Annotated in this window: 47 protein-coding genes and 1 pseudogene (2 of these 48 running past the window's edge); 29 read left to right on the top strand and 19 right to left on the bottom strand. The window is 60.8% G+C overall.

Annotated features, from left to right (window positions below; genetic code table 11):
* The 8 genes from LUU92_RS25115 to LUU92_RS25080 form a co-directional block, all read left to right on the top strand.
* Window positions 1-265, top strand: partial view of a FecR family protein gene (locus tag LUU92_RS25115; RefSeq protein ID WP_071489938.1) — the end only. Its footprint begins 734 nt before the window's first position; the window shows 265 of its 999 coding nt (coding positions 735-999); its start codon lies beyond the left edge, outside the window; it ends in the stop codon at window positions 263-265.
* A gap of 150 nt (window positions 266-415) precedes the next feature.
* A complete protein-coding gene (locus tag LUU92_RS25110) occupies window positions 416-3,073 on the top strand; it encodes a TonB-dependent receptor (protein ID WP_257102801.1) in 2,658 nt (885 codons plus the stop codon).
* An 81-nt stretch (window positions 3,074-3,154) separates the two neighbouring features.
* A complete protein-coding gene (locus LUU92_RS25105; protein WP_257102800.1) occupies window positions 3,155-3,775 on the top strand; it encodes a heme acquisition protein HasA in 621 nt (206 codons plus the stop codon).
* Between the two features lie 162 nt (window positions 3,776-3,937).
* Complete coding sequence (locus LUU92_RS25100; RefSeq protein ID WP_257102799.1) at window positions 3,938-5,674, top strand: type I secretion system permease/ATPase; 1,737 nt, start codon at window positions 3,938-3,940, stop codon at window positions 5,672-5,674.
* Complete coding sequence (locus LUU92_RS25095; protein WP_071489942.1) at window positions 5,671-6,996, top strand: HlyD family type I secretion periplasmic adaptor subunit; 1,326 nt, start codon at window positions 5,671-5,673, stop codon at window positions 6,994-6,996. Before LUU92_RS25100 ends, LUU92_RS25095 begins: the two co-directional genes overlap by 4 nt.
* The gene (locus LUU92_RS25090) at window positions 6,993-8,306 is read left to right on the top strand and encodes a TolC family outer membrane protein (RefSeq protein ID WP_257102798.1); all 1,314 of its coding nucleotides are present in this window, start codon (window positions 6,993-6,995) and stop codon (window positions 8,304-8,306) included. The genes LUU92_RS25095 and LUU92_RS25090 overlap by 4 nt, the downstream gene beginning before the upstream one ends.
* A gap of 134 nt (window positions 8,307-8,440) precedes the next feature.
* Entirely contained in the window at window positions 8,441-8,869 is a 429-nt protein-coding gene (locus tag LUU92_RS25085; RefSeq protein ID WP_257102797.1) for a DUF4160 domain-containing protein, read from the top strand.
* Complete coding sequence (locus LUU92_RS25080; protein WP_071489945.1) at window positions 8,866-9,333, top strand: DUF2442 domain-containing protein; 468 nt, start codon at window positions 8,866-8,868, stop codon at window positions 9,331-9,333. The genes LUU92_RS25085 and LUU92_RS25080 overlap by 4 nt, the downstream gene beginning before the upstream one ends.
* On the opposite strand, the gene trmA is transcribed toward LUU92_RS25080, so the two are convergent.
* Both trmA and LUU92_RS25070 read right to left on the bottom strand, forming a co-directional pair.
* Complete coding sequence (gene trmA, locus LUU92_RS25075) at window positions 9,316-10,395, bottom strand: tRNA (uridine(54)-C5)-methyltransferase TrmA (protein WP_257102796.1); 1,080 nt, start codon at window positions 10,393-10,395, stop codon at window positions 9,316-9,318. The two genes, LUU92_RS25080 and trmA, sit on opposite strands and share 18 nt — an antisense overlap.
* Window positions 10,392-11,687, bottom strand: a complete 1,296-nt coding sequence (locus LUU92_RS25070) for an NCS2 family permease (RefSeq protein ID WP_058427718.1) — start codon at window positions 11,685-11,687, stop codon at window positions 10,392-10,394. Before LUU92_RS25070 ends, trmA begins: the two co-directional genes overlap by 4 nt.
* A 173-nt stretch (window positions 11,688-11,860) precedes the next feature.
* On the opposite strand from LUU92_RS25070, the gene LUU92_RS25065 reads away from it, so the two are divergent.
* From LUU92_RS25065 to LUU92_RS25050, 4 genes are all read left to right on the top strand, one after another.
* Entirely contained in the window at window positions 11,861-12,307 is a 447-nt protein-coding gene (locus tag LUU92_RS25065) for a DUF4879 domain-containing protein (protein ID WP_071489947.1), read from the top strand.
* Between the two features lie 96 nt (window positions 12,308-12,403).
* Window positions 12,404-12,910 (top strand): (2Fe-2S)-binding protein, encoded by a 507-nt coding sequence (locus tag LUU92_RS25060; RefSeq protein ID WP_071493627.1) that lies wholly within the window; start codon window positions 12,404-12,406, stop codon window positions 12,908-12,910.
* Window positions 12,907-13,896: an FAD binding domain-containing protein gene (locus LUU92_RS25055; protein WP_071489949.1), complete on the top strand. Its 990-nt coding sequence runs from the start codon at window positions 12,907-12,909 to the stop codon at window positions 13,894-13,896. Before LUU92_RS25060 ends, LUU92_RS25055 begins: the two co-directional genes overlap by 4 nt.
* A complete protein-coding gene (locus LUU92_RS25050) occupies window positions 13,893-16,076 on the top strand; it encodes a xanthine dehydrogenase family protein molybdopterin-binding subunit (RefSeq protein ID WP_257102795.1) in 2,184 nt (727 codons plus the stop codon). Before LUU92_RS25055 ends, LUU92_RS25050 begins: the two co-directional genes overlap by 4 nt.
* A 121-nt stretch (window positions 16,077-16,197) precedes the next feature.
* Here LUU92_RS25050 and LUU92_RS25045 read toward each other — a convergent pair whose 3' ends face one another.
* Window positions 16,198-17,448, bottom strand: coding sequence for an MFS transporter (locus LUU92_RS25045; RefSeq protein ID WP_257102794.1), 1,251 nt, complete (start codon window positions 17,446-17,448; stop codon window positions 16,198-16,200).
* A 319-nt stretch (window positions 17,449-17,767) separates the two neighbouring features.
* On the opposite strand from LUU92_RS25045, the gene LUU92_RS25040 reads away from it, so the two are divergent.
* From LUU92_RS25040 to LUU92_RS25030, 3 genes are read left to right on the top strand one after another with little or no spacing between them, the layout of a single operon-like run.
* Window positions 17,768-19,207: a cytochrome ubiquinol oxidase subunit I gene (locus LUU92_RS25040; protein ID WP_071489952.1), complete on the top strand. Its 1,440-nt coding sequence runs from the start codon at window positions 17,768-17,770 to the stop codon at window positions 19,205-19,207.
* A 1-nt stretch (window position 19,208) separates the two neighbouring features.
* Window positions 19,209-20,216 (top strand): cytochrome d ubiquinol oxidase subunit II, encoded by a 1,008-nt coding sequence (gene cydB / locus LUU92_RS25035; protein WP_222540459.1) that lies wholly within the window; start codon window positions 19,209-19,211, stop codon window positions 20,214-20,216.
* A 12-nt stretch (window positions 20,217-20,228) separates the two neighbouring features.
* Window positions 20,229-20,396, top strand: coding sequence for a DUF2474 domain-containing protein (locus LUU92_RS25030; protein ID WP_071489954.1), 168 nt, complete (start codon window positions 20,229-20,231; stop codon window positions 20,394-20,396).
* Window positions 20,397-20,462: 66 nt separating this feature from the next.
* Here the strand turns inward: LUU92_RS25030 and LUU92_RS25025 are convergent, their stop codons facing one another.
* Window positions 20,463-21,587: a methyltransferase gene (locus LUU92_RS25025; protein WP_071489955.1), complete on the bottom strand. Its 1,125-nt coding sequence runs from the start codon at window positions 21,585-21,587 to the stop codon at window positions 20,463-20,465.
* A 151-nt stretch (window positions 21,588-21,738) separates the two neighbouring features.
* Complete coding sequence (locus tag LUU92_RS25020; RefSeq protein WP_257102793.1) at window positions 21,739-22,449, bottom strand: helix-turn-helix transcriptional regulator; 711 nt, start codon at window positions 22,447-22,449, stop codon at window positions 21,739-21,741.
* 380 nt (window positions 22,450-22,829) lie between these two features.
* On the opposite strand from LUU92_RS25020, the gene LUU92_RS25015 reads away from it, so the two are divergent.
* A complete protein-coding gene (locus tag LUU92_RS25015; protein WP_257102792.1) occupies window positions 22,830-23,606 on the top strand; it encodes a ferredoxin--NADP reductase in 777 nt (258 codons plus the stop codon).
* Between the two features lie 43 nt (window positions 23,607-23,649).
* Here LUU92_RS25015 and mscL read toward each other — a convergent pair whose 3' ends face one another.
* A complete protein-coding gene (gene mscL / locus LUU92_RS25010) occupies window positions 23,650-24,066 on the bottom strand; it encodes a large-conductance mechanosensitive channel protein MscL (protein WP_071489958.1) in 417 nt (138 codons plus the stop codon).
* Window positions 24,067-24,353: 287 nt separating this feature from the next.
* Between mscL and katB the strand changes: the two genes are divergently transcribed.
* The 4 genes from katB to LUU92_RS24990 are packed head-to-tail and all read left to right on the top strand — an operon-like array spanning window position 24,354 to window position 28,637.
* Window positions 24,354-25,895, top strand: coding sequence for a catalase KatB (gene katB / locus LUU92_RS25005; protein ID WP_071489959.1), 1,542 nt, complete (start codon window positions 24,354-24,356; stop codon window positions 25,893-25,895).
* Between the two features lie 58 nt (window positions 25,896-25,953).
* Window positions 25,954-26,493, top strand: a complete 540-nt coding sequence (locus LUU92_RS25000; RefSeq protein ID WP_257102791.1) for an ankyrin repeat domain-containing protein — start codon at window positions 25,954-25,956, stop codon at window positions 26,491-26,493.
* 35 nt (window positions 26,494-26,528) lie between these two features.
* The gene (radA, locus tag LUU92_RS24995; protein WP_049711449.1) at window positions 26,529-27,896 is read left to right on the top strand and encodes a DNA repair protein RadA; all 1,368 of its coding nucleotides are present in this window, start codon (window positions 26,529-26,531) and stop codon (window positions 27,894-27,896) included.
* Between the two features lie 15 nt (window positions 27,897-27,911).
* Window positions 27,912-28,637: a hypothetical protein gene (locus tag LUU92_RS24990; protein WP_071490029.1), complete on the top strand. Its 726-nt coding sequence runs from the start codon at window positions 27,912-27,914 to the stop codon at window positions 28,635-28,637.
* A 4-nt stretch (window positions 28,638-28,641) separates the two neighbouring features.
* Here LUU92_RS24990 and LUU92_RS24985 read toward each other — a convergent pair whose 3' ends face one another.
* Complete coding sequence (locus LUU92_RS24985; RefSeq protein ID WP_257102790.1) at window positions 28,642-29,010, bottom strand: PilZ domain-containing protein; 369 nt, start codon at window positions 29,008-29,010, stop codon at window positions 28,642-28,644.
* Between the two features lie 174 nt (window positions 29,011-29,184).
* Here LUU92_RS24985 and LUU92_RS24980 point away from each other — a divergent pair, with 174 nt between their 5' ends.
* From LUU92_RS24980 to yjiA, 3 genes are all read left to right on the top strand, one after another.
* Window positions 29,185-31,251, top strand: coding sequence for a carbon starvation CstA family protein (locus LUU92_RS24980; protein ID WP_058427703.1), 2,067 nt, complete (start codon window positions 29,185-29,187; stop codon window positions 31,249-31,251).
* Window positions 31,252-31,266: 15 nt separating this feature from the next.
* Entirely contained in the window at window positions 31,267-31,464 is a 198-nt protein-coding gene (locus LUU92_RS24975) for a YbdD/YjiX family protein (RefSeq protein WP_003194308.1), read from the top strand.
* A 137-nt stretch (window positions 31,465-31,601) separates the two neighbouring features.
* Window positions 31,602-32,561 carry a GTPase gene (gene yjiA / locus LUU92_RS24970; RefSeq protein WP_071489962.1) on the top strand — a complete coding sequence of 320 codons (960 nt, stop codon included), beginning with the start codon at window positions 31,602-31,604 and terminating at the stop codon, window positions 32,559-32,561.
* Window positions 32,562-32,606: 45 nt separating this feature from the next.
* Here the strand turns inward: yjiA and glyA are convergent, their stop codons facing one another.
* Together glyA and LUU92_RS24960 are read right to left on the bottom strand one after the other, a co-directional pair.
* The gene (gene glyA, locus LUU92_RS24965; RefSeq protein ID WP_058427701.1) at window positions 32,607-33,860 is read right to left on the bottom strand and encodes a serine hydroxymethyltransferase; all 1,254 of its coding nucleotides are present in this window, start codon (window positions 33,858-33,860) and stop codon (window positions 32,607-32,609) included.
* A 230-nt stretch (window positions 33,861-34,090) separates the two neighbouring features.
* A complete protein-coding gene (locus LUU92_RS24960; protein WP_071489963.1) occupies window positions 34,091-37,942 on the bottom strand; it encodes a sensor domain-containing protein in 3,852 nt (1,283 codons plus the stop codon).
* A 287-nt stretch (window positions 37,943-38,229) separates the two neighbouring features.
* On the opposite strand from LUU92_RS24960, the gene ettA reads away from it, so the two are divergent.
* Window positions 38,230-39,894: an energy-dependent translational throttle protein EttA gene (ettA, locus tag LUU92_RS24955; RefSeq protein ID WP_071489964.1), complete on the top strand. Its 1,665-nt coding sequence runs from the start codon at window positions 38,230-38,232 to the stop codon at window positions 39,892-39,894.
* A 245-nt stretch (window positions 39,895-40,139) separates the two neighbouring features.
* Window positions 40,140-41,477 (top strand): NADP-specific glutamate dehydrogenase, encoded by a 1,338-nt coding sequence (gdhA, locus tag LUU92_RS24950; protein WP_257102789.1) that lies wholly within the window; start codon window positions 40,140-40,142, stop codon window positions 41,475-41,477.
* Here the strand turns inward: gdhA and LUU92_RS24945 are convergent.
* From LUU92_RS24945 to LUU92_RS24930, 4 genes are all read right to left on the bottom strand, one after another.
* On the bottom strand, window positions 41,474-41,962 hold the full coding sequence (locus LUU92_RS24945; protein ID WP_257102788.1) for a GreA/GreB family elongation factor: 489 nt from the start codon (window positions 41,960-41,962) through the stop codon (window positions 41,474-41,476). The two genes, gdhA and LUU92_RS24945, sit on opposite strands and share 4 nt — an antisense overlap.
* Before the next feature lie 70 nt (window positions 41,963-42,032).
* The gene (locus tag LUU92_RS24940; RefSeq protein WP_071489967.1) at window positions 42,033-42,389 is read right to left on the bottom strand and encodes a hypothetical protein; all 357 of its coding nucleotides are present in this window, start codon (window positions 42,387-42,389) and stop codon (window positions 42,033-42,035) included.
* A 432-nt stretch (window positions 42,390-42,821) separates the two neighbouring features.
* The gene (locus LUU92_RS24935) at window positions 42,822-44,675 is read right to left on the bottom strand and encodes an Lnb N-terminal periplasmic domain-containing protein (protein WP_071489971.1); all 1,854 of its coding nucleotides are present in this window, start codon (window positions 44,673-44,675) and stop codon (window positions 42,822-42,824) included.
* A 93-nt stretch (window positions 44,676-44,768) separates the two neighbouring features.
* Window positions 44,769-45,257 (bottom strand): DUF3015 domain-containing protein, encoded by a 489-nt coding sequence (locus LUU92_RS24930; RefSeq protein ID WP_015885974.1) that lies wholly within the window; start codon window positions 45,255-45,257, stop codon window positions 44,769-44,771.
* 267 nt (window positions 45,258-45,524) lie between these two features.
* Between LUU92_RS24930 and LUU92_RS24925 the strand changes: the two genes are divergently transcribed.
* Window positions 45,525-47,963, top strand: a complete 2,439-nt coding sequence (locus LUU92_RS24925; protein ID WP_257102787.1) for a Lon protease family protein — start codon at window positions 45,525-45,527, stop codon at window positions 47,961-47,963.
* 252 nt (window positions 47,964-48,215) lie between these two features.
* Window positions 48,216-48,524: a PA4575 family protein gene (locus tag LUU92_RS24920; RefSeq protein ID WP_058427690.1), complete on the top strand. Its 309-nt coding sequence runs from the start codon at window positions 48,216-48,218 to the stop codon at window positions 48,522-48,524.
* Between the two features lie 3 nt (window positions 48,525-48,527).
* Here LUU92_RS24920 and LUU92_RS24915 read toward each other — a convergent pair whose 3' ends face one another.
* The gene (locus LUU92_RS24915) at window positions 48,528-50,351 is read right to left on the bottom strand and encodes a hypothetical protein (RefSeq protein ID WP_257102786.1); all 1,824 of its coding nucleotides are present in this window, start codon (window positions 50,349-50,351) and stop codon (window positions 48,528-48,530) included.
* 166 nt (window positions 50,352-50,517) lie between these two features.
* Between LUU92_RS24915 and LUU92_RS24910 the strand changes: the two genes are divergently transcribed.
* Window positions 50,518-51,006 (top strand): TIGR00645 family protein, encoded by a 489-nt coding sequence (locus tag LUU92_RS24910; protein WP_071489973.1) that lies wholly within the window; start codon window positions 50,518-50,520, stop codon window positions 51,004-51,006.
* Between the two features lie 15 nt (window positions 51,007-51,021).
* On the opposite strand, the gene LUU92_RS24905 is transcribed toward LUU92_RS24910, so the two are convergent.
* The 4 genes and pseudogenes from LUU92_RS24905 to LUU92_RS24890 form a co-directional block, all read right to left on the bottom strand.
* On the bottom strand, window positions 51,022-52,455 hold the full coding sequence (locus LUU92_RS24905; RefSeq protein WP_071489974.1) for an ArnT family glycosyltransferase: 1,434 nt from the start codon (window positions 52,453-52,455) through the stop codon (window positions 51,022-51,024).
* A 116-nt stretch (window positions 52,456-52,571) separates the two neighbouring features.
* The gene (locus LUU92_RS24900) at window positions 52,572-53,597 is read right to left on the bottom strand and encodes a hypothetical protein (protein WP_257102785.1); all 1,026 of its coding nucleotides are present in this window, start codon (window positions 53,595-53,597) and stop codon (window positions 52,572-52,574) included.
* 112 nt (window positions 53,598-53,709) lie between these two features.
* A pseudogene (locus tag LUU92_RS24895) lies at window positions 53,710-53,905 on the bottom strand (DUF6124 family protein).
* A 250-nt stretch (window positions 53,906-54,155) separates the two neighbouring features.
* A complete protein-coding gene (locus tag LUU92_RS24890) occupies window positions 54,156-54,674 on the bottom strand; it encodes a cysteine hydrolase family protein (protein WP_257102784.1) in 519 nt (172 codons plus the stop codon).
* A 477-nt stretch (window positions 54,675-55,151) separates the two neighbouring features.
* Here LUU92_RS24890 and LUU92_RS24885 point away from each other — a divergent pair, with 477 nt between their 5' ends.
* Window positions 55,152-55,955: an HNH endonuclease gene (locus LUU92_RS24885; RefSeq protein WP_257102783.1), complete on the top strand. Its 804-nt coding sequence runs from the start codon at window positions 55,152-55,154 to the stop codon at window positions 55,953-55,955.
* Window positions 55,956-56,028: 73 nt separating this feature from the next.
* Here LUU92_RS24885 and LUU92_RS24880 read toward each other — a convergent pair whose 3' ends face one another.
* Window positions 56,029-57,671: the 3' portion of a DUF2075 domain-containing protein gene (locus tag LUU92_RS24880; protein WP_257102782.1), read on the bottom strand. It continues 229 nt past the right edge of the window; 1,643 of the gene's 1,872 nt are visible here — the last part of the coding sequence; its start codon lies off the right edge, out of view; the stop codon is at window positions 56,029-56,031.

Below are 57,671 nucleotides of genomic sequence, written 5' to 3'. Positions count from 1 at the left end.
CGTGCCTTTGGATCAACTCGACGTCGCGCGCGCCACCAGTTGGCGACGCGGTGTGTTGATCTTTGATCGCCAGCCGTTGGCCAATGTCATCGAACAACTCAACCGCTACCGTCCCGGGCGCGTGGTGTTGACTGACTCGGCCCTCGGCGAGCGTGAAGTCAGCGGCGTGTTCCGCCTCGACATGCTCGACACCGCCCTTGCCACGCTGACCCAGGAACTGCAGGTGCAACGCCTGGACCTGGCTGGCCTCAGCCTGATCTATTGATGACCCGGTGGGGGCCAGCTCCCACCGCCTGAAATCCCCCTTCCTGAAAAACTTTCAAAAAACCTTACTGACTTCGTGCGCGTCGCACGTCTTGCTAGGTGAGAAGCATTCGCATAAACAAGAAAGCGCTCAGCGCAGGGAACAACAGAAATGTCAGCACTCAACAAGGGGCGTATCACCGCAAGCCGGTTAGCCCTGGCCATCCACCTGGGCCTGTTCGCCGCTGTGGCTCCGGTATTCGCTGCTCAGTCTCAGGCGAATGCTGCACAACCTGCGGTGCTGATGCTGGATATCCCCGCGCAGTCCCTGGGCAGTGCTGTGCTGGCATTCGCCGACCAGGCCGGCCTGCAAGTGCTGTTCGACAGCCAGCGCCTGGCCGGTTTGCAGAGCACGGCCGTGAAAGGGCAATACAGCGTGCAGGAAGGTTTGGCGCGTCTGTTGGGGAATGCGCCGGTGGAGTATCGCTTCAATGGCGAACGCCAAGTCACCCTGACCCGCGTCGAGCAGAGCGGCGCCGCATTGGCACTGGCGACCACCACGATCACCGGCCTGCACCCCAACGACTGGGTGTATTCATCGCCACGGTCGGTGAGTGTGGTCGGGCGTGAGCAACTGGATCGAAACCCACCACGGCATGCCGCCGAGATGCTCGAAGAGGCGCCGGGCGTCTACTCGGCGGTCAGCCAGCAAGACCCCGGTTTGTCGGTGAATATTCGCGGCATCCAGGACTATGGCCGGGTCAACATGTCGGTGGACGGCATGCGTCAGAACTACCAGCAAAGTGGCCACCAGCAACGCAATGGCACGCTGTATGTCGACCCGGAATTGCTGTCGGAGGTGGTGATCGAAAAGGGCGCCACGTCCACGATGGGCGGCGCCGGGGTGATCGGTGGTGTGGCCAATTTTCGCACCGTGGAAGCCGCCGACCTGCTCAAGGGCGGCAAGGAAATCGGTGGGCGCATCCGCTTGACCACCGGGCTGGGTGGGCGCAGCAACGGCACGCATTTTATCGGCAGTTCGGCGTTTGCCGTGGGCACCGATGTGTGGGACATGTTGGTGGCTGCCAGTGAACGTCATCTCGGCGACTACAAACCCGGCACCCGGGGCAGCATCGGCGAGTTGCGCACCGGCAGTTCTTTCCTGCCGGCCAGTGAAGACCGGATCAAAAACTCCACCGTCGAGTACACCGGCTCGGTGATGCGTTCACGCCTGCTCAAGCTGGGTCTGAACCTGCCGGTGGATCAGCGTCTGCAATTGAGCTACCTGACCACCGAGGTCGACTACGACGACGTCAACATGATGACCGCCGAAAAGGCCCAGCTCTGGGAGAAGCTCGGCAGCAGCAATGTCACGGCGCAGAACTTCGCACTGGACTACAGCTACACGCCGGACAACCCGCTGATCGATTTCAAGGCCAAGCTCTACTACGTCGACACCCGCAATGACCAGACCACACTGACCCGTGGCAGCAGCAAGGGCTACGACGTTACCTATCAGACCAACACCTATGGTTTGCAGGCGCAGAACATCTCGACCTTCGCCTTGAGCGAGCTGTCGGTGATCAAGGCCAACTACGGCCTGGAGTTTTTCTACGACAAGGTCCGGCCGGATTCCAATCAAATGGTGGCCGCCGATTCGGCGGTGACGGCCTCGGCGGCGGAAAGCATCACGCCCAGAGGTGACCGGGCGATGGGCAGCCTGTTCGCGCGCCTGGACTACGACTACGACAACTGGCTGAACCTCAATGCCGGGTTGCGTTACGACCGCTATCGGCTGCGCGGCGAGACCGGCCTGAACACCCGTACCTTCATCATCGGCACCACGCGACAGATCGGCTTGCCCATGACTTATGACGTGGATCGGGAAGAGGGGCACTTCTCGCCGACCTTCGGCCTGTCAGTCAAGCCCGGCGTGGATTGGCTGCAACTGTTCGCCACGTACGGCAAGGGCTGGCGCCCTCCGGCCGTCACCGAAACACTGGTCAGCGGCCGGCCCCACGGCGGCGGTTCGGAGTCGATTTTCCCCAACCCGTACTTGAAGCCCGAGACGTCCACGGCCTGGGAGGTCGGCTTCAACGTGCTCAAGGAAGACCTGCTGTTCGCCGAGGACCGCGTGGGCATGAAGGTGTCCTACTTCAACACCCGCGTGGATGACTTTTCCTATATGGCCCTGGGGGTGCAGCCGCCCGGTTATGGCATCGCCAATATCGGCAATGCGGCGTATGTGAACAACCTGGAAACCACCCGTTTTCGCGGCCTCGAGTACCAGTTGGATTACGACGCCGGGTTCGCCTACGGCCAGTTCAACTACACGCGGATGCTCGGCAGTAATACGTTCTGCAGCAAGACCGCGTGGCTGGGTGGTGTCACCAAGATCCAGAAGGGGCCGGGCAGCCGAGCGCCGGTAGACGCGATGGTGCCGGACGACGTGGCCAATGCGGGTCAGAGCTGCAGCGCGATCCTGGGTTCCTCCGAACACATGCCGATGGACCGCGGCACCGCGACGCTGGGCGCACGCTTGTTCGAGCGCAAGTTGGATGTGGGGGTTCGTGCGCGCTACAGCGGCGGTTACTACGTCAAAGGTGGCGCCGGCGTGACCACCTCGCAAACCGGCGTCTACCCGGCCGACTGGAAGCCCTACACCGTCTATGACCTCTACAGCAGCTACCGCGCTACCGAGCAGTTGACCCTGCGCCTGGCCATGGAAAACGTCACCGACCGCGCCTACCTGGTGCCGCTGGGCGACGTACTGGCCTTCACCCTCGGGCGTGGGCGCACCTTGCAGGGCACCGTTGAATATCAGTTCTGACCGATTTTGCCCAGTGACGGGCAAAACCACAGCAGGCACTGGCTTGCTGCGGAGATACCACCCCATGACTTGGAGTTTTGCATGAGCATTTCTATTTCATACAGCACCGCCTACGCCGCGAACACCGTTGCCGAGTACCTGAGCGACTGGTCGGCTTACTTTGGTGACCTGAACCACCGTGAAGGGTCGGTCAAAGAGGGTTCGAATACCGGTGGTTTCAATCCTGGCCCGTTCGACGGCACCCAATATGGCGTGTCGAGCACCGTCAGCAATGCCGCGGTGGTGGCCAACGGCGACCTGCATTACACCTTGTTCAACCCGCCGTCGCACACCTTGTGGGGTTCGATCGACTCGCTGGACCTGGGCACCATTCTGACGGGCGGCGCTGCCGGCGGTAGCTACGCCCTCGCTGAGCAGGAAGTCAGCTTCGCCAACCTGGGCCTGTCGAGCCTGCAGTCCGAAGGCCGCGACGGCCAGGTGCACAAAATCGTCTACGGCCTGATGAGCGGCGACAGCTCGGCACTGGCGTCGGCGATCGACTCCCTGCTCAAGGACATCGACCCAAGCCTGTCGATCAACTCGACGTTCGACCAACTGGCCGCTGCCGGTGTGGCGCATGTGGACTCGGCTGCTGTCGCCGCCTCCGACGTGGCGCTGGTGGGCGTACAAGACGTGCCTCAGGACTTCGCCCTGGCCGCTTAAGCAAAAAAGCGAATGGAAGATCGCTCTCCCATTCGCCGCATGACACACCGCCGTCGTCCAAGCCTTCTATCTCTTCAGCGACGGCGGTGCCGAATTCTGCGCAGCGTCGTACAGCCTGTCAACGCGACGGCGCTGCCCGCTCAACCCTTTGAGAATCCCCAGATGCGCCACGCCGGCAACGAAACCCTGGCTGCCCTCACGGCCTATAAAAGTGGCTTCTTCAACATCGGCCTGTTCTCGGCGGTGATCAACCTGCTGATGCTCGCCCCGGCGCTGTACATGCTGCAGGTGTACGACCGGGTGCTGGCTTCGGGCAACCAGATGACCCTGCTCATGCTGACGCTGATGATCCTTGGCCTGTTCGGCCTGATGGGCGCGTTGGAGTGGGTGCGCAGCCAGGTGGTGATCCGTCTCGGCACGCAGATGGACATGCGTTTGAACCAGCGGGTGTACGACGCCGCGTATGAGGCGCAACTCAAGGGCGGCACCCAGGCGGCCGGCCAGGCGTTGCATGACCTGACCACGCTGCGTCAGTTCGCCACCGGCCAGGCGTTGTTCGCGTTTTTCGATGCGCCTTGGTTTCCGGTGTACCTGTTGGTGATCTTCCTGTTCCACCCCTGGCTCGGGCTGTTGGCGCTGGTCGGCGCAGTGCTGTTGATCGTGCTGGCGTGGGTCAACCACAACGTCAGTCAGGCGCCGATGGCGCTGGCCAGCCAACTGTCGATCAGCGCCAGCCAGCAGGCCACGGCTAACCTGCGCAATGCCGACACCATCGAAGCCATGGGCATGCTCGCTACCTTGCGCGCGCGTTGGTTCGGCCAGCACCAGGCGTTCCTGGCGCAGCAGAACCTGGCCAGTGAAAAGACCGCGACGGTCACCGCCTGGTCCAAGGGCGTGCGCCTGGCATTGCAGTCGCTGGTGCTGGGCCTGGGCGCGTTGCTCGCGGTGCAGGGCGACATCACGCCGGGGATGATGATCGCCGGTTCGATCCTCATGGGCCGCGTGCTCAGCCCCATCGACCAGTTGATCGGCGTGTGGAAGCAGTGGGGCTCGGCGCGCCTGGCGTTTGATCGCCTGTCACAGATGCTGGAGGCCAACCCGGCCCGGCCCGAACGCATGAGCCTGCCGGTGCCCAAGGGCCAACTGAGCGTCGAGCAAATCAGCGCCTGCGCCCCCGGCAGCCGTCGACCGGCGCTGGCCAACCTGGGTTTCAGCCTGGCGGCGGGCGAGGTACTGGGGGTGATCGGGCCGTCAGGCTGCGGCAAATCCACCCTGGCCCGGATCCTGGTGGGCGCCTGGGCACCCTTGGCCGGCAAGGTGCGGCTGGACGGTGCCGACCTGGCCTTGTGGGACAAACAGCAACTGGGCCCGCACATTGGCTACCTGCCGCAGGACATCCAGCTGTTCGCTGGCAGCATCGCGCAAAACATCGCGCGGTTTGCCGAGGTCGACGCGGACGAGGTCCTCGCCGCCGCACAAATGGCCGGCGTGCATGAGCTGATCCTGCAACTGCCGCAAGGCTACGACACGCCGTTGGGCGAAGGCGGCGCCGGGCTGTCCGGTGGCCAGAAACAGCGGGTCGGCCTGGCGCGTGCGCTGTACGGCCTGCCTGCGCTGATCGTGCTGGACGAGCCCAACGCCAACCTCGACGAAGTGGGCGAACAGGCCCTGCTCCAGGCCATCGGCCAGCTCAAGCAACAGCGTCGCACGGTGATCCTGATCACCCACAAGCCCAACGTACTGACCCTGACGGACCAGTTGCTGATCCTCAAGGACGGCCAGTTGCAGGCCTTCGGGCCGACGGCCCGCGTGTTGGAGGCACGGCAGAAACCGGCAGCGAGCAAGCCAGTGTCGACCCTGAACATGAGTTACCGCCTTGGTGAAGGAAAACAGGCATGAGCCAGAGCAAACCCGTGCTGATCAGTGACGCGCCGAACAATGTGCTGGCGCTGGATGATAAAAAATATTCGCGCCTGGGTTGGCTGCTGGTGCTCGGCGGTTTTGCCGGGTTTCTCGGCTGGGCAGCGTTGGCGCCGTTGGACAAGGGTGTTGCGGTGCCGGGCAAGGTCATGGTCTCGGGCCATCGCAAGACGGTGCAGCACCCGGCCGGGGGGATCGTGGAGCGCATCGAGGTGCGCGACGGTGATGTGGTCAGCGCCGGCCAGGTCCTGCTGCGCTTGAAAGAAACGCCTTTGCGCGGGCAGATGCAGTCCCTGCGCAGCCAGTACCTGGCATCCCTGGCCAGTGAGGCGCGCTTGAGTGCCGAAAGCGAAGGGCTGGCGGCGATCAGCTTCGGCCCCGAGCTGCTCAACGATCCCGAGGCGGCGGGCACGCTGAGCCTGCAACGGCAACTGTTCCAGAGCCGGGCCCAGGCACTGGCCACCGAGCAACAAGGCCTGCGCGAAACCATCGCCGGCGCCGAGGCGCAGTTGCGTGGCACGCGGGATTCGCAAGCGAGCAAAGTCCGGCAGCGGGCGGCGTTGAATGAGCAACTGCAAGGCCTGCGCGAGTTGGCGCGTGACGGTTACATCCCGCGCAACCGCCTGCTCGACAGCGAGCGCCTGTATTCCCAGATCGACGGCGCCATCGCCGAAGACGACGGGCGCATCGGCCAATTGCAGCGCCAGGTGATGGAACTGCGCCTGCGCATCCGCCAGCTTGGCGAAGACTTCCAGAAAGACCTGCGCGGCCAATTGGCCGAGACCCGCACCCGCAGCGACGACCTGCGCAATCGCCTGGCCTCGGCCGAGTTCGAACTGGCCAACAGCCTGGTGCGAGCGCCGGCGTCGGGCGTGGTGGTGGGGTTGGACGTGTACACCGAAGGTGGCGTGATCAAGCCCGGCCAGGCGTTGATGGACATCGTGCCCCAGGGCGAGCCCTTGCTGGTGGAGGCGCGGGTGCCGGTGCAGATGGTCGACAAAGTGCATCCGGGCTTGCCGGTGGAGTTGATGTTCTCGGCGTTCAACCAATCCACCACGCCACGGGTGGCCGGTGAGGTGACCCTGGTTTCGGCGGACCGCCAGGTCGATGAGCGCACCGACGAGCCCTACTACACGCTGCGTGCCCAGGTCAGCGCGGCGGGAATGCAGCAACTGGACGGCGTGCAGATCCGTCCGGGCATGCCGGTGGAAACCTTCGTCAAGACCGGGGAGCGCTCGATGCTCAACTACCTGTTCAAACCGTTGATGGATCGCACCCACATGGCGCTGGTGGAAGAATGAAGGCGCTGCTGTTTACCTTGTGTTTGGGGTGTACCTCGGCGCACGCCTTGGGTTTGCTGGATGCCTACGACCTGGCCCTGCGCAATGACCCGACCTTTCAGGCCGCGATCCAGGCGCGTGAAGCCGGTGAAGAAAACCGCGTGATCGGCCGCGCGGCGCTGTTGCCGAACCTATCGTGGAGCTACAACAACTCGCGCAACGAATCCGAAGTGACGGCGGGTGATGTCACCAGTGACCGTGACTACCGCAGTTACGCGTCGACCCTGACCTTGCAACAACCGCTGCTGGATTACGAGGCCTACGCGCGCTTTCGCCAGGGCACCGCCCAGGCGTTGATGGCCGATGAACGCTTTCGCGGCAAGAGCCAGGAGTTGGCGGTGCGGGTGCTCAACGCCTACAGCCAGGCTTTATTGGCCCAGGAGCGAATCGAGCTGAGCCGCGCACAGAAACGTGCGTATGCCGAGCGCCTGCAACTCAATGACCGCCTGCTCAAAGGCGGCGAAGGCACGCGCACCGATGTGCTGGAAACCCAGGCGCGCCTGAGTCTGGCCCAGGCCGAAGAAATCGAATCGCAAGACGCCCAGGACAGTGCCCTGCGCGAGCTGGAAGCCATCGTCGGCCAATCGTTGCAGATCGAAGAACTGGCGCCACTGACGCGCCAATTCGAGATCCCGCCGCTGGAACCCAACCGTTTCGAAACCTGGCGCGAACTGGCCATGGCCAACAACCCTGAACTCCAATCCCAGCACCACGCCCTGGACGTGGCCGCCTATGAAGTGGAGCGCAAACGCGCCGGGCACCTGCCCAAGGTCAGCCTGTACGCCTCCAGCCGCCAGACCCACTCCGACTCGGAGAGCAGCTACAACCAGAAGTACGACACCAACACCGTCGGCATCCAGGTCAGCCTGCCGCTGTTTGCCGGTGGCGGCGTATCGGCCTCTACGCGCCAGGCGGCGAACCAGCTGTCTCAAGCCCAGTACGAGCTGGACGCGCAAACCTCGGCCACGCTGGTGGAGTTGCGCAAACAGTTCAACCTCAATACCAGCGGCGCGGCCAAAGTGCGTGCTTATGAAATGGCCGTCAGCTCTGCCACGGCTTTAGTCGCTGCGACGAAAAAGAGTGTGGCCGGCGGTGAACGGGTCAACCTCGACGTACTCGACGCCGAGCAGCAACTGTTCACTGCCCGCCGCGACCTGGCGAATGCGCGGCATGCGTATCTGCTGGCGAGGATTCAGTTGAAGTATTACGCGGGGTTGCTGAGAGAGCAGGACTTGCGGGCCTTGGCGGGGTATTTCCAGCCCTCGGCATGAGTGGTTACAACCCGGCATTCGCCGGGTTTTTTGTGCTTACTAATCTGTGAATCAGCTTCGGGAAATGGGGCCGGTTGTCGGGTGACAGGGGAAAATTGTTACCTGGCGGAAAATAACCTAACGGATGGGTTACGATGCGAGTAGGCAATTACAAAGGATATGTGATTTCGGTGTTTATCAGGGATGAGCATTGCCCGCCCCATGTGCATGTGCGGGGGAAGGAATGGGATGCGCGTTTTCGTTTCAGCTTTCTGGACGGGGACGTGGAGTTGTGGGACGTAGAGCCTGAGCGGCGGCGGCCACCCATGGCGGTTTTGAAAGAAATACGCTGGGCGATCATGCAGCGGCATTACTTGGCGCGTGCACCTAGGCTCTGGTGGGAATACCTGCAAACGGTCTGCCTCGAGAATCATTCCTGGGATTGGGAGGCCGGTGAGTGGGTGCCAGGGTTGGTTATTCGACGTGGAGTCCACGTCATCGCAAGTGCTCGGCACGATGTCGTAGCGCAGAGGACAATTTTGAATCTGGTACGAGCACCAGACTGCGTGGGGATTGATCTATGAAAATCGTAAAAGCCAAAGTTGTACCCTATAAACCGCTCACTGAGGCCGACGTCGAAAAGGCGATAGCCCGAGGGCGCAAGACACGGCACCTTTATGCCCGTGCCAGCGCTGTGCGTTATGAAGACAACTGCATTTCCATCGGCTTCAGCGACGGTAGTCGCGTTGTACTGCCGGTAGCGGGTCTGCCCGAGTTCGCAGGGTTTTCCCTGGAGGACTTTGAGCAACTGGAAGTCGGCTTTGGCGGAAAGGCGCTGTGCTGTGAGGCCCAAGACCTGGATGTTTCGATCACGGGCCTGATTGCCACCAGCAAACCCCTGATGGACCTGGCGATCAGCCTGGTTGCTTCGCGCAACGGTCGCAAAAGCAGCGCCGCCAAAGCCGCCGCCGCCCGCGCCAATGGCAAGAAGGGCGGGCGGCCGCGCAAGAAGGAACCGGAGGACGTCGAGTTACCGCCGAGTCAATAACACCCCGGATTCCATGTGGTGCGTCCACGGAAACTGGTCAAACATCGCGCATTTCGTAATCTTATGCGTGTCATGCAGTTGCGCGATGTTCGCCGCCAACGTCTCCGGGTTGCAGGAGATGTACAGGATGTTGTCGAAACGTCGGGTCAGTTCGCAGGTGTCCGGGTCCATGCCGGCGCGCGGTGGGTCGACGAACACGCTGCCGAATTCGTAGCTTTTCAGGTCGATGCCGTGCAGGCGGCGGAACGGGCGCACTTCGTTGAGGGCTTCGGTGAGTTCTTCGGCAGAGAGACGCACCAGCGTGACGTTACCCACCGCGTTTTCATCGAGGTTGCTCAGGGCCGCATTCACCGAGGTCTTGCTGATTTCGGTAGCCAGCACGTTGCGCACGCGCGTCGCCAGGGGCAGGGTGAAGTTGCCGTTGCCGCAGTACAGCTCCAGCAAATCATCCGGGCGATCGCCCAGGGCGTCGTAGGCCCAGTTGAGCATCTTCTGGTTCACCGTGCCGTTGGGCTGGGTGAAGGCACCTTCGGGCTGGCGGTAGCTGAAGGTACGGCCGCCGACTTCGAGCTTTTCCACCACGTAGTCATGGCCGATCACATCGCGCTTGCCCTTGGAGCGGCCGATGATGCTGACATTCAAGTCGGCAGCCAGCTGGTTGGCGGCGGTGTGCCAGTCCTCGTCCAGCGGGCGGTGATAGCACAGGGTGATCATCGCGTCGCCGGCCAGGGTGGTGAGGAACTCCACCTGGAACAGCTTGTGGCTCAGGGCGGCACTGGCTTGCCAGGCGGCCTTGAGCTGCGGCATCAACTGGTTGATGCGCTGGCTGGCGATGGGGAACGCTTCGATCAGGATCGGCGTGCGCTTGTCGTCCTGGGAGAACATCGCGTAGTGGCGTTCACCGCCTTCGCGCCACAGGCGGAACTCCGCGCGCAGGCGGAAGTGCTGCAGCGGCGAGTCGAAGACCTGCGGCTCGGGCGCGTCGAACGGTGCCAACAGGTCACGCAAGCGCGTGACCTTGTCTTGCAGTTGAGCGGTGTAGCGTGCGGCGTCAAAAGTCATGCGTTGAACCAGCCCAGCTTGATCACGAACAGAATCGACAGAATCACCAGCGCCGGGTTCAGCTCACGGTAGCGGCCCGAAAGCAGCTTGATGGCGGTCCAGGCGATGAAACCGAAGGCGATGCCGTTGGCGATGGAGTAGGTGAAAGGCATTGCCAGGGCGGTGATCACCACCGGCGCTGCTACGGTAATGTCGTCCCAGTCGATTTCGGCCAGGCCCTGGGTCATCAGCACCGCCACGAACAGCAAGGCCGGCGCGGTGGCGAAGGCTGGGACGCTGGCGGCCAGTGGCGAGAAGAACAACGCCAGCAGGAACAGGATCGCGACCACGATGGCGGTCAAGCCGGTGCGGCCGCCGGCGCTCACGCCCGCCGCCGACTCGATGTAGCTGGTGGTGGTCGAGGTGCCGAGCAGGGAACCGGCCATGGCGGCGGTGCTGTCGGCGATCAGCGCACGGCCCATTTTTGGCATGTGGCCATCCTTGCCCATCAGGCCGGCACGCTTTGCCACGCCGATCAGGGTGCCGGAGTTATCGAACAGGTCGACGAACAGGAAGGCGAAGATCACGCTGACCAGGCCGATATCCAGCGCGCCCTTGATATCCAGCTGCAGGAAGGTCGGGGCCAGGGACGGTGGCATCGACGTGACGCCGCCAAAAGGCGTGACGCCCAGCAGGATGGACACGAGGGTCACCGCCAGGATGCCGATCAGCACCGCGCCGCGCACGGCCAGGGCTTCCAGGGCCACGATCAGCACGAAGCCGAGGGTGGCGAGAATCGGTGCCGGTTGTTTCAAGTCGCCCAGGCCCACCATGGTGGCCGGGTTGCTGACCACGATGCCGGCGTTGTGCAGGGCGATCAAAGCCAGGAACAGGCCGATACCGGCGGCAATCGCCGAGCGCAGGGGCAGGGGGATGGCGTTGATGATCCACTCACGGATACGGAAGATCGACAACAGGAAGAACAACACCGCCGAAATGAACACCGCACCCAGCGCCACCTGCCAGGTGTGGCCCATGTGCAGCACCACGGTGTAGGTAAAGAAGGCGTTGAGGCCCATGCCCGGCGCGAGGGCGATCGGGTAGTTGGCGATCAGGCCCATCACGGTCGAGCCGATGGCGGCCGCCAGGCAGGTCGCGACGAACACCGCGCCCTTGTCCATGCCGGTCTCGCCGAGGATGCTCGGGTTCACGAACAGGATGTAGGCCATGGCCAGGAATGTCGTGATGCCCGCGAGGATCTCGGTGCGCACGTTGGTGTTGTGTGCCTTGAGTTGAAACAGCTTTTCCAGCATGCCTGCTCCCTGTGACGCTCTGTGGCGTCGTGATTTGTTGACCTCTAAGTCAAAGCACAAACTGCGCCAAGCGCCTTTGGTTTCAGAGAGGATCGGAAAAAGCGGCGCATCATACCAGCAGCCGAGGCCTTGAGGCATACTGCGCCGACGTTTAAACCAAGGTCATCTGCAACATGAAAAACGCCAGCCCGTGGAGTCTAGCCCTGATCCCCTGTATCAGCCTGTTGCTCGGCGCAGCACCGGCCTGGGGCGCGACTGCACCGCCGTTGAGCGAAGTGCGCGTGTTCAAGGTTGAATCGGCGGCGTGCACGGAAACCATCCCCGAGCGCGCACAAAGCACGCAGATGTGCACGCACCGTGGGCCCACCAAGGTGTCAGTCATGGAAGTCGGCCTGGGAAACAACCCCATGGGCCGCTTTGATGGCGCAGAGCTCAATGGGCAGCGCACGGCGGTCTGCCAGGTCGGCAACATCAGCGAAGCCTGCAACGGGGCCGGCACACTGATGGGCTACATCTATGTATTTGACCTGAACGTGGAGGCCCAGGGCTGGTTCCAATACAGCAATTCCTCGATCAACCCCCCGCAGAACACCCTGACGACGCTGCTCAATATCCGCTGATCAATCACCTTGAACGCTCATTACCCCGGGAAGTCGTACCCCTGAGACGGCGATTTCCCTGAACGCCGCGGATGTCCACCAACCCGTGAGGTGTTTATGAGCGCAACCCCCAATGGCGCGGCGGCCCAACCGTTCGTCAGCCACTCGATACGCCTGAGCCTCAACGGCCAGGACCGCCAACTGGATGTGTTGCCGTGGACCACACTGCTCGACCTTCTGCGCGAGCAACTTGACCTTGTCGGTAGCAAAAAAGGCTGCGACCACGGCCAATGCGGCGCCTGCACGGTATTGCGCGACGGCAAGCGGATCAATGCCTGCCTGACCCTGGCGGTGATGTGCGACGGCGCCGAGCTGACCACTATCGAAGGCCTGGCCGACGGCGACCAACTGCACCCGATGCAGCAGGCGTTTATCAAGCACGACGCCTTCCAGTGCGGCTACTGCACCCCCGGCCAGATCTGTTCCGCCGTGGGCCTGGCCAATGAAGGCCGTGCCCACGACACCGCGCAGATTCAGGAGCTGATGAGCGGCAACCTTTGCCGCTGTGGCGCCTACAGCAATATCCGTGATGCCATCGAGGAAGTCCTGGAGGGCAAACCATGAACCCCTTCCATTACAGCAGGCCGACCGGCGTGCAGGAGGCCGTGCACCTCAGCAGCGCCGCATCGCGCTTTATCGCCGGCGGCACCAACCTGCTAGACCTGATGAAAGAAAACATCAGCCGCCCCGAACACCTCATCGACATCACCGGCCTGCCGCTGCATGACATTCAGCAAACGTCCAGTGGCGGACTGTTGATCGGCGCCCTGGTGAGCAATGCCGACCTGGCCTGGCACCCGTTGATCGAACAGCGTTACCCGTTGCTCTCCCAAGCCATCCTCGCCGGTGCCTCGCCGCAGCTGCGCAATATGGCCAGTACCGGCGGCAACCTGTTGCAGCGCACCCGCTGCTACTACTTCTATGACGCCACGGTACCGTGCAACAAGCGCGAGCCCGGCAGTGGCTGCCCGGCGCGCACCGGCTTGAACCGCATCCATGCGATCCTCGGTGCCAGTGAGCAGTGTGTCGCTACCCATCCTTCGGACATGTGTGTCGCCCTGGCGGCATTGGCGGCGCGGGTGCATGTCGAGGGCCGTGGCGGTGCGCGGATCATCGAGTTCGCCGACTTCCACCGCCTGCCCGGTGATACGCCGCAACGGGACAACCTGCTGGCCGACGATGAGCTGATCACCGCCGTCGAACTGCCTGCCGACAACCTGGCAAGCCATAGCAACTACCTGAAGATTCGCGACCGCGCCTCTTACGCCTTCGCCTTGGTGTCTGTCGCTGCAGCCCTTGAGCTGGACGGCGACCGCATCATTGATGCGCGCCTGGCGCTCGGCGGCGTGGCCCACAAACCCTGGCGCGACCGCGCGGTGGAAGCCGGGCTGATCGGCCAGGTTGTCAGCCGCGAAACCTTCAGCCAAGCCGCCGACGCCCTGTTGCAAGACGCGGAACCCTTGGAACACAACGGCTTCAAGATCAAGTTGGCGCGCCGGGGCATCATTCGTGCCCTGAGTGACGCCGCTGTTGCAGGAGAACGCCCATGACTGCCATCGGCAAACCCTTGGACCGGGTCGACGGTCTGCTCAAGGTTACCGGCCAGGCGCGTTACGCCGGTGAGTTTCCCGAGGAGGGCCTGCTGCATGGCAGCGTGGTGTCCAGCACCGTCGCCAAGGGCCGCGTGCTGCGTATCGACGCTTCCAGGGCGTTGGCGCTGCCGGGGGTGGTGGCGGTAATTGATCACCTCAACCGGCCAAGAATCGCCAGCTACGACGACGCTTTCCAGGACGACGACGCGGCCGACGGCTCGCCGTTCCGCCCGCTGTACAACGACCGTGTGCTGTACAGCGGCCAACCCCTGGCCTTGGTGATCGCCGACAACCTTGAATTGGCGCGGCATGCCGGCTCCCTGGTGGAGATCGAGTACGCAACCGAAGCCTTCGAAACCAACCTGCTGGCCATGCAGGAACAGGCCTATGCCTCGCCGCAAACCCCGCCCAAGCCGCGCGGCAACTTCCAGGCCGAGTGGAGCGGCGCCGCCGTCAGCCTGGACCTGCACTACAGCACGCCCGTCGAACATCACAACCCGATGGAGCCCCACGCCAGCACCGTGCTGTATCAGCCGGACGGCACCCTGCATATCCATGACAAGACCCAGGGCCCGCAGAACTGCCAGGCCTATGTGCAAAAAGTCTTCGGCCTGGATAAAAGCCAGGTGCGCATCTTTGCCGCGTTCGTCGGCGGTGCGTTTGGCTCCGGTTTGCGCCCGCAGTACCAATTGCCGCTGGCGGTGATGGCGTCCCTGGCGCTCAAACGCTCGGTGCGCGTTACCCTGACTCGCCAACAGATGTTTACCTTCGGCTACCGCCCGCGCACCCTGCAGCGTTTGCAAATGGGCGCGGCCGCCGACGGTCGTTTGCTCGCGCTGGGCCACACCGCTATCGGCCAGACCTCGCGCTTCGAGGATTTCAGCGAACATGTGGTGGAGTGGAGCGGCATGCTCTATCACTGCGACAACGTGCAACTGACCTACAACCTGGTGCCCCTGGACGTGTTCACGCCCCTGGACATGCGCGCACCTGGCGCAGCGCTCGGGGTGATCGGCCTGGAGTGCGCCATGGATGAACTGGCCTGCGCCTTGGGAATCGACCCGGTGCAACTGCGGCTGATCAACTACGCCGAGCGCAACCAGAACGAAGACAAACCCTGGTCAAGCAAGGCCCTGCGCGAATGCTACAGCGAAGGTGCCGAGCGTTTCGGCTGGAGCCAGCGTAACCCGGAACCGCGCAGCATGCGCGACGGTCGCCAGTTGATCGGCTGGGGCATGGCCGGCGGGGTGTGGGAAGCCATGCAGATGAAGGCCAGCGCCAAGGCGCGGATCGACGCGCAGGGCAAGTTGACGGTCAGCAGCGCCACCACCGATATCGGCACCGGCACTTACACGGTGATGACCCAGATTGCCGCGCAGGCCAGTGGCGTGGCGGTCGAGGACGTGGTCTTTGTGTTGGGCGATTCCTCATTGCCTACCGCGCCACTGCAGGGCGGCTCGTTTACCGTGTCTTCGGTGGGCACGGCGGTGCAGCAGGCCTGCGAAGCGTTGACCGGCAAACTGCTGGCTATTGCTCGGCAGACTTACCCGGTCTTCACGCAGGCCGAATCCGTACGCTTTGAAGACGGCCAGTTGCACACCGGTGACGTGAGTGTGTCGTTGGCGCAATTGGTCAAGGACAGTGGCGAAGACGCGCTGGAGGTGCAGGTCGACAGCGAACCCGGCAAAAAACGCGAGGGCTACAGCACCGCCACCCATTCGGCCGTCTTCGTCGAGGTGCAGGTGGATGAGGACCTGGGCACCATCAAGGTCAGCCGCGTGGTCAGTGCGATTGCCGCCGGGCGCGTGGTCAACCCCAAGATGGCCCGCAGCCAGATTCTCGGCGGGGTGGTGTGGGGCATCGGTATGGCGCTGCATGAGGAAACCCAGACGGATCATCAGTTGGGGCGCTTCATGAACCACAGCCTGGCCGAGTACCACATCCCGGTGAACGCGGACATCGGCGAGATAGACGTGGTGTTTGTCGAGGAGCATGACGAGATCGTCAACGCCCTCGGGTCCAAGGGCGTGGGGGAGATCGGCATCGTCGGCGTCGCGGCGGCGGTGGCCAATGCGATTTATCACGCCACCGGCAAACGGGTGCGGGAGTTTCCCGTCACCCTGGACAAGGTGCTCTGACACGCTCTAGCCAGCACTGGTTATCCAAGTGTGGGAGGGGGCTTGCCCCCGATGGGGGGTGTCAGTCAACGATGCTGTGACTGACATGGCGCTATCGGGGGCAAGCCCCCTCCCACATGGGTTATACGCTGGTTTTTTGAATAGGCTCTTCCACCGGCACGTGCATGCGGTCACGGTTGGCCAGGGTCGGGAACAGCTTGATCCACACGCCCGTCACCACCAGGGTACCGAGCCCGCCCATGACCACGGCGGGCACGGTGCCGAACCAGTGGGCCGTGATCCCGGATTCGAATTCGCCCAACTGGTTCGACGCTCCGATAAACAGGCCATTGACCGCACTGACCCGACCGCGCATTTCATCTGGGGTTTCCAGCTGCACGAAGGACGCACGGATGACCATGCTGATCATGTCCGCCGCCCCCAGCACCACCAGCACCGCCAGGGAAAACCAGAAGGAGGTGGACAGGCCGAAGGCGATGGTCGCCACGCCGAACACACCGACAGCGGTGAACATCACGCGGCCCACATGGCGGTCCACCGAGAACCGCGCCAGCCACAGCGACATCAGCAACGCCCCCACCGCCGGCGCCGAGCGCAGCAGGCCCAGGCCCCAGGCGCCGGTCAGCAGGATGTCCTTGGCGAACACCGGCAACAGCGCGGTCGCACCGCCCAGCAGCACCGCAAACAGGTCGAGGGAAATGGCGCCGAGAATGTCCGGGCGGCTGCGGATAAACCGAATGCCGGCCAGCAGCGAATCCAGGGTGGCCTTGCCTTTATTCAACGGGGTCTGGCGGGCGGGCAGGTTGAGGGTCAGCACGCAGGCAATGAGGTACAGCACCACGGTAGGGCCATACACCCACACGCTGCCGAACGCGTAGAGCAAACCGCCGAGCGCCGGCGCGACAATGGTCGCCAGTTGCTGGGCTGACTGCGACGAGGCCACGGCGCGTGGGAACAGCGCGCTGGGCACGATGCTTGGCAGCAGTGCCTGAGTGGTGGGCATTTCGAACGAGCGCGCGGCACCCAGCAGGAAGGCGAGGATAAAGATCATCTCGCGGGTCACGTTGCCGGTCAGGCCGCCGATGGCCAGGCTCAGGGCAATCAGCGCCTGCACGGTCTGGCAGATGGCGGCCACCTTGCGTCGCTCATAGCGGTCGGCCACATGCCCGGTGTGCAGCATGAACAGTACGCGCGGTACGAACTCCACGAGGCCGACCAGCCCCAGGTCCAGCACATTGCCGGTCAGTTGGTAGAGGTTCCAGCCGATGGCCACGGTGAGCATCTGGAAGCCGCTGGCGGTGAAGATGCGCGCCAGCCAGAACGCGATGAAAGGGCGGTGGTGACGCAACAGCAACGCGGGTTCACTAGGCATCGGGGAATTCAGATCAGAGCCAAAGGAAGCGCCGAGATTATCATTAAGTTGTAACAGATAGTTGCAACAACTGAGCTGAGGCAGTCTGTCACGCGGCAAAAGACCACACAGTTCATTCCTGAAAATGGGACTACTCTTTCAGCAATGCTTGATCCAGATCAATGCCCGCCCGGGCATCGGCCTGGCGGCCTCCGGGCCAGATTCCCTACGTGGTTGGCTAAAAAAAGAAACGAATCGAAATTCGCCAGACTCCATATCCGTGGGGGCAGTGGGTGCAGGCTCCCGCCAGCAGCCGGTATTACCTGACAGAGGAAGACTTATGTTCGGTTTGGAGGCGCTCGATCTCGCCCGAATTCAATTTGCGTTCACCATCTCGTTCCACATCCTGTTCCCGGCGATCACCATCGGCCTGGCCAGTTACCTCGCGGTGCTGGAAGGCTTGTGGCTCAAGACCCACAACGACACCTACCGCGACCTCTACCACTTCTGGTCGAAGATCTTTGCGGTCAACTTCGGCATGGGTGTGGTGTCCGGCCTGGTCATGGCCTACCAGTTCGGCACCAACTGGAGCCGCTTCTCGGACTTTGCCGGCGCCGTCACCGGCCCGCTGCTTACGTACGAAGTGCTCACGGCGTTCTTCCTCGAGGCGGGTTTCCTCGGCGTGATGCTGTTCGGCTGGAACAAGGTCGGGCGCAACCTGCACTTCTTCTCCACCGTGATGGTGGCCGTGGGGACGTTGATTTCTACGTTCTGGATCCTTTCGTCCAACAGCTGGATGCAGACGCCCCAGGGGTTTGAAATCATCGATGGCCGCGTGATCCCGACCGACTGGTTCGCCGTGGTATTCAACCCGTCGTTCCCCTATCGCCTGGCGCACATGGCCACGGCGGCCTTTGTGGCCACGGCGTTCTTCGTCGGTTCTTCGGCAGCCTGGCACTTGCTGCGCGGCAAGGACAACCCGGCGATCCGCAAGATGCTCTCCATGGCAATGTGGATGGCCCTGATCGTTGCGCCCATCCAGGCGGTGATCGGTGATTTCCATGGCCTCAATACCTTGAAGCACCAACCGGCGAAAATCGCCGCGATTGAAGGCCACTGGGAAAACATCGGCAACGAACCAACGCCATTGATCCTGTTTGGCTGGCCCGACATGAAGGCCGAGAAAACCAAGTACGCGGTGGAGATCCCTTACCTGGGCAGCCTGATCCTCACTCACTCCCTGGATAAGCAAGTGCCGGCCCTCAAGGAGTTTCCACCGGAGGACCGCCCCAACTCGACCATCGTGTTCTGGTCGTTCCGGGTCATGGTCGGCCTGGGCTTCCTGATGATCTTCACCGGCCTGTTCAGCCTCTGGCTACGCCGGGGCGACAAGATGTACACGTCCAAACCGTTCCTGTACTTGGCGTTGTGGATGGGGCCGTCCGGCCTGATCGCCATACTTGCGGGTTGGTTCACCACCGAGATCGGCCGCCAGCCGTGGGTGGTCTACGGGCTGATGCGCACGGCGGACGCGTCCTCCGGGCATAGCCTGGCGCAGATGACCATCACCCTGGTGTTGTTCGTGGTGGTGTACTTCGCGCTGTTCGGCGCAGGCCTGGGCTACATGATGCGCCTGGTGCGCAAAGGGCCTCAGACCCACGAAGGCAGCGAGCCCACCCATGGTGGCCCGGGCCAGAAACGTACACCGGCCCGTCCGTTGTCCGCCGCCGATGATGGCAGCGACGACGATCACGCGCACATCCAGCACAAGGGGCATTGAGATGGGTATTGATCTTCCGCTGATCTGGGCCGTGATCATTATCTTCGGCATCATGATGTACGTGGTCATGGACGGCTTCGACCTGGGTATCGGCATCCTGTTTCCGTTTATCCCGGGCAAGACCGACCGTGACGTGATGATGAACACCGTGGCCCCGGTGTGGGACGGCAACGAAACCTGGCTGGTACTGGGCGGCGCAGCGTTGTTCGGTGCGTTCCCGCTGGCCTATTCGGTGGTGTTGTCGGCGCTGTACCTGCCGCTGATCCTGATGCTGATCGGGCTGATCTTCCGCGGTGTGGCCTTCGAGTTCCGCTTCAAGGCCAAGGACCACAAGCGTCATCTATGGGACAAGGCCTTTATCGGCGGTTCACTGGCGGCCACGTTCTTCCAGGGCGTGGCGCTGGGCGCATTCATCGATGGCATCCCGGTGGTGAATCGCCAGTTTGCCGGCGGTTCGCTGGACTGGCTCACGCCGTTCACGATGTTCTGCGGCGTGGCGCTGATCGTGGCCTACGCGTTGCTCGGCTGCACCTGGTTGATCATGAAGACCGAAGGCCCGCTTCAGGAAAAAATGCACAACCTGGCGCGACCGTTGGCCTTCGTGGTGCTGGCGGTGATCGGCATCGTGAGTATCTGGACGCCGCTGACGCACCCGGAAATCGCCTCGCGCTGGTTCACCCTGCCGAACCTGTTCTGGTTCCTGCCGGTGCCGATCCTGGTGCTGGTGACCCTGTACGGGTTGTTCCGTGCCGTGGCGCGTAATGCGCACTACACGCCGTTCCTGCTGACGCTGGTGCTGATCTTCCTGGGCTACAGCGGCTTGGGTATCAGCCTGTGGCCCAACATCATTCCGCCATCGGTGTCGATCTGGGACGCTGCCGCGCCGCCCCAGAGCCAGGGCTTCATGCTGGTGGGTACGCTATTCATTATCCCGTTCATCCTGGGCTATACCTTCTGGAGCTACTACGTGTTCCGCGGCAAGGTCACCCACGAAGACGGTTACCACTAGGAGGGGCGTTCCATGTCCGGCAAACCTTCGTTGCACGAGATTGAACAGGCCGAGAAGCAGCCGTTGTGGCGGCGCCTGGGGTGGCTGGCGATGATCTGGACGGGCAGTGTGCTGGCCCTGTTCGTCGTGGCGAGCCTGATGCGCATGTTTATGAGTGCGGCTGGCCTGACCACCCACTGACATCCCGATCCGGGCTTTGCGGCCCGGCTTTCCAGCCCTGCTTTTCGCCAGAGAAGCAGGGTTTTTTTATTTGCGCGCCTTGAGGATCACGAATTTTGGCGTGGTGGCGACTTGCTCGACACCCCGGAACAGGCGCGCCAGCTTGGTGTGATAACCGAGGTGGCGGTTGCCGACGATATAAAGGGCGCCGCCTACCACCAGGGCTTCCCGTGCCTGTTGGAACATGCGCCAGGCGAGGAAATCGCCGACCACCTGCTGCTGGTGGAACGGTGGATTGCACAGCACCACGTCCAGGGATTGCGGCTCTTGCCCTGCCAGGCCGTCGGCGGCACGCACGACCACATCACGCTCACCGAGGGCCGCTTGCCAGTTTTCGGCCGCCGATTGCACCGCCATGTAGGACTCGTCCACCAAGGTGTAATGCGCTTCGGGGTTTTGCAGGGCGCTGGCAATCGCCAGTACGCCGTTGCCGCAACCCAGGTCTGCCACGCGGGCGTTGCCCAGGTTTTTCGGCAGGTGGGGCAGGAAGGCGCGAGTGCCGATGTCCAGGCTTTCGCGGCAGAACACGTTGGCATGGTTCAGCAGTTCGATAGCCGGTGCGTCCAGGGTGTAGCGGGTGGGGTAGGGCGACACGGCAGCGGGGCGATCTTCAACGGTGGCGATCAGCAATCGCGCCTTTTTTACCGCGAGCGATGCGTGCATCGGGCCAATGTAACGCTCCAGCAACTCGCCCGCCGCCCGTGGCAAATGCTTGATCATCGCCCCGGCGATCACCTCGGCACCCGGGGCCAGTTGGCCTTGCAAGCGAATCAGTTGTTCTTCCAGCAATGCCAGGGTTTTGGGTACGCGGATCAGCACCCGGTCGAACGGCCCGGTGGGGATGTGGCTGGCCGGGATGAACGCAACGGCGTCAAACGCCTTGCCGTTGCGCACCAGGTTTTTTTCCAGGCCTTGCGCCGCCAGGAACGAATCGCCACTGGAGGTCAGTTGCACCTTGCCTTGAAGGCTGGCGGCAAGGGCGCCGAAGCTGTCGTTGAGCACCAGCACCCGGGTTTGCGCGCCCGGCTGCTGTTCGGCCAAGTGGCTGAGCAGGTACTCGTCGGCGGCATCGAAGGCTTGCAGCGGATCGTTGTGTTGCTCTGGCTGACGGATCAGATCGAGCTGGGCAAAGGGGCTTTCGAGCAGGGGCATGGCGGGGGAGACTCTGGGTAAACGATGGGTGTTCGACAGCGGTTGCCGAACCGTCTGAGTGAACCACGGGCGACTCCCCGGAAGGGGCTGCTCAGCACTCAGAATGCGCGGTAAATGTTACGTTTTTTTCAAGCGGATTACATGGCGTGTTTTAAATGATCCCGGCCCGAGCGGCGCGAAGCACGGCGGCGATTTTGTTGTTGACGCCCAGTTTCTTGAGGCAACTGCTGATATGAAAGCCTACCGTACGCTCGGACAAACAAAGGATGGCGGCGATATCTGCTGCGGTCTTGCCCATGCCAGACCACATAAGGACTTCCGTTTCCCGCTCAGTCAATTTGCTGGTTGGGGGGATACTGGGTTTTTCGTCAAACTTCTGCGCCAGCACGGCATGCATGGCGTGGCAGAGCCATAGCGCCATTCCTGCTTTTTCATACAATTCTTCCGGGCTGATGTCACCCTTGCCACGGCTCAACGTCAGCATGCTGAAGACCCCCCGGAAATCATGCACGCTGATGGTCAACGCCTTGTGTACCTCCAAGGTTGCGGCCAAAGACCAAAGGCTGGGCACGTCTTTGAATGTTTCCTCCTTCCAGACAAGGGGTAACACGCCCTCCCTACAATGTTTCACTACAGGGTCTACATCGGAGTAGTGCGCTTGGTTGTATAGATTTTTCCATTCAATTGGATAGTTTGTAAGCTCTACGGGTTTGATTTGACCCTTGGTGAGTTGAGAACTCATCTTGAAGGAACAGTATTGGAAGCCGAGTTCGTAGGCCTTGTTGATGGTCATTTCAAATACGCTGGTGACCTCGTCCTCACCTTCAAGCGAGTGGAGTCGTGTATTTCGCCAGTTAAGCATGGGTAAATCTCCATGGGATCTCCGTGACTTGAGGTACGTCCTTTATCCCCAACGTTGCACGAAAATCAGTGTAGGACACGTACTACATGGCGAGAGGAAAATTTCGTTCTTGCGCTGTAAGGTTTAAGAATTTTTTCACTGGAAGGTAGTTAGCCAAGCAATTGGCAAGTTTGAAACTCGCGATTTATTAGGGGGTTGAAGCCCCTGTAACAACCCACTAACAGCGGCTATATGAGGTAGTTTTTAAAACTAATAGCGAATTGATCGAGGGTGAAATTAATTTGCCATCATTGAGTAGTGGTGTGATGCCACTCCCTATCGTGGGTGTTTCCGCGCACGACTTTGAGCGACACTAGGGCACCTGTAGAACGGAGCCCCCCATGACGGCCAGTGCTGAGAAATTTACCCGCCAGATCTTGCTCGACGTGCAATCGCTGACCCCCAGCCTGTTTACCCTGCGCACCACCCGCGACCCGGGCTTTCGTTTTACTGCGGGCCAGTTTGTACGCCTGGGTGTCACCAAGGCGGATGGCAGCACGGTATGGCGTGCGTATTCCTTGGTGTCCTCGCCGTTTGATGAGCACCTGGATTTTTTCTCGATTGTCGTGCCGGACGGTGAGTTCACCAGCGAGCTGAGCCGTCTGCGAGTCGGCGATACCTTGATGGTGGAGCGCCAGGCCACGGGGTTCCTGACCTTGAACCGCTTCGTCGACGGTCGGGATTTGTGGATGCTTGGCACCGGCACCGGGGTGGCGCCGTTTTTGTCGATCCTGCAAGACTTCGAGGTCTGGGAGAAATTCGAGCGCATCATCCTGGTATACAGCGCACGGGAAGCCAAAGAGCTGGCTTACCAAGAGCTGATCAACGAGTTGGGCGAACGCGAATACCTGACCGAATACGCACACAAACTGACCTACATCCCCATTGTTACCCGCGAACAACACCCCGGCGCATTGAATGGACGCATCACCACGCTGATCGAAAATGGCGAACTGGAACGCGCGGCCGGCGTCGGACTGACCCCGGAACACTCCCGCGTTCTGATTTGCGGCAACCCGCAGATGGTCGATGACACGCGCCAACTGCTCAAGCTGCGCGATATGAACCTGAGCTTGAGCCGGCGACCCGGCCAGGTGGCGGTGGAGAACTACTGGTAATAAAAAAGGCGCCTCAAACAGGCGCCTTTTCATGCCGGCTCGATTAGAGCGGCTTGTCGTTCTGTGCCTTGAGCAGATCGCGGATCTCACCCAGCAGCACTTCTTCCTTGGTCGGTGTCGGCGGCAGGCTTGGCGCCACGGCCTCTTCACGTTTGAGGCGATTGATCGCCTTCACGCCCATAAAGATCGCAAACGCGATGATCACAAAGTCGATGACGCTCTGGATGAACTTGCCGTATGCCAGGACCACCGCAGGCACATCGCCTTGGGCAGCCTTTAGTGTTATCGCCAGGTCACCGAAGTCCACGCCACCGATCAACAGACCAATGGGCGGCATCACCACGTCGCCTACAAACGAGGAAACAATTTTGCCGAAGGCTGCGCCGATGATAATACCGACGGCCATGTCGACCACATTACCTTTGACCGCGAAGGCCTTGAACTCACTGATCACGCCCATAGGTTATTCCTTGTTACAGATGAGAAGGGTGGTACCCAGTGTAAGTCAGTCGTAGAGGGCTTGCCTGAAACAACCGCTCACACTGTTAGCTTTTATCGACACATTAAAACGCAATTAGTTTGCAAAGTGCCATCAATCGCGCGCGAAATACCCGCCAAATCAGCGACTTACCAGATTATTTTATCAATCGGGTTGTTATGGCTTTTCTATTTATCTTCTGACTCGCGGGTCACTAGCCTCTGGCAAGCACAACTGAATGTGCACTAAAAAAACCAGAGGAAACCTCGATGAACAATCCAATGAGCCGCGGGCCTGTTACCGCGCGATCCGCGCTGGTACTGGTGACCGCCAGCCTGCTTTCCCTGTCTGTACACGCCGCCAACCTGACCCGCGACAACGGTGCCGCCGTCGGTGACAACCAGAACTCGCAAACCGCCGGCGCCAATGGCCCGGTGCTACTCCAGGATGTGCAGCTTATTCAGAAATTGCAGCGCTTCGACCGCGAACGCATCCCCGAGCGCGTCGTACACGCCCGTGGTACCGGTGCCCACGGCACCTTTACCGTCACTGACAGCCTCAGCGACCTGACCAAGGCCAAGGTGTTTGCCGCCGGCGAGGCCACCCCGGTGTTCGTGCGCTTCTCCGCCGTGGTCCACGGCAACCACTCCCCGGAAACCCTGCGTGACCCACGCGGTTTCGCCACCAAGTTCTATACCGCCGAAGGCAATTGGGATTTGGTGGGCAACAACTTCCCGACGTTCTTCATCCGTGATGCCATCAAGTTCCCTGACATGGTCCACGCGTTCAAGCCAGACCCACGTACCAACCTGGATGACGATTCGCGGCGCTTCGACTTCTTCTCCCACGTTCCCGAAGCCACCCGTACGCTGACCGAGTTGTACTCCGACTCCGGCACCCCGGCCAGTTATCGGGAGATGGACGGCAACGGTGTGCACGCCTACAAGCTGATCAACGCCAAGGGTGAAGTGCACTACGTCAAGTTCCACTGGAAAAGCCTGCAAGGCATCAAGAACCTCGATCCCAAGCAGGTCACCGAAGTGCAGGGCCGCGACTACAGCCACATGACCAACGACCTGGTCACTCACATCAACAAGGGCGACTTCCCCAAGTGGGACCTGTACGTGCAGGTGCTCAAGCCTGAAGACCTGGCCAAGTTCGATTTCGACCCGCTGGACGCCACCAAGATCTGGCCGAACGTGCCTGAGCGCAAAGTCGGGCAAATGGTGTTGAACCGCAACCCGGCCAACGTGTTCCAGGAAACCGAGCAGGTAGCCATGGCTCCGGCCAACCTGGTGCCGGGCATCGAGCCGTCGGAAGATCGCCTGCTGCAAGGCCGGGTGTTCTCCTACGCCGACACCCAGATGTATCGCCTGGGCGCCAATGCCCTGCAACTGCCGATCAACGCGCCACGGGTGACCGTCAACAACGGCAACCAGGACGGCGCGATGAACTTCGGCAAGACCACCACCGGTGTGAACTACCAGCCAAGTCGCCTGTTGCCACGGGAAGAACCGCAAACCGCGCGCTACAGCCAGTCGGCGCTGTCAGGCAGCACCCAGCAGGCGAAGATCCAGCGTGAGCAGAACTTCAAGCAAGCGGGTGACTTGTACCGCTCCTACAGCAAGAAAGAGCGTCAGGACTTGATCGAAAACTTCGGCGGCTCGCTGGCCACCACCGATGACGAGAGCAAACACATCATCCTGTCGTTCCTCTACAAAGCCGACCCGGAGTACGGCACCGGTGTAGCCAAGGTGGCCAAAGGTGACCTGGCGCGCGTGAAGGCGCTGGCGGAAAAACTGACTGACTGATCCGTTGGTTACGGTCGACGCCCCGATACGGGCGTCGACCCCTGGCAGGAGAACAACCATGCGAATTTCTATCGGCTTGCTGATGGCCATGCTGGCCTTTGTCGCCAATGCCGAGACTCCCGACCCGGTGGCGCTCAAGGCCCAATTGCAGGACTACTATTTCGACGCCGCCCGCCGTGGCGACCTCGACATGCTCAATACCTTTATCGACTCCGGCTACAGCCTCAACACCCAGGACGACAAGGGCTACACCGCGCTGATCCTCGCTGCCTACCACGGCCAGGGGCCTTTCGTGGAGCGCCTGCTCAACGCCGGTGCCGACGCCTGCGTGCAGGACAAACGCGGCAACACCGCGCTGATGGGCGCGATCTTCAAGGGCGAGTTGAAAATCGCCCAGCGCCTGCTGGCCACCGACTGCAACCCCGACCAGCGCAACGGTGCCGGACAGACCGCGGCCATGTACGCCGGGCTGTTCAAGCGTGTCGAGCTGCTGGATGAACTCAAGGCCAAGGGGGCCGATCTCAATGCCGAAGACCCGGTCGGTAACACCGCTTCACGCTTGGCCAGTGGTGAAATCCGGACCCCTGCGTCGCGCTGAGCTATCATCGCGGTTTTTCGGTTGGAGGTTCTCAAATGGCAAAGGCCAAGCGCATGTACGGCTGCACGGAGTGCGGCGCGACCTTTCCCAAGTGGGCCGGCCAGTGCTCCGAGTGCGGTGCGTGGAACACCCTGACTGAAACCATGATTGAGAGTGGCGGTGCGGCGGCCCCCACCGGTCGCGCTGGCTGGACCGGGCAGCAGGCGCAGATCAAGACCCTGGCTGAAGTCAGCGTCGAAGAGATCCCGCGTTTTTCCACGGCATCCGGCGAATTGGACCGCGTGCTGGGCGGCGGCCTGGTGGACGGCTCGGTGGTGCTGATCGGCGGCGACCCGGGCATCGGAAAGTCGACGATTTTGCTGCAAACCCTGTGCAGCATCGCCAGCCGCATGCCGGCGCTGTACGTCACCGGCGAAGAATCCCAGCAACAAGTGGCCATGCGCGCCCGCCGCCTGGGGTTGCCCCAGGATCAGCTGCGGGTCATGACCGAGACCTGCATCGAAAGCATCATTGCCACGGCCCGTATCGAAAAGCCCAAGGTCATGGTGATCGACTCGATCCAGACCATTTTCACCGAGCAGTTGCAATCGGCGCCGGGCGGCGTGTCCCAGGTGCGCGAGAGTGCGGCGCTGCTGGTGCGGTATGCCAAGCAGAGCGGCACGGCGATCTTCCTGGTCGGCCACGTCACCAAGGAAGGCGCGCTGGCCGGGCCTCGGGTGCTCGAGCATATGGTCGACACGGTGCTGTATTTCGAGGGCGAGTCCGATGGTCGCCTGCGCTTGCTGCGGGCGGTGAAGAACCGCTTCGGGGCGGTGAACGAGTTGGGTGTATTCGCCATGACCGACCGGGGGCTGAAAGAAGTCTCCAACCCATCAGCGATTTTCCTGACGCGTGCCCAGGAAGAAGTCCCAGGCAGTGTGGTGATGGCAACGTGGGAAGGCACCCGGCCGATGCTGGTGGAAGTGCAGGCGTTGGTGGATGACAGCCACCTGGCCAACCCGCGCCGCGTGACCCTGGGCCTGGACCAGAACCGCCTGGCGATGCTGTTGGCGGTCCTGCACCGCCACGGTGGCATCCCGACCCATGACCAGGACGTGTTCCTCAACGTGGTCGGCGGGGTCAAGGTGCTGGAGACCGCCTCCGACCTGGCGTTGATGGCGGCAGTCATGTCCAGCCTGCGTAACCGGCCATTGCCCCATGACCTGCTGGTGTTTGGTGAAGTCGGTTTGTCCGGTGAAGTTCGCCCGGTGCCCAGCGGCCAGGAGCGCTTGAAGGAAGCGGCCAAGCATGGTTTCAAGCGCGCCATCGTGCCCAAGGGCAACGCACCGAAGGAATCGCCGCCCGGGATACAGATTATTGGGGTGACCCGCCTGGAGCAGGCACTGGATGCACTTTTCGAGTAAACAGGGATGGGCGCAATGCAACGAACGAATCGCTGGGGCGTGCTCGCCCTGTTCATGACCTTGGCCGGTCTGCCTGTCCTGGCGTGGGCCGACTTGCCGGCGGGATATCGCCTGGCGCAAAAGCTGGTCACGGAAGAAGGCAGCGTGCTGCAGGTGCTGGAAGACCAGCGCATCAGCGCTCAATTGCACAAGGACAGTTGGGGCAACGGGTTGGACGAAGACTCGTTCGACGAGCCCGGTGACCTGGTTGAAAACCCGTTGCTCGACGCCCAGGTGCGTCTGGTGTCGGCCGCCGGCGAGGTGATCGCGCGCAAGGACCTCGGCTACCCGCTGGCCAAGGTCAAGAAAGCCCCGCTCAAGGGACAGCCCGCGCCTGTGTATTTTTTGATCATTGATCAGACCGCGCCCATGGGCAGCTACAGTGGCCCGGCCACGCAACTGTTGCTGCCTGCCAAACAGCAACTGGAGCCGGTGAGCTACCAGGACACCGATGGCAAACTCAAACCACTGACCCTGGCCAGCACCGGCAAGGCGGCCTGGAAGGTTTCGACGCCCGTCGACGGTAGTGCGGATGAGCTGTTGCAAATCTCGTGCTTTATGGACGGCGACGGTGACGATGATTTTGCCACGCGTTACCAGACCTACCGTTGGGTGGACGGCCAGTGGCAGGCGGCATCGACGCAGAAAGCCGGTTACTGGGACACGGAAAGCGACTTCCCGGCGCGTACGGCATTTCCCTGAGCCGTCATACTTCCAGCAAGGCGGCCAACTCCCGGTGCAGCTCGTCCTCGTCACCCAGGTTCAACTCGATCAACCGCCGCAAGTGGCTGATCGAATCCAGGTCGATGTGCTGACACACAAACCCCAGTTGCTCAGGATCCTCATGGGTCAGTCGCACTTGCATCTTTATATGCGCTTTGGGATCCAGGCGTATATCGACGTCGAACGGCAGCGCCTTGTTGCCCTTCCAGTCTTCCGGCCGTTGCACCAGCAGGCCTTTTAGCGACAGATCCACCAATTGCACTGGCCATTCGCGGCCGTTTTGCCGAATTTCGGTCTTGGCATCAAAGGCGATGCGGCGGAAACGACGGCGGTCAGACGGTTGCTCGGTCATGGTGAAGCCCTCCGGGGATAGGGGGATTGTAGCCGTGCGCCACTATTGGCTCGGTTTTTCTGCTTTTTTTGTCCGCAGAAGGCTCTAGACCAACGTAGGGGGGTGGCCTTTAAGTCCAGTAGCGCTAAACTCCGGATGGCTGTCCTTTCTGTCCACCCTGGCTGGAATATAAAAATGAAAAATAATAATAGCCTGCTACGCCACCTACCCTGGCTGGTGCTGGCAATCGTAGGAGCGTGCGCCCTGGGCGTAGTGGCCTTGCGCCGCGGCGAGGCGATCAACGCCTTGTGGATTGTGGTCGCTGCTGTGGCCATCTACCTGGTTGCGTACCGTTACTACAGTCTGTTCATCGCTAACAATGTGATGCAACTCGACCCACGGCGGGCCACCCCCGCAGTGCTCAACAACGACGGTCTGGACTATGTGCCGACCAACAAACACATCCTTTTTGGTCACCACTTTGCGGCGATTGCCGGTGCAGGCCCGCTGGTCGGCCCGGTATTGGCGGCGCAAATGGGTTACCTGCCCGGCACGCTCTGGCTGATTGCCGGCGTGGTGCTGGCCGGTGCGGTGCAGGACTTCATGGTCCTGTTCCTGTCCACCCGTCGCAACGGCCGTTCCCTGGGCGACATGGTTCGCGAAGAGATGGGCCGCATCCCGGGGACCATCGCGCTGTTCGGCTGCTTCCTGATCATGATCATCATCCTCGCGGTGCTGGCGCTGATCGTGGTCAAGGCCCTGGCCGAGAGCCCATGGGGCATTTTCACGGTGATGGCGACCATCCCGATCGCGATGTTCATGGGCATCTACATGCGCTACATCCGCCCGGGCCGCATCGGTGAAATCTCGATCATCGGCGTGCTGTTGCTGCTGGGTTCGATCTGGCTGGGCGGGCAGATTGCCGCTGATCCGGTCTGGGCCAAGGCGTTCACCTTCACCGGTATCCAGATCACCTGGATGCTGATCGGCTACGGTTTCGTCGCCGCCGTTCTGCCGGTGTGGCTGATCCTGGCTCCGCGTGACTACCTTTCCACCTTCCTCAAAATCGGTACCATCATCGCCCTGGCGATCGGCATCCTGGTCACCATGCCAGAACTGAAAATGCCGGCCTTGACCCAGTTCATCGACGGTACCGGCCCGGTGTGGAAGGGCGGCCTGTTCCCGTTCCTGTTCATCACCATCGCCTGTGGCGCGGTCTCGGGTTTCCACGCGCTGATCTCCTCGGGCACCACGCCCAAGCTGCTGGATAACGAAACCAACGCCCGCTACATCGGTTACGGCGGCATGCTGATGGAGTCGTTCGTGGCCATCATGGCGATGGTCGCCGCTTCGGTGATCGAACCTGGCGTGTACTTCGCCATGAACAGCCCGGCCGCTGTGGTCGGTGGTGATGTGGTGGCCGTGGCGCAAACCGTCAGCAGTTGGGGCTTTGCGATCACGCCTGAGGCGCTGCAAGCCGTGGCCCATGATATCGGCGAAACCACCATTCTGGCCCGTGCCGGTGGTGCGCCGACATTGGCGGTGGGTATCGCACAGATCCTGCACAGCGTACTGCCGGGTGAAAACACCATGGCATTCTGGTACCACTTTGCGATCCTGTTCGAAGCCCTGTTCATCCTGACGGCGGTGGATGCGGGCACCCGTGCCGGCCGCTTCATGCTGCAGGACCTGCTGGGTTCCTTCGTGCCGGCGCTGAAACGCACCGAGTCGTGGACCGCCAACCTCATTGCAACCGCCGGTTGCGTGGCGATGTGGGGTTACCTGCTGTACCAGGGCGTGATCGACCCACTGGGCGGTATCAACACCTTGTGGCCACTGTTCGGTATCTCCAACCAGATGCTGGCAGGTATCGCGCTGATGCTGGCAACCGTTGTGCTGATCAAAATGAAACGCCAACGCTACATCTGGGTGACCATGCTGCCGGCCGTCTGGCTGCTGATCTGCACCACCACGGCGGGCTTCATCAAGCTGTTCGACGCGAACCCTGCGATTGGCTTCCTGTCGCTGGCCAAGAAGTACAGCGATGCATTGGCCAACGGCCAGATCCTCGCCCCCGCGAAGAGCATCGACCAGATGCAGCACGTAATCTACAACGCCTACACCAACGCAACGCTGACGGCGCTGTTCCTGTTCGTGGTGTTCAGCATCCTGTTCTATGCGCTCAAGGTCGGCGTCGCCGCCTGGGGCAACAAAGAACGTACGGATAAAGAAGCCCCGTTCCAGGCTGTACCGGACGCGTAATCGAGGGTTGCAACCATGTTCAATGACATCAGTCGCCTCGGTAAATACCTCGGTCAGGCCGCGCGCCTGATGGTCGGCATGCCCGACTACGACACCTACGTCGAGCATATGCAAACCAAACACCCGGACAAGCCGGTGATGGACTACAAGGCGTTCTTCCGGGAGCGCCAGGAAGCCCGTTACGGCGGCAAGGGTGGGCCCAAGTGCTGTTGAGTTAACGCAATATCCCTGTGGGAGGGGGCTTGCCCCCGATAGCGGTGTGTCAGTGACAGGTAAGTGCCTGACACGCTGCTATCGGGGGCGAGCCCCCTCCCACATTTGTTTCTGTGTTCCTTCAAGGAGAATTTCTTTTGTCCTCTCCCATTCCAGTCACGGTCCTCAGCGGCTTCCTCGGCGCCGGCAAGACCACCTTGCTGCGCCACCTGCTCAAAGCCGAGCACGGCCTGAAAATCGCCGTGATCGAAAACGAATTCAGTGACGCCGGTATCGACACCCAGCTGTTGGGCGCAGAACCGGTGCAAGTCATGACCCTGTCCAACGGCTGCGTGTGCTGCACCATCCACACCGACCTGACCAAGGCCCTGTACCTGCTGCTCGAGCGCCTGGACAGCGGCGAGATCGCCTTCGACCGCCTGGTGATCGAGTGCACCGGCCTGGCCGACCCGGCACCTGTGGCCCAGACCTTTTTCATCGACGAGGAACTGCGCGAGCGCTATATCCTCGACGGCATCATCACCCTGGTGGACGCGGCCCACGCCGAACACCACCTGACCCAGACCATTGCCCAGGCCCAGATCGGCTTTGCCGACCGCCTGTTGGTGAGCAAACGCGACCTGGTGGATGACGCTACCTTCGATGCGCTCAGTGAGCGCCTGACCCGCATCAATCGTCGTGCGCCGATCCGGGTGGTGGATCATGGCAAGATCGACCTGGCCGAGTTGCTCGATGTGCGCGGCTTCAACCTCAATGCCGGCATGAGCTTGCGTCCGGTGAGCAAGGCGCCGTCCATCGATCGTATCTCCAGCCTGGTATTGCGCACCGACCAGCCGCTGGATATCGACCGACTCAGTGAGTTCATGAACGAACTGCTGGAAGACCACGGCAAGCAACTGCTGCGCTACAAAGGCGTGCTGAACATTGCCGGGGAAGACCGGCGCATGGTGTTCCAGGGCGTGCTCAAGCTCTACGGTTTCGATTGGGATACCGAATGGGCCGAAGGCGAGGTGCGAGAGAGTGTGATCGTGTTCATTGCCGATGAGTTGCCCGAAGACAAGATTCGCGAAGGTTTCCGGCGCGTTTATCAGGAATAAAAAAGCCCGGCTCAAGAGCCGGGCTTTTTAGTCAAGCAACTGCAATCAAGCGCCGTACACCGGCAGCTTCTTGCAGATGGCCTTGACCTTCTCACGTACCGCGTCGATCACGGCTTCGTTGTTCAGGTCGGCCAGGATGTCGCAGATCCAGCCGGCCAGTTCCTTGCACTCTGCTTCCTTGAAGCCGCGAGTGGTCACAGCCGGGGTGCCGAAGCGCAGGCCGGAGGTGACGAACGGCGAACGTGGATCGTTCGGCACGGAGTTCTTGTTCACGGTGATGAAGGCTTTGCCCAGAGCCGCGTCAGCATCCTTACCGGAGATGTCTTGCTTGATCAGCGACAGCAGGAACAGGTGGTTTTCAGTACCGCCAGACACTACGTCAAAGCCGCGCTCGATGAACACGCTGGCCATGGCCTGGGCGTTCTTTACCACTTGTTGCTGGTAGGTCTTGAACTCAGGCTGCAGCGCTTCCTTGAAGCAGATCGCTTTGGCGGCGATCACGTGCTCCAGCGGGCCACCCTGGGCGCCTGGGAATACGGCGGAGTTCAGCTTCTTCTCGATGTCGGCGTTGGCACGAGCCAGGATCAGGCCGCCACGTGGACCGCGCAGGGTCTTGTGGGTGGTGGTGGTCACGACGTCAGCGAAAGGTACCGGGTTCGGGTAGACGCCAGCGGCGACCAGACCGGCCACGTGGGCCATGTCGACGAACAGGTACGCACCGACCTTGTCAGCGATGGCGCGGAAGCGTGGGAAGTCCAGGATCTGCGAGTAGGCAGAGAAACCGGCCACGATCATTTTTGGCTTGTGTTCAACCGCCAGGCGCTCGACTTCGTCGTAGTCGATCAGGCCGTTGGCATCGATACCGTATTGAACGGCGTTGTACAGCTTGCCGGAGGAGGAAACGCTGGCGCCGTGGGTCAGGTGACCGCCGTGGGCCAGGCTCATGCCCAGGATGGTGTCGCCGCCTTGCAGCAGGGCCAGGTACACGGCGCTGTTGGCTTGGGAACCGGCGTGCGGCTGGACGTTGGCGTAGTCGGCGCCGAACAGTTCCTTGGCACGGTCAATGGCCAGTTGCTCAACCACGTCGACGTACTCGCAACCACCGTAGTAGCGCTTGCCCGGGTAGCCTTCGGCGTACTTGTTGGTCAGAACCGAACCTTGAGCCTCCATCACCGCAGGGCTGGTGTAGTTTTCCGAAGCGATCAGCTCAATGTGCTCTTCCTGGCGCACGGCTTCTTGCTCCATGGCGGCGAAGAGATCGGCGTCGTACTTGGCAATAGTCAAATCACGGCTGAACATGGCGGTCCTCAAGGATCGGGGGCAGAAAAGGAGGGCATTCTAACCCAATGGGTTTTAGATGGCATATGAAAGGACATCATGTCGCGGACAAGTGGGGCTCATCTGGGGATAGGCGGTGGCTGTGAGTGCCTTATCGGGGGGCAAGCCCCTTCCACAGTTGAATGTGTTCGCAGATCAGAATGTGGGAGGGGGCTTGCCCCCGATGAGGCCAGTGGCTTCACCGCAGAATTTCAGTCGAACATGAACAGCGCATCATTGCTGAACTGCGCTTCGAACCGATTCGCCGGCATCGGCCGCCCGAACAGGTAGCCCTGCACCTCATCGCAGCCATGCTCACGCAGGAAATCCAGCTGTTCATGGGTTTCCACCCCCTCGGCGATCACCGCCAGGTTCAGGCTGTGGGCCATGGCGATAATGGCGCGGGCGATCTGGGCGTCCTGTTCGCCGGAGGGCAGGCCGTCGACGAAGGTGCGGTCGATCTTCAGCACGTCGATGGGGAACTGCTTGAGGTAGTTGAGCGACGAGTAACCGGTGCCAAAGTCGTCGACCGCAATGCTCAGGCCCAGGTTCTTCAGGCTGTCGAGGATCTGCATGGCCTCGTTGACCTCACGCATCAGGATGCTTTCGGTCAGCTCCAGCTCCAGGCACGCCGGCGGCAGGCCGGTGTCCTTGAGGATGGTGGCGATGCGCGTACCCAACTGGCCGTCGGAGAATTGTCGCGCCGAGATATTCACCGAGACTTTCGGCACCCGCACCTTGTTCTGGTGCCAGGTCTTGAGCTGGCGACAGGCTTCGCTGATCACCCAGTCGCCCACGTCCACCACCAGGCCCAACTCTTCCAGCACCGGGATGAAGTCTCCCGGCGGCACCAGCCCGCGTCGAGGGTGGCGCCAGCGCAGCAGGGCTTCGGCGCCGGTCAGGCGTTTACCGTCGCCGCTGAACTGCGGCTGGTAATAGAGCACGAATTCGTTCTGGTCCAGGGCGTGGCGCAGGTCGCTTTCCAGCTCCAGGCGTTCCAGGGCGCTGGCGTTCATGTCGGCCTGGTAGAACTGGAAGTTGTTCTTGCCGCGTTCCTTGGCGTGATACATCGCCGTGTCGGCGTTTTTCATCAACTGGCTCAGTTCGTTACCGTCCTGCGGGCTCAGGGCGATACCGATACTGGCGGTCACGAAGAACTCACGACCTTCCAGCACGAAAGGTTTCACCAGGCTGGCGAGGATCTGCTCGGCCACATGAATCGCACGGTTGAGTGCCATGTCACGGTTGACCCGTGGCTGCAGGAGCAAGGTGAACTCATCACCGCCCATGCGCGCCACAGTGTCGTCTTCGGCGACGCAGCCCAGCAGGCGGGTGGCCATTTCCTTGAGCATGCGGTCGCCGGCGGCGTGGCCCAGGGAGTCGTTGATCGGCTTGAAGCGGTCGAGGTCGAGGAACATCAGCACCACCCACGACTTCTGCCGTTCGGCGGACTGCAGCGCGGTGTGCAGGCGGTCCTGGAACAGTGTGCGGTTGGGCAGGTGGGTCAGGGCGTCGTAGTAGGCCAGGCGGTGGATGCGCTGCTCGCTGGCCTTGCGCTCGCTGATGTCACTGAAGAAGCATACATAGCTGGCCAGGTCGCCTTCATCGTCGAACACCGCAGTAATGCCGACCCACGCCGGGTAATGCTCGCCATTGCGGCGCTTGAGCCACACTTCGCCTTCCCAGGTGCTGTGCTGGTGCAATTGCTTGAGCACATAGCGCAGGTGGGCTTCCTGCTGTTCATCGACGGTGAGCATGTTCGGCAACTGGTCGAGTACATCGCTGACCGCATAGCCGCTGACCCGGCTGAACGCCTCGTTGGCCTGCACGATATAGCCGGCGGGGTCAGTGATCAGGATCGCCGAAGTGGAGTGCTCGAATACCGTGGCCGCCATGCGCAGGTCTTTCTCGGCGCGGCGTTGCTGGCTGATGTCGCGGCCCACCCCAAGGATGCCCTCGAAAGCGCCGTGTTCGTCCCACACCAGCACCAGGCGCAGTTCGATCGGCACCTTGCGACCGTCGGCGCGCAGGCAGTCGAACAGGAAGAGCTGGGTCTGGATCTCATCACGCAGCCTGTTCAGTGCATCAGGATCGCCCAGCGCGCGGCTGACCTGTTCCATCAGGCTGTAAATGCCGGTCAGTTGCTGCGGGTTGGCGATGATCGACTGCCAGCCGTTCTTGAACACCCAGTCCACGTCATAGCCGAGCACGGCGTTGACCGACGGGCTGACGTAGTTGAGGGCCAACTGACTGTCGGTGGAACAGATCACGTCGCTGATGCTTTCGGCCAGCATGCGGTAGCGTTGTTCGCTGTCACGCAGGGATTCGCTGGCTTCGATCTGGTCGGTGATGTCCTTGGCCACGCCGATGATGCGGGTGATCTGCGCGGTCTTGTCCCGCGCCAGGGCTTGTTCGCGGATATCGAAGCGCCGCCATTCATTATTGCGGTGACGGAAGCGCAACTGGCATTGCAGTTGGGTGGTATAGCCGACCTGGCGCTGTTGCTGGCGCAAGTCGTGGTAATGCTCGGCGTCTTCGGGGTGCAGCAGGATTTCCCAGAAGTACTCGCCCATTTGCTGCAATTCGGCCTTGTTATAGCCGAGGGTGTGGCCCAGATGGTGGTTGCTGAAAATCATGCGCTGGCTGATTACATCCTGCACATACAGGTGGTCGGGCACGGTGCGCACCACATCCGACCAGAAACTCTCGCGTTCCACCAGCGACAGTTCGATCAGCTTGCGGCTGGTGATATCGCTGATGCTGAGGATCACCGCCTTGAAATCGTCCTGCTGCTCGGGCAGGCGCATCACCAGCCACAGGTACTGCTCGTTGCCGACCACGTCCTTGAGCTGGATTTCCAGCTCCAACTGGCTTTGTCGGGTCAGCACGGCTTCGAGTATCTGGTAACCGATGGACGTGGCGTTGCGTGGGCAGTCATCGATCAGGCGTTCCCAGGCCTGCTCGCAGGAACCTACGTTCAACAGGCTGACCGCCACCTGGTTGACCTCGGTGACGCGCAGCTCCTTGAGCAGTTGCTGGCGCTCGCTGGGGTTGTGCTGCAGCCAGGCGTGCAGCTGCTCGCGGGTCTCCAGCCGCGTCTTGTCGAAGAACGCGTTCAGCCCCGACAGGTCCAGCACGCACAGGGCCACGCCGGTGCCTTCGAAAATATCCTGGTAGCGCCGCCGCCCCTCATGCACCTGGCGCTGACGGCGGCGCATGTTCAGCAGCACGATCACCGGGATCAACGAGAACGCCAGGCCCAGCAGGCATTTGCCGATGAAGGCCGGCAGCAGTTGCTCCAGCACCGCGCTGCGGTCGAACAGCCCGCGCAGTTGCCAGTCGCTTTTGCTCAACGGCGTGATCAGCACGCTTTTATTCAGTTCGTCCGGGGTCAATGCAGACGCCCACTGCGCGGGCATGCCGCTGTCGCGGCTGACCACGCGATGGTTGATGCGGTTCTCGATGGCCCACATCGGGCGCTGGCCCTGGCCGTCCTGGCGGGTGAGGTTGGTCAGGTAGTTGGGGGCCAGGCGCAGCGCCCAATACATCCGTGAGCCGCCACTGGGCTGATGCAACAGTAGATAGATGAGGGTGCCGTCGTTGCTGTTGCTCAGGTAATAAGACTGGCCGTGGCTGCGTTGCACCAGTTCTTCGAGCCAGGCGCTGTCCTGGCTGTCGCTGGCACTGTCGCTGATCATCGCGCCGCTGGGGGCAAGCAGGGCGATGCTGCGCAGTTCCGGCAGCGAACGTTGCAAGGTCCGCATCAAGGCCTGTTGCTGTTCGCTGTCACGCGGTGGCTCGACCATCGGCAGCAGGTTCAGGGCAATCTTTGCGCTGAGGGCCATGTTCAGGCTGATCTGTTCAGCCAGGTCGGCGCTGTAGTCGATGGTGTATTGCTGCTGGTTCTTCTGGTTTTGCTGCAACTGGTCCAGCAGTTGCCAGAACAATAACGCGAGCAGCATAAGGACAAGCGTCGCCAATGCGCCCTTGAGGGTGCCGTGCAGGGGCGCTCCCGGCGCTATATGAGCGGCGCGCAGGGGAGTTGGCGGCGTGACTTTGGACAAGCTGTGATCCTGCGGTTTGGCTGGACTGGCGCGCGACGTGCACTATAAGCCGGACGCCCGGAGGGCGGCTAGCATGCCTTGACTTGTGGCAAAGTGCCAGCCCTTGCCTGGCTGGACTGACCAAGCGCATTCAGGTAGCTTTGCCGGTTACGCGGGGGCGTTCCAGCCCCAGATATTCAGGCTTTATACCGCACGCTGGCATTGATGATAGTCAACGGCCCGCGCCGCGCATGGCCTGGCACGGGCTTCGCCCGCTTAATTCATCAGTCACTGACGCTAGGTTCACCATGGCTCAATACGTCTTCACCATGCATCGGCTGGGCAAAGTTGTCCCCCCGAAGCGGGAAATCCTGAAAAACATTTCGTTGTCCTTTTTCCCCGGCGCCAAGATCGGCGTACTCGGCCTCAACGGTTCGGGTAAATCCACGCTGCTGAAAATCATGGCCGGCGTCGACACCGAGTTCGAAGGCGAAGCCCGCCCGATGCCAGACCTGAACATCGGCTACCTGCCGCAAGAGCCGATCCTGGATCCGACCAAGACCGTGCGTGAAGTGGTCGAAGAAGCCGTCAGCGTGATCAAGGACGCCCAGGCGCGCCTGGACGAGGTCTACGCTGCCTACGCCGAACCGGACGCCGACTTCGACAAGCTCGCCGCCGAACAGGCCAAGCTCGAAGCCATCCTGCAGGCCGGCGACGGTCATAACCTGGAGCGCCAGCTGGAAGTCGCCGCCGACGCGCTGCGCCTGCCGGCATGGGACGCCAAGGTCGAACACCTGTCCGGTGGCGAGAAGCGCCGCGTGGCCCTGTGCCGCCTGCTGCTGTCGGCCCCCGACATGCTGCTGCTCGACGAACCGACCAACCACCTGGACGCCGATTCCGTCGCCTGGCTGGAACACTTCCTCCACGATTTCCCAGGCACCGTGGTTGCGATCACGCACGACCGCTACTTCCTGGACAACGTCGCCGGCTGGATCCTTGAGCTCGACCGTGGCGCCGGTATCCCTTACGAGGGCAACTACTCCGGTTGGCTGGAAGCCAAGTCCGACCGTCTGGCCGCCGAATCCAAGCAGCAATCGGCCCATGAAAAAGCCATGAAGGAAGAACTGGAGTGGGTGCGCAAAGGCGCCAAGGCCCGCCAGTCCAAGTCCAAGGCGCGTCTGCAACGCTTTGAAGAAATGCAATCGCAGGAATTCCAGAAGCGCTCGGAAACCAACGAGATCTACATCCCGGCCGGTCCGCGCCTGGGTGACAAGGTCATCGAGTTCAAGAACGTTACGAAAGGCTATGGCGACCGCGTACTGATCGACAACCTGTCGTTCTCCATGCCAAAAGGCGCGATCGTCGGCGTAATCGGCGGTAACGGTGCGGGTAAATCCACGCTGTTCCGCATGCTGATGGGCAAGGAAACCCCGGATTCGGGCACCATCGAAGTCGGCGAAACCGTGCAACTGGCCTGCGTGGACCAGAGCCGTGAAGACCTCGACGGCAGCAAGACCGTGTTCCAGCAGATTTCCGACGGCTCCGACCAGATCCGCATCGGCAACTATGAAATCCCGTCGCGTACCTATGTAGGCCGTTTCAACTTCAAGGGCGGCGACCAACAGAAGTTCGTCAAGGACCTGTCCGGTGGTGAGCGCGGTCGCTTGCACCTGGCCCTGACCCTGAAGGAGGGCGGCAACGTCCTGCTGCTCGACGAACCGTCCAACGACCTCGACGTTGAAACCCTGCGTTCCCTGGAAGAAGCCCTGCTGGACTTCCCGGGTGCTGCCATTGTGATCTCTCACGATCGGTGGTTCCTTGACCGCGTCGCGACGCACATCCTGGCGTACGAAGACGACTCGCAAGCGGTGTTTTTCGAAGGTAACTACACCGAGTACGAAGCGGACCGTAAAAAACGCTTGGGCGAAGCTGCTGCCCAGCCGCACCGTGTGCGTCACAAAAAGCTGGCCTGATCCGGGCTGGTGGTTTGAAAGAACGGAGCCTTCGGGCTCCGTTTTTTTGCCTGGAATTTGATGGTGCGTGCGGTTTGATTTGAATCCCTGAAAGGGTGCATAAAAGCCCCTGAAACTGGATACATTTATATAAAACGCACCATTTAAATTCACAAAGGCGACATTTTGCCCTGTCGCAGTGCGGAATGAATTGATAAAGTCCGGCTCAATCTCCGTTAACAACTAAAAATTTGCCGAGACTTTTCATGATTGAATCCGTCGAATCCTTCCTTGCCCGCCTCAAGAAACGCGACCCGGACCAGCCGGAATTCCACCAGGCCGTAGAAGAAGTCCTACGCAGTCTGTGGCCGTTTCTTGAAGCCAACCCCCACTACCTGACCTCGGGCATCCTGGAGCGCATCTGCGAGCCGGAACGCGCGATTACCTTCCGGGTGTCGTGGGTGGATGATCATGGCAGGGTCCAGGTCAATCGCGGTTTCCGTATCCAGATGAACAGCGCCATCGGCCCTTACAAAGGCGGCTTGCGCTTGCACCCGTCGGTCAACCTGGGCGTGCTGAAATTCCTCGCCTTCGAGCAGACCTTCAAGAATTCCCTGACGTCGCTGCCCATGGGCGGCGGCAAAGGCGGCTCGGACTTTGATCCAAAAGGTAAGAGCGACGCCGAAGTCATGCGCTTCTGCCAGGCTTTCATGAGCGAGTTGTATCGCCATATCGGCGCGGATGTGGACGTGCCGGCCGGTGACATCGGCGTAGGTGCCCGTGAGATCGGCTTCCTGTTCGGCCAGTACAAGCGCCTGAGCAACCAGTTCACCTCGGTGCTGACCGGCAAGGGCATGACCTACGGCGGCAGCCTGATTCGCCCGGAAGCCACCGGTTTTGGCTGCGTGTACTTCGCCGAAGAAATGCTCAAGCGCAACAACCAGCGGGTTGAAGGCAAGCGCGTGGCGGTGTCCGGTTCCGGCAACGTGGCGCAATACGCGGCGCGCAAGGTCATGGACCTGGGTGGCAAAGTGATTTCCCTGTCCGATTCCGAAGGCACCCTGTACGCCGAAAGCGGTTTGACCGAGGAGCAATGGTCGGCCCTGCTGGAGCTGAAAAACGTGCAGCGCGGGCGCATCAGTGAACTGGCTTCGCGTTATGGCCTGGAATTCCGCGCCGGTAAAACCCCCTGGGAACTGGCCTGCGATATTGCACTGCCCTGCGCTACGCAGAACGAACTCGATGCCGAGGCCGCCCGCACGCTACTGCGCAACGGCTGCATCTGCGTGGCCGAAGGCGCCAACATGCCGACCACCCTGGAGGCTGTGGATATCTTTATCGAGGCCGGCATTCTGTTCGCCCCGGGCAAGGCGTCCAATGCCGGTGGCGTGGCGGTGAGTGGCCTGGAAATGTCACAGAACGCCATGCGCCTGCTGTGGACCGCCGGTGAGGTGGACAGCAAGCTGCACAACATCATGCAGTCGATCCACCATGCCTGCGTGCACTACGGCGAAGAAAACGGCCGCATCAACTACGTCAAAGGCGCGAACATCGCAGGTTTTGTCAAAGTTGCCGACGCGATGCTGGCCCAAGGCATCGTCTAGGCCTCGGGCTCGACCCGCAGCACTTCGATCAACTGATCGCCGACGGGGCGTTGCCACAACACCTCGTCGCCGACCTGGGCGCCCAGCAAGGCGCGGCCCAGGGGCGAACCCCAGTTGATCAAGCCTGCGCCGGCATCGGCCTGGTCTTCCCCGACCAATTGGATGCGTTGCTGTTCGTCCAGCTCATTGGCGAAGGTCACCCAACTGCCGATCTGCACCTTGTCGGTGGACGTTGCGGGTGCCACCACTTGGGCGCTTTGCACCCGTTGGTTGAAGTAACGCAAATCCCGTTCAAGATCCGCCTGGCGCTGTTTATCGTCTTTGGCGGATTCCAGGCCATATTCGTGCTGCAACTGCGCAACCTTGGCCTGCAACTGCGCCAGCCCTCGCGCGGTGAGGCGGTTGGGTTGCTCGCTGACCTGACGCTCCACCGGCTGGTCGGCCTGGGCGGCGGCGTTGTCCTCGTTTACAAAAGCTCGGCTCATGACGTTCTCCCTCAATGGAGTTTGGGCCATGATCGCCGCGCATTAGTTTCGATGGATGTCTGAAAGCGACCTACTGCGAACGATAGGCCCTGGCGGCGTCGCGGTCCTTTTCGTGTTGCCACGCGCGTTCGCGGTCATCCCAGTGGTTGTCCTTGTAGTCGCGCAGCTCTTCGTTCTCGCGCATGGCCTTGCACTGGCGAAAGCCATCTTCCCAGCCCTCGGCGTATTCACGGACCTTGAGATAACGCGGCACGTTCTTGCGAAATTCCCCGCTGATCACCCCGGCCGCCTGGCGACCGCTGCTGCACCCGTCATCGAAACCATCGGCAAACGCCGGTGGGTAACCCTTGGCCAACAACTCTTGATGGGTCGACTGGCAACCCGCCAACACCACCACTGCACACAGCATTACCGCACACCGCCACATGGCGTACTCCCTGGCCGTTTCACGGCTGATAGGGGAAGTCTAGTCAGGGGTTTGTTGGCGCGGTGTGAAAGGGAGGTGAGAAAGGTGTTGGGTTAAAGGGCCATCACCGTAACCCTCGGCGAAACGAAAATTGCGTCTGTGGCGAGCGGGCTTGCCCCGCGTTGGGCTGCGCAGCAGCCCCAATAAAGAGCTGCGCGGTATGCCCGGTACTCCTTAGTTGAATGTTTGGGGGCTGCTGCGCAGCCCAACGCGGGGCAAGCCCGCTCGCCACAAAGTGATCTCGGTGCGACCTTTTAGTCGTGATAAACCACTGTTTTTTTCAGTTGAATGGACTCAGTGACATCAGGGCAGAGCTGTGTATTTGAGTCTATGAGAAACAAATGTGGGAGGAGGCAAGCCCCCTCCCACATATTGATCTCGGCCAGGCTTTAGTCAGTAGTGATACCACTTCACTTCAAGCATCACTTCATTCACCGGCGTCGACAGGTGGCTGTACTCGCGCTGTGCACTCAGGCGTAGCCCCAGGTTGCGCGACAATTCCCACTGTTGATTCAGGCTGATACTGCGGCGCACTTCGCCATTGGTGAAAAAGTCACCCTTGGCTTCCAGGCTCAGGTTGCCCAGTGGGTTCTTCCACAGCACGCCGGTGTTGAACCCGGCCGCCGGGGAGATGGCTTCGCTGAAGTCGTTGTTGTGCTCCACGCGCACGGTGCCGAGGGCGAAGCCGAGCATGTCGTCACTCAACTGCCAGGTGCCGCCGGCGCCGCCGTTGACGTGGGCGACCAGGGTTTCGTCGTCGTGTTTGCCGGGCACGCGTTCAAGGCCGCCAGTGACTTGCCAGGACCACGGCTGCAACAGGGCGTTGCGTGGGGTCAGGGAGCGGATGGTGGCCAGGTCCAGTTGCTGCAGCTGCCAGTGGTTGCCTTCGTACTGGCGCAGTTTCATTTGCAGGATTTCGATCTGTGCGCCGAGGGGGAAACCTTCAGCGTTGTCGTTGAGGTCGTGGTAGGCCATGCGCAGGCCGTATTCGCCGAAGGCCTTGTCGCCCCGGGTGCCGATGCCGGCTTGCCAGGTGCGCGATTCGTGGCCGTTTTCCGGCAGGCCGGGCGGTGTGATCTTGAGGTCGGGCGCCGGGTTCTGGTTGATCGCGCGCAGCAGTTCGAAGCTGCGTTGGGAGCGGACGGTGTCGCGTTCCAGGCCGTTGGCGCGGTAGCGGCCAAGGCGGTAGGCGGCGTCGATGATCAGGGCCTGGCGGTCGCGGGGCAGGGCTTTGAAGGCCGGCTCCTGCAATTGCTGCTGGTCATCGCTGACCTTCAACACCCATTGCTGTTCGTCGCTGTCCAGCGGCTTGGCGCGCTCCAACAGCTCGCGTTCGCGGGACGGGCGGTAGTCTATCCTTTCCACCAGGCCCGCATCTTTCACCGCCTTGACCGTGTCGGTCGGGATGGCGGTCAGTGGAAACTGTTCGGTCAGGCGCAGGCCGGGGCGGGCCACTTGCAGCAGTTCGAGCAGGCGATAGGAGCAGTTTTCGTCGAAAAAGAAGTAATCGAACTGGATCTGCTTGAGCTCCCACACGTGCTCGACCATGCGCTCGGTCTCCACCTGGGTGAGGTTGAGGCGGTATTCCCACAGGTCGCGGTTCTCAAGGCTACGGTATTCGGAGAGTTTTTCCTGGTAGGGCACCAGGGCGAACAGGCCGGGATAACCACCCATCAGGCCTTTCCAGGCATAGAGGATGCTGTTGTCGGAGCCTTCGATATAGGCACCGAAGTTGATCGCGTAGCTGAGCAGGGCGGTGTTGTTGCTTTGCACGTCGGCCTGGTCGATACGCAGCAGGGTGTGCCCGAACATCGACGACGGGCTGTTGAGGTAGGCCGCCGGGAAGATCATCACCGCGCTGTGAGGGGCGACGTCCTTGAACCATTGCTTGAATTCCGTGCAGTCCACGGCGGGCAGGTCAGTGAGGTGCAACTGATCCTTGAGCCAGCGGGTACGTGCGGGGTAAACGCATTGGGCATGTTTTTCACCCAGGCTGACCGGCGCGTAGAGCGCGTCAACGGTGGCCTTGAGTTCGGCGTCCGGGTGGTGGGCGCCATCGGCTGCGAGGAAGAATTTCTTGTCGCTGACATAACTGCGCCAGCCACTGATTTTGCCGGCTTCATAATGGCCGAGGGACAGCCAGAACGGATCGTTGGCCAATTGCTGCAAACGTTGATCATCAAGATGCGGTGCCGCGTACAGCGGGGCGCAGGCGAAGAGTGCCGTCCAGGCAAAGCGTTTGAGCATAGGGGCAACTTAAGTCGGAAATAAGAGAGACCCAAAGGGGAGGCGGGCCCAAAAATAAAACCCGCGCCTTAAGCAGGCGCGGGCTGGACGAGCTTAAGCCTGGGTAGCGTATTTCGCCAGACGGGCATCGCTTTTCAGTACAGCAATGGTGTTGTTGTGCACGTCGTCAGCGGTCACGTCAGCCTTGCTGAAGATCTGCTGGAAGTGCTCGTGGGTCACGGCCGCGAAGTGTTCGCGATCTTCCGGGGCCACGCCCAGTACCACGGCGTAGGTGGTCAGCGCTTCGCCATTACCCTTGGCCATGTCTTCGGACAGCTCGTTCATCATGCCATTCATGGCAATCCACGATTTGCCGCCGTAAGTCAGGGCGCTGTTGGTGCTGCAACCGTTGGTGCCCGAGGTCATGCCGAACGTGGCGTTACCCGATGTACCGTTGGTGGTGGAAGCCAGGAAGTGAGCTGGAGTGCCGCGCTGGCCTTCGAACAACATGTTGCCCCAACCGCAGTTCGGGCCACCTGGTGCTTCTGCCATTGCATTGAGGGAGACGACGGTGAAGAGAGTACCGAGAAGGATCCGTTTCATAGCTTTGTTCTCTTTGTGTGCAAACCAATGGACAAGGGTTCAGGCGCATCGCGGCGCCCTAGGGGCCAGTTATTAGTCCAACCCGCGCAGTTTGGAGTTTAGGCATGTTCCAAGGGTTCCGTGCATTTTTCTAAAACATTCGATGATGACGCGATATTTTTGCAGGGCGCGTCCCGTGCCTATGCTTTCCCACAGGCGCGCCTTGCCAGAGCGCGTAACCGGGAGCCAGAATGCCGTCATCTGCCCCGCCTGATGTAAGGAAGCCCGATGCCTGATCCTGTTGCTGCCAGCTTGCGTCTAGCGCCCGAAGCGCTGACTCGCCCTTTCTCCGCTGAACAGTTCAGCTTCTCGACCACCAATGATTTGGAGCCCTTTCGCGGTGTGCTTGGCCAGGAACGTGCGGTTGAAGCGTTGCAGTTCGGTGTGGCCATGCCACGCCCCGGTTACAACGTGTTTGTCATGGGCGAGCCCGGGACCGGTCGCTTTTCGTTCGTCAAACGCTACCTGAAGGCCGAAGGCAAGCGCCTGCAGACCCCGTCGGACTGGGTCTATGTAAATAATTTCGATGAGCCTCGCGAGCCGCGTGCCCTTGAATTACCGGGCGGCGGTGCGGCGGCGTTCATCAACGACATCAACGGTCTGGTCGACAACCTTGTCGCCATCTTCCCGGCAGTCTTCGAGCACCCGACTTATCAACAGCGCAAGAGTGCGATCGACCGCGCCTTCAACCAGCGCTACGACAAGGCCCTGGACGTAATCGAACGCCTGGCCCTGGAAAAGGACGTGGCGCTGTACCGCGACAGCTCCAACATTGCCTTCACGCCGATGCTCGACGGCAAGGCGCTGGACGAGGCCGAGTTCTCGCAGCTGCCGGAAGCTGATCGCGAGCGCTTCCACACGGATATTTCCGAGTTGGAAGAGCGCCTCAACGAAGAACTGGCGAGCCTGCCGCAGTGGAAGCGTGAGTCGAACAACCAACTGCGCCAGTTCAACGAAGAAACCATCACCCTGGCCCTGCAGCCTCTGCTTGCGCCATTGTCGGAAAAGTACGCAGAAAACGCAGGCGTCTGCGGCTACCTGCAAGCCATGCAGGTGTACTTGCTCAAGACCGTGGTCGAGCAATTGGTGGACGATGCCAAGACCGACGCCCAGGCGCGCAAGCTGCTTGAAGAGCAGTACTGCCCAAGCCTGGTGGTGGGCCATCCGGTCAACGGTGGCGCGCCGGTGGTGTTTGAGCCGCACCCGACCTACGACAATCTGTTCGGCCGCATCGAGTACAGCACCGACCAGGGCGCGCTCTACACCACCTATCGCCAGTTGCGCCCGGGCGCCTTGCACCGTGCCAACGGCGGCTTCCTGATTCTCGAAGCCGAAAAAATGCTCGGCGAGCCGTTCGTGTGGGACGCCCTCAAGCGCTCCCTGCAATCGCGCAAGCTGAAGATGGAATCGCCGCTGGGCGAACTGGGCCGCCTGGCCACCGTGACCCTCAACCCGCAGATGATCCCGTTGCAGGTCAAGGTGATCATCATTGGTTCGCGCCAGTTGTACTACGCGTTGCAGGACGCTGATCCGGACTTCCAGGAGATGTTCCGCGTACTGGTGGACTTCGACGAAGACATCCCGATGGTCGACGAAAGCCTGGAGCAGTTCGCCCAATTGCTGAAAACCCGCACGTCGGAAGAAGGCATGGCACCGCTGACCTCGGACGCCGTGGCGCGGTTGGCCACCTACAGTGCCCGGCTGGCGGAGCACCAGGGGCGCTTGTCGGCGCGTATCGGGGATTTGTTCCAGCTGGTCAGCGAGGCGGATTTCATTCGCCATCTCGCGGGCGACGAGATGACCGATGCCGGGCATATCGAACGCGCACTCAAAGCCAAGGCCACGCGTACCGGGCGGGTGTCGGCGCGGATTCTTGACGACATGCTCGCCGGGGTGATCCTGATCGACACCGCCGGTGCGGCGGTGGGCAAGTGCAACGGGCTGACGGTGCTGGAGGTGGGCGATTCGGCATTCGGTGTGCCGGCGCGGATTTCCGCCACGGTGTACCCGGGCGGCAGCGGTATTGTCGACATCGAGCGTGAGGTCAACCTCGGCCAGCCGATCCACTCCAAGGGCGTGATGATCCTCACCGGTTACCTGGGCAGCCGTTACGCCCAGGAATTCCCGCTGGCGATCTCGGCGAGTATCGCGCTGGAGCAGTCCTACGGTTATGTGGACGGCGACAGTGCCTCCCTGGGCGAAGCGTGCACCTTGATCTCGGCCTTGTCGAAAACCCCGCTCAAGCAGTGCTTCGCCATCACCGGCTCCATCAACCAGTTTGGTGAAGTGCAGGCGGTGGGCGGGGTCAACGAGAAGATCGAAGGGTTCTTCCGCCTCTGCGAAGCGCGTGGCCTGACCGGTGAACAGGGCGCGATCATTCCCCAGGCCAACGTCGCTACGCTGATGCTGGATGAGAAGGTGCTGCAGGCCGTGCGTGCCGGGCAGTTCCATATCTATGCGGTGCGCCAGGCGGACGAGGCGTTGAGCCTGTTGGTGGGCGAGGATGCCGGTGAGCCGGATGCCGAAGGGCAGTTTCCGGAAGGCACGGTGAATGCACGTGTGGTAGAGCGGTTGCGCGCGATTGCCGAGATGATCAGCGAGGATGACCTGAAGGAAGCGGAAAAGGAGTTGGCGCAGGAAGCGTTGGCGGAAGCCAAGCCCATCTGATGGCGACGTGAATTGTGGCGAGCGGGCTTGCCACAACTAGCACCATAGCCACAACAATCCCATCACCACATGACGGGTAAAACCGTCATGAATTTGGCGCGACTGTAAGACCAACGCCCGTTGGTCCCTACAACCTTGGTTTGTCGTGGTTTTCTTCTATTCTGTGCTCAAGGGATATCCACAGGAGTCGCGGGATAGAAACAGCCTCGCCCCAGGCGCAGGTTGAACACCGATCTACCGAGGGTCGCCGCCATGCCGCGCAACCTTTGCCTTACCCGCCAGTGCTTTGGCCTGGTCACCCGTATCGAATGTTCCATTCGCCCTCTTGCGGGGGATAACGGGATGTGGACCTTGTTGTTTGCCGCCGGAATGACCGGTGAACAGCCGTCCACCATCAAGTCTCAAGGCCCGTTCCCCGGGCCCTTCGTCGCGGAAAACATGCTGGAGTCCATCGTCGACAGCCTGACCCAGCACGGCTACGAGAAGGCGGGTGACCCGCAGATCTGGTGCCTGCACATGCAGGCCCATCTGCGACAGCTCAATGGTGACACCCAGCACTGACCGCTATTTGCTCTCGGGTTTGTCCAACTTGACCTCGAAGCCATATTGCACGGTGCTCAGGTCGGTGCGCTGGTAGCTTTCCAGGGTGGTCGGCCGGCCGTAAAAGTAATGCACGTCAAACAGTGCCGTGCCGTACTCCTCGGCGCGGTGGCTGACGCCGAGGATTTCCTTGAGGTAGTTGCCGCTGGCGTCCTTGGCGTAGAACCGCCAGCTGTCGGCGGGGAAGGCCTTCTGGTCGACGATCAGCGCGTTGTCTTTGAGCGACAGCCCCTTGGGCAGCTTGGCCACGTCGATCTCGGCTTTGTCGATGGTCGCCAGGAACAGCGGAATCGAGCCCACCACATACGCCGGGTTTTCCGGGAACAGGTTCAGGTCGTAGGTGAGGGTGCCGCGTGCCGGGTTCAGTTCAAACGCCTCGGTCGGCAGTTCGATCGGCTCGCCGCGTTCGCCTTTTTCGTCGGCGGTGAAGAAGGTCACCGGTGATTCGCTGCTGTTGCGCTCGCTGCCCACCAGGTCGTCATTGAAGGTGAAGGGGTGGTCGAACACGATGTGCGCAGCGCTGGCGTCTTCAACCGACTGGCTGATGGTGACGCTGTTTTTCAGCTGATCCTCGGTCATGCCCGCGTCTTTGAGCCAGCTGGCGGCGCCGTCGTCATACACGGTGACCGGCATCGGCAGGGCCTGGACGGTGTTCTGCAGGCTGTTCTTGTCGAAGCGCATCACGGGCAGGTCGAGGTCTTTGCGCGTGCGCGTGGCGGTGGAAAAATCCAGTACGTTGACCTGCAGGTTGTCGATCACGCCATTGAAATACACCTTGGCATAATGGCTGCTCTGTTTGTGTTCGAAAGCTTTTTGTTCCTCGGTGAGCTGTTTTTCGAACGCCTCCGACCAGGCTTTCTGCTTTTGCATCTCGGCCAGTTGTTTTTCGTAGAACGCCACCTGGGCGCTGCTTTCGTTGATCGAGCCCGACCGGGTGAGGAACTGCCCGGTGCTGTCCCGCGCCTGCACCAGCAGCGGGTTGGGCGACTCGTCACCGACTTCAGGCGCCAGCGGTTGGCTGTTGGTCAGCTCGATCTCGGCATAGTTTTTTTCCAGGAGCAACAGGTTGAGGGTGATGTTGCCCTCGGTGCGCTTGTGGCCTACGTCTTTTTTCGACAGATCAAAGGTCAACACCTTGCCCGGCGCGACCACTTCCACCGTGCCCTTGAGGCTGACGGGCTGTGGCTGGCTCTTGTTTTCCGTCTCGATGCCGTCGATGAACGGGTAGGTCACCGTCAGGTCGTCGGGGTTGGTCAGGTTGGAGCTGCTGGGGCTCAACTGGATGCCCGGATCGGTTTCCGACCATTCCGGCTGGAAGGGGATGACCTTGTTGTTGCTCAGGGTCACCGACTGCCATTCCAGGCCGTGGGGGAAGGGGAACTGGTCAGGCATGTTGAAGTTGAACGGGAACACCGGCTGCAAGTCGGTCAGGTAGTCGGAATGGGAGCTCTTGCGCAGCACGAACAGGCCATTGATGTAGGTGTCCACCAACGCCTGGGGCGTGGGGTAGTGCTTGAGCAGGGCGAGGGAGTCCTCGCCGTATTCGGCTTCGATGGGCTTGCTGGCGAGTTTGACCCGCGCCCGCTCCAGTAACAGCAGCGAACCGCCCAGGTCGGCGACGGCGTCACGCAGCTTGGGGTCCTGGATGCTGTCCAGGGAGTGTTCGAACTTTGCGGTTTTCTCTTCGAGGGTGGTCTGCTTCTGCTCGTCACTGGGGGAGCAGCCGCCAGCCAGCAGCAATGCCGCGCACAGGCCGATACTGGCCAAAGGGGATCGCACATCCATCATCTGAGTTTTTCCTGTCCGACGTCATCGAGCCGAGTTGTTATTGGGCTCGACACTAGCAGAAAAATTCTCTTACAGATGCCGCACAGGTCAGTTTTCTCGTGGTTACAGCTGTCTTGTAGCGGCTGGTATACTCGCCGCCATTTCTAGCCAAGCTGTGTGAGATCCAATGGAACGCTTTATCGAAAATACTATGTACGCCTCACGCTGGCTGCTGGCGCCTATCTATCTGGGGCTTTCCCTGGGCCTGCTGATCCTGGCGCTGAAGTTCTTCCAGGAAATCATCCACGTCCTGCCCAATGTGTTTTCCATGCTGGAAGCTGATGTGATCCTGCTGCTGCTGTCGTTGATCGACATGGCCCTGGTCGGCGGCTTGCTGGTGATGGTGATGATTTCCGGCTACGAGAACTTCGTCTCGCAGCTGGATATCGATGAAAACAAAGAGAAACTCAACTGGCTGGGCACCATGGACTCTTCGTCGCTGAAGATGAAAGTGGCGGCGTCCATCGTGGCGATTTCGTCCATCCACTTGCTGCGCATCTTTATGGACGCCAAGAACGTCGATCCGCAGCACCTGATGTGGTACGTGATCATCCACATGACCTTCGTGGTCTCGGCGTTTGCCATGGGTTACCTGGACAAGGTCACCAAACACTGATGCCCTGCGCCGGCCTTACTGCTCCACAAAGTAGTAAGGCTGGCGGTTGATCGACATCTGCTTGATCACCTTCACCGGGGTGGCCAGGTCGTTGGTATGGTCCAGCAACGCAATGTTGCCGGGCTTGGCGCCGAGGTAGTTGTGCAGCTCGGCCTCGGTCTTCAGGATCGGCAAGTAGGCCTGCAGATAGAACACGCTGGCCCCGGCGATGCGCTCGTTGGGCTGGAACAGCACCACCTCCCTGCTTTCATCTTTAAACGCCTGAACCTGGCTGATCACCGGGACGAACGACTGGCGCACATCGGCCTTGGGCGCAAACCAGAACGCTGCAATCAGATAGCAGCCCACGGCCAGGGTGAACACGCCGCCCACGAGGGTTCTGTGATGTGTGTAGAGCGCAGGTTTGCGGGTTTTCAGCCACGCCAGCAGCACCCGTGCATATTCCGCGGCCAGTACGGCGGCGGCCGGGGCCAGTGCCATCAGGTACACCGTGCGTTTGCTCGAGGCCAGGGTCAACAGGGTGAACTGCGCCACCAGCCAGACGCTGAAGAACAAGTGGTAGCGGTTGCGCACCAGGCTTTTGCGGAAATGCCACAGGCCCAGGTACACCAGGATATTCCACGGCAGGAACGCCTCGGGCAGCTTGGCGATGTAGTAGTAGAACGGCTCGTAATGCCCGGCCTCGACAAACGAGCCGCTGAAACGGCCGACGCTGTTGGTCAGCAGCACTTCGGCCACCGCTTGCATGCCGCCACGCTGGAACAGGAAGCCCAGCCAGATCACCAATGGCACCAGCGCCAGCAAGGTGAACAGCGCGGGCTTGAGCCAGTCGCCAAGGCGCAGGCGCTTGTCCATGAGGCTGGTGCTGACCAGATATACAAAAATCACAATGCCCGGCATCGCCAGGCCCAGCACGCCTTTGCTGAGGGTGGCAATCACCATCCCTGCGGTAAACAGTGCCCATGCGCCTGTGCTTGAGCCTTCACGATCGGGCCGCACGGCCTGGTAAAACCCCAGCAGTGCGGCGGTCACGCCGAGGGTGAGCAGCGAATCCTCACCCACACCGCGCGCATTGCTCCAGTAACTGGCCATGGTCGCCAGGATAAGCGCGGCGCTGAAGGCCAGCGTCTGCGGCCGGCCGAACCTGCGCAGCATTGTGTAAAGCAGCATTACGCTGAACAACCCAGCAAAGGCCGAAGCCAGGCGCACCGCCCAAGTGGTGCCGCCAAACAGGCGAATCGCCCCGGCATCGATCCACAGGCTCAAGGGTGGTTTTTCCAGGAACGGTTCACGAAACAACTGGGGCACCACCCAGTTATTGTCCAGGTGCATGGCCATGGCGATCCCGGCCACGCGGGCTTCGGTGGAGCCTTGCAGCTCGTGGTTACCCAGGGCAAAGAAGAACAACAGACCAGCAAGCAGGAACAGCAGGGGAGCGGGACGCGTCATGGAGTGTGGCTACCAGGGCAGGAGGACCGTCCGGGGGAACGGTCATTGCAATGGGCTAGTATCCGTCGGCGTTTCTGAATATTTCGTGAACGAATGTGGGTTTTTTGTAATGTCGCTCACGGCGCCTTCAGGCTGGGCAGTGCGGCTCTACCTTCCGGGCTCAGCACCGGCTCCAGTTGCTCCCAGGTAAAACTCAGTTCGTTATCACAGCCATCACCCTGGGCGGGCGTCGACAGTTGCAGGCCCTGGGTGTTGAAGCTCAAGTCGAACGAAGAATAACTGGTCACGGCCGGGCACCCTTCGTCGGTGGTGGTCTGCTTGGCCAGCCAGCTGCTGAAAGCGGCCGGCAACTTGACCTGGCCCGAGTAGGGCGTGTCCCATTGCTCATGGCCGCCCAACCACGTCCAGGGGTCGACCTTTTCACCGGTTTGCAGATTCCAACTGTGCAGGCCCCAACTGATGCCCCCGCGTCCGTAGCCCGCCGACCAGCGATAGAACCGCACGGTGATCCAGTGCGATGACCAGTAGAACGGCTCCACCGCGATCTCACTGGTGGTGGTGCCGCCGCTCTGGTCCAGTGAGTTGCGCCGCTCCCTGTAGAAATCGGCCTGGCCGTCCGGGTTGATGGCCATGCGCGCGAGCTCTCGGTTGATCTTGTCGATGGCCGCACCGTCGCCTTCAAGTTTCAGGATGACCTGGCCTCCTTGGGTCTTCACTTGATAGGCGTGTTCGGCGAAGGTTTTCCGTTCGACCTTTACCGCGGGTGGCACGGCTTCAAGCGCATTGTTATAGGCATCGCTGGCGCAACCGTCCGTGTCCCTGCGTTTCAGCACCAACGCCAGGCTTTTACCCTCAAGGGATTTGCTCCAGGTACCCGTCAACGTGTCGCCTTGGGGATCATCCAACTGCCAGAACCCGGTTTGCCCTTCTTCAACCCATGGCTCACTGGCGTTGACCTGAGTGAGCTGAATGGGCGTGAGAATCCTTTGATAGTAATAACTGCCATTGGCGCCGTGGGCACCGTTGAAACACACGGTGATCGCGGATTTACCCAATGTGCCTGTCCAGACACCGGCCAGGTCGGCGGCGGTGGCAAGCAGAGGAGCGCAGGCAAGGATGAGAACGGCGAGAGGCTTGAACACGGGTATCGGACTTCCAGATGTCTGATAGAGGAGAGCAGGGTAATCGCAAGTGTGGCGGGATTCCAGACGCACAACAAAAGGCCGAGTCGCTGAACGCGTCTCGGCCTTTTGGTTACTGGAATGTTTGTGTGTCTTGAGTGAGCACCAGCACGCGCTCAACCAACAACTCGCCCAGCACGATCAGTTGCTGGGTGGCCAGCAGCTTGTGACGGTGGACGCCTTCGAGTTCGAAAGCCAGGTCGGTGGGTCATGGCGTTGAGAGAGGCGAGGGTTTCGCTGGCTTGGATCAGCAGGGTTTCGGGGGAGATGTCTGGGGCGACTGTGCGCGGGTTAGCAGACCAGGCATCAAGGAACCCGGCGCATCCGAAAGTGCCCCACGCACAGCCGCCATAATACGTACCAGCGGATGCTGACAGCATCGCTGGAACGAATGATGGTTGCAGGCGACTGGGGGAGGCTAGGCGTGTTGGTTGGAGTGCGCTAGTTCATCAATAGCGCGGCATCTTGCAGGAAAATTCCGAGGCCCTGCCCTGTTGACCTCCCCGTCGTTAGGCTCTGTTAAAAGCTCCAGTCCTCAGCCCGAACCAACTGGCAGAACGGCCCGTTGAGCGTGGCATTGTGATGAGCCACGATGGCCTCGGCTTTCATCAAGGGCGTATCAGAACAGGCATGACCGTCGGCGATAAGCACCGCATCGAAGCCAAGATCACGCGCGGCACGGCAGGTGCTGTCGACGCAGTATTGCGTTTTCATCCCAGTGACGACCACGCCGGTGGCGCCGCTGGAGCGCAGACTGCTAGCCAGATCAGTCATTGCAAAAGCGTTAGGCCGACGCTTTTCGAAAACCACTTCTCCACCCAGCAACTTCAGTTCCTCTGCAACCAGCGTAAGCGGGCTGCCCGGCTCGATTGGCGAGCCAACGGGGCCGATGTGACGCGCGAGAAAAATCGGCGCGCCTGCGCTGCGGGCTTTGTGCATCAGGGTATTCAGCGTTTCCAACAGCTCGTCGCAGCGCCAGGGTTTCTCCGGGCCGTGAATGAGTCCGACTTGGATATCGAGTATCAACAGGGCGTACATGGGTGCATCTCCTTGCGTGTGAACCAGCGACACAAGGGCATAAAAAAGGCCCTGTCCATCGCTGGCGGGCCTTTGAAGTTCGTTGATTATTGGCTCACGACACCTGGCACGCTCCGCTTGATGCGGTCGTGGTGGTGGTTGTCGAGGTGAGGCAATGGGTTGTCATGGGGCGACACTAGCATTGTGGTTGCTGGAATGCCAGGTACAACAAAAGACGTCTGTGGATGTCTGTTTTCGTTGAGCCGGGGGGAAGCTGAAAAGCTTTCTCATCTTATTAATTTATATAAAGAATAATAATCTTAAATTGTTGCTGGAATACCAATTGGAATACCGCTCTACCGGGCGATGCTCACCACGATCGGCGGTATGAGTTCACCAGAGCGGAGCTGACGTTAAGCAAGGATGTAAATCTTAAACATCTTGTAAGAAACTTCCTCATTTTTGGTAGGCTTTTACCATCAGTCTAGAGGAAGTGGAATGCCCGCAGTCATCGTTGAAAACGACACATCGCAATGGAAAGACGAAACCGGTGCTGTCTATCACTTCCCCAAGCGTTACCAAGCCTGGCTTGTTGAAGGAACCGAAGTGATCTATTACAAAGGACGCATCAAGGACAAAGCCTTTGCTTCTGTCCGCCTCAGCGCCGATCCGCATTATTTTGGTATGGCACGCATCGGCAAGGTCTACGCAGACCGGAGGAGTGATAAGGGTGACCTTTTTGCTTTGATCGAAAACTTCACTCCGTTTGAAGGCGCTATCCCCTCGAAAATTAACGGAGTGTACCTAGAGACGATCCCCGCTACTCGAGTGAACAACTATTGGCGTGATGGGGTCCGGTCCATTTCCCAACCGGATTACGATGCAATCCTAACTCATGCGAAGCTCCTGTTTTCCCAGGCTGACCAAGTCGCACCAAATTCCGAAGGCGATCCATTGACCTTTGAGTCGGCCAATGAAGGCAGCAAATTAAGTTACTTTGGAGCCCGCTACGAGCGCCGGAAAGATCTGAGGGTGAAGGCCATTGCTATCCACGGCCTTGACTGCAAGGCATGTGGCTTTGATTTCGAACAGGCGTACGGCGAGCACGCGAAGGGGTTCATTCATGTTCACCATATAGTGCCGATTTCGGACTTTGGTGGTGAGAAAGTCGTGAATCCTGAGACTGACCTCGTTACGTTGTGCGCGAACTGTCATGCGGTGGTCCATCGCAAGCGGCATATGACTCTGAGCGTTGATGAGCTGAAAGGAATGTTGCGCGGGCGATGGGTAATCGAGCCTTAGTTTCCTACTGTGTTCAACCTACGTTTTTTTGTGAGGCTGAATCCTGGATAGTGAAATCCTACCGGCGGGCCCATCAGCCATTACTGTGCCTGGCAAGTCGGCTCTCAAAGTATTGCGCGGTCTCCTGATCAGTACAGTATAGGTAGCAACCTTTCATCCCACGAGTCATCAATGTTCGATACGTGTTTTTGATGATCAGGTCTGTATCATGCTGCGCCAGAGCAGGTTGCTCTTTCATCAACTTCTTCCAGCCACGAATCGACTTGTCGTTCTTATCTCGCTCATGCGGCGACGTTACCACCTGCCCATCACGCACGACTAGATCTGGTCCGATGATCACTCCAATATAATCAACTTCCAGCCCTTGGCAGGTGTGGATACAACCGACCTGTTCAATGGAATTCTCAGCGATGATCCACAAGCTGCCATCCTGATCCAGATTCCATTGGCGTGCGTAGTCATTGCCGATAACGATGTCAGTGGCCTTGGAGTCTTTCTTGCTGAGCCAAGGCCAGCAGTAGCCCGCGACCACACGAGCCTTGTTTCCATGGTTTTTCTCGTCAATGGCGTCATGCAGCGCCTGAGGTGAGTCGAATACCTTGAACTCGTACTCCGAGGTGTTGAGCGTCGGATTTGCCGTCGAACGAATGTCTAGCATGTCATCCAGCCATGCCAGGTAACCGTCAGAACCACTGCAGCGGAACTGTGAAGACAGCACATATTCCTCGACCACAGCACCCTTGGCTTTGGCAAAGGCGCGTATTGCCTGCTTGCTGCCTATGTCGCTTAGGGTCACACGCTGGTCTTCATCGATGAAGAAAATCGAGCATTTCGCTGATTCAATCAGCTCCTTGATCTGGTTTTCGCCAAGGTTCCCATAAAGCCCGCTTTTCTCATTCAGCCGGTGAGCTTCGTCCACGATAAGCGCATCGAATGTGTTGGGCTCAGTGTCGATGAACGCCCCAGAGCCTGAAAAGAAATTTGAGAAATGGCTGCGCTTGATGGTGCCAACCAGTTTGCTTTCGTAGACCTTGCGTGGGGCGGCATTCTTCGAGACATATTTGCTTAACAGCCTCAGTTCTGTGAGCCTCACCAGTAAATTGATAGCCAGAACAGTTTTCCCAGTGCCCGGCCCCCCCTCAATGATTAGCACCTTTGGTGCCTGGTCCGAGGCTTCGCTTGCTGCCGCAAGCGCTGATTCGAAAATTACTTTTTGATCGTCAATCAATACGAACTCTGGCTTGCCCGTCATCAGCCCTTCGAGGGCTTCGGCTAGCGCTTTGGACGGACGGATTTTTCCATCGGACAGTTCGTAGAGAACCTCTTTGTTGTCGCCGTGAGCGATATGCTTTTTCAGAAAGCTTCTGAGTTTGGTGAGCTCATCCGGCCCTTTCAGGAACAGTGGGGCTTTGCTGATGTGGGGCTCGTAGTGAGCTGAGTCGATGATGCCGTCGCTGACGTAGTTATGAAGGTAGGCACACGGACGGATCTCGATGCTTTTGTCATACACGGCCTCGTTGAAGCCCTCCAGCAGCGCGGCGTATGACCATACTTGATACGACGGGTGAATGGTCTCAACGAGGCCGCCACCCAATGCCGTTTTGACGATGGCATCCTTGGTAGTGGCGCTGGCCTTGCTCCATTGCTTCAATTCGATCAAGACGGCTTTTTTTGCCTGATTTTCGTCGCGACCGGTGAGCAGAAAATCGATTCGCT

This window comes from Pseudomonas extremorientalis (genome assembly GCF_024584605.1).
Lineage (GTDB): Bacteria > Pseudomonadota > Gammaproteobacteria > Pseudomonadales > Pseudomonadaceae > Aquipseudomonas > Aquipseudomonas extremorientalis.
Note: the sequence above shows the minus strand (reverse complement) of the source record. Positions and strands in the feature narration are given on the sequence as shown.

What these genes read in the sequence shown, in the direction of transcription:
- LUU92_RS25110 (WP_257102801.1), top strand. Translation starts at nt 416, where the DNA reads ATGTCAGCACTCAACAAGGGGCGTATCACCGCAAGCCGGTTAGCCCTG.
- LUU92_RS25105 (WP_257102800.1), top strand. Translation starts at nt 3,155, where the DNA reads ATGAGCATTTCTATTTCATACAGCACCGCCTACGCCGCGAACACCGTT.
- LUU92_RS25100 (WP_257102799.1), top strand. Translation starts at nt 3,938, where the DNA reads ATGCGCCACGCCGGCAACGAAACCCTGGCTGCCCTCACGGCCTATAAA.
- LUU92_RS25095 (WP_071489942.1), top strand. Translation starts at nt 5,671, where the DNA reads ATGAGCCAGAGCAAACCCGTGCTGATCAGTGACGCGCCGAACAATGTG.
- LUU92_RS25090 (WP_257102798.1), top strand. Translation starts at nt 6,993, where the DNA reads ATGAAGGCGCTGCTGTTTACCTTGTGTTTGGGGTGTACCTCGGCGCAC.
- LUU92_RS25085 (WP_257102797.1), top strand. Translation starts at nt 8,441, where the DNA reads ATGCGAGTAGGCAATTACAAAGGATATGTGATTTCGGTGTTTATCAGG.
- LUU92_RS25080 (WP_071489945.1), top strand. Translation starts at nt 8,866, where the DNA reads ATGAAAATCGTAAAAGCCAAAGTTGTACCCTATAAACCGCTCACTGAG.
- trmA (WP_257102796.1), bottom strand. Translation starts at nt 10,395, where the DNA reads ATGACTTTTGACGCCGCACGCTACACCGCTCAACTGCAAGACAAGGTC.
- LUU92_RS25070 (WP_058427718.1), bottom strand. Translation starts at nt 11,687, where the DNA reads ATGCTGGAAAAGCTGTTTCAACTCAAGGCACACAACACCAACGTGCGC.
- LUU92_RS25065 (WP_071489947.1), top strand. Translation starts at nt 11,861, where the DNA reads ATGAAAAACGCCAGCCCGTGGAGTCTAGCCCTGATCCCCTGTATCAGC.
- LUU92_RS25060 (WP_071493627.1), top strand. Translation starts at nt 12,404, where the DNA reads ATGAGCGCAACCCCCAATGGCGCGGCGGCCCAACCGTTCGTCAGCCAC.
- LUU92_RS25055 (WP_071489949.1), top strand. Translation starts at nt 12,907, where the DNA reads ATGAACCCCTTCCATTACAGCAGGCCGACCGGCGTGCAGGAGGCCGTG.
- LUU92_RS25050 (WP_257102795.1), top strand. Translation starts at nt 13,893, where the DNA reads ATGACTGCCATCGGCAAACCCTTGGACCGGGTCGACGGTCTGCTCAAG.
- LUU92_RS25045 (WP_257102794.1), bottom strand. Translation starts at nt 17,448, where the DNA reads ATGCCTAGTGAACCCGCGTTGCTGTTGCGTCACCACCGCCCTTTCATC.
- LUU92_RS25040 (WP_071489952.1), top strand. Translation starts at nt 17,768, where the DNA reads ATGTTCGGTTTGGAGGCGCTCGATCTCGCCCGAATTCAATTTGCGTTC.
- cydB (WP_222540459.1), top strand. Translation starts at nt 19,209, where the DNA reads ATGGGTATTGATCTTCCGCTGATCTGGGCCGTGATCATTATCTTCGGC.
- LUU92_RS25030 (WP_071489954.1), top strand. Translation starts at nt 20,229, where the DNA reads ATGTCCGGCAAACCTTCGTTGCACGAGATTGAACAGGCCGAGAAGCAG.
- LUU92_RS25025 (WP_071489955.1), bottom strand. Translation starts at nt 21,587, where the DNA reads ATGCCCCTGCTCGAAAGCCCCTTTGCCCAGCTCGATCTGATCCGTCAG.
- LUU92_RS25020 (WP_257102793.1), bottom strand. Translation starts at nt 22,449, where the DNA reads ATGCTTAACTGGCGAAATACACGACTCCACTCGCTTGAAGGTGAGGAC.
- LUU92_RS25015 (WP_257102792.1), top strand. Translation starts at nt 22,830, where the DNA reads ATGACGGCCAGTGCTGAGAAATTTACCCGCCAGATCTTGCTCGACGTG.
- mscL (WP_071489958.1), bottom strand. Translation starts at nt 24,066, where the DNA reads ATGGGCGTGATCAGTGAGTTCAAGGCCTTCGCGGTCAAAGGTAATGTG.
- katB (WP_071489959.1), top strand. Translation starts at nt 24,354, where the DNA reads ATGAACAATCCAATGAGCCGCGGGCCTGTTACCGCGCGATCCGCGCTG.
- LUU92_RS25000 (WP_257102791.1), top strand. Translation starts at nt 25,954, where the DNA reads ATGCGAATTTCTATCGGCTTGCTGATGGCCATGCTGGCCTTTGTCGCC.
- radA (WP_049711449.1), top strand. Translation starts at nt 26,529, where the DNA reads ATGGCAAAGGCCAAGCGCATGTACGGCTGCACGGAGTGCGGCGCGACC.
- LUU92_RS24990 (WP_071490029.1), top strand. Translation starts at nt 27,912, where the DNA reads ATGCAACGAACGAATCGCTGGGGCGTGCTCGCCCTGTTCATGACCTTG.
- LUU92_RS24985 (WP_257102790.1), bottom strand. Translation starts at nt 29,010, where the DNA reads ATGACCGAGCAACCGTCTGACCGCCGTCGTTTCCGCCGCATCGCCTTT.
- LUU92_RS24980 (WP_058427703.1), top strand. Translation starts at nt 29,185, where the DNA reads ATGAAAAATAATAATAGCCTGCTACGCCACCTACCCTGGCTGGTGCTG.
- LUU92_RS24975 (WP_003194308.1), top strand. Translation starts at nt 31,267, where the DNA reads ATGTTCAATGACATCAGTCGCCTCGGTAAATACCTCGGTCAGGCCGCG.
- glyA (WP_058427701.1), bottom strand. Translation starts at nt 33,860, where the DNA reads ATGTTCAGCCGTGATTTGACTATTGCCAAGTACGACGCCGATCTCTTC.
- ettA (WP_071489964.1), top strand. Translation starts at nt 38,230, where the DNA reads ATGGCTCAATACGTCTTCACCATGCATCGGCTGGGCAAAGTTGTCCCC.
- gdhA (WP_257102789.1), top strand. Translation starts at nt 40,140, where the DNA reads ATGATTGAATCCGTCGAATCCTTCCTTGCCCGCCTCAAGAAACGCGAC.
- LUU92_RS24945 (WP_257102788.1), bottom strand. Translation starts at nt 41,962, where the DNA reads ATGAGCCGAGCTTTTGTAAACGAGGACAACGCCGCCGCCCAGGCCGAC.
- LUU92_RS24940 (WP_071489967.1), bottom strand. Translation starts at nt 42,389, where the DNA reads ATGTGGCGGTGTGCGGTAATGCTGTGTGCAGTGGTGGTGTTGGCGGGT.
- LUU92_RS24935 (WP_071489971.1), bottom strand. Translation starts at nt 44,675, where the DNA reads ATGCTCAAACGCTTTGCCTGGACGGCACTCTTCGCCTGCGCCCCGCTG.
- LUU92_RS24930 (WP_015885974.1), bottom strand. Translation starts at nt 45,257, where the DNA reads ATGAAACGGATCCTTCTCGGTACTCTCTTCACCGTCGTCTCCCTCAAT.
- LUU92_RS24925 (WP_257102787.1), top strand. Translation starts at nt 45,525, where the DNA reads ATGCCTGATCCTGTTGCTGCCAGCTTGCGTCTAGCGCCCGAAGCGCTG.
- LUU92_RS24920 (WP_058427690.1), top strand. Translation starts at nt 48,216, where the DNA reads ATGCCGCGCAACCTTTGCCTTACCCGCCAGTGCTTTGGCCTGGTCACC.
- LUU92_RS24915 (WP_257102786.1), bottom strand. Translation starts at nt 50,351, where the DNA reads ATGATGGATGTGCGATCCCCTTTGGCCAGTATCGGCCTGTGCGCGGCA.
- LUU92_RS24910 (WP_071489973.1), top strand. Translation starts at nt 50,518, where the DNA reads ATGGAACGCTTTATCGAAAATACTATGTACGCCTCACGCTGGCTGCTG.
- LUU92_RS24905 (WP_071489974.1), bottom strand. Translation starts at nt 52,455, where the DNA reads ATGACGCGTCCCGCTCCCCTGCTGTTCCTGCTTGCTGGTCTGTTGTTC.
- LUU92_RS24890 (WP_257102784.1), bottom strand. Translation starts at nt 54,674, where the DNA reads ATGTACGCCCTGTTGATACTCGATATCCAAGTCGGACTCATTCACGGC.
- LUU92_RS24885 (WP_257102783.1), top strand. Translation starts at nt 55,152, where the DNA reads ATGCCCGCAGTCATCGTTGAAAACGACACATCGCAATGGAAAGACGAA.